The organism is Sinorhizobium sp. M4_45, from assembly GCF_002885915.1.
GTDB lineage: Bacteria > Pseudomonadota > Alphaproteobacteria > Rhizobiales > Rhizobiaceae > Sinorhizobium > Sinorhizobium meliloti_A.
Map to the genome: position 1 here is coordinate 286,934 of NZ_NWVE01000008.1, position 55,869 is coordinate 342,802.

Annotated in this window: 56 protein-coding genes and 1 pseudogene (2 of these 57 only partly in view); 37 read left to right on the plus strand and 20 right to left on the minus strand. The window is 62.0% G+C overall.

The annotated features are described in order from the left end of the window. From CN933_RS22210 to CN933_RS22225, 4 genes are all read left to right on the plus strand, one after another. Nucleotides 1-127: the 3' end of an aldehyde dehydrogenase family protein gene (locus CN933_RS22210; protein WP_102762388.1), read on the plus strand. It extends 2,258 nt beyond the left edge of the window; the window shows 127 of its 2,385 coding nt (coding positions 2,259-2,385); its start codon lies beyond the left edge, outside the window; the stop codon is at nt 125-127. A gap of 124 nt (nt 128-251) precedes the next feature. Beyond that, a complete protein-coding gene (locus CN933_RS22215) occupies nt 252-707 on the plus strand; it encodes an RbsD/FucU family protein (protein ID WP_102762389.1) in 456 nt (151 codons plus the stop codon). A gap of 19 nt (nt 708-726) precedes the next feature. Further along, nucleotides 727-1,155: an OsmC family protein gene (locus CN933_RS22220; protein WP_102762390.1), complete on the plus strand. Its 429-nt coding sequence runs from the start codon at nt 727-729 to the stop codon at nt 1,153-1,155. Between the two features lie 32 nt (nt 1,156-1,187). Then, a complete protein-coding gene (locus tag CN933_RS22225) occupies nt 1,188-1,982 on the plus strand; it encodes a dimethylarginine dimethylaminohydrolase family protein (protein WP_102762391.1) in 795 nt (264 codons plus the stop codon). 223 nt (nt 1,983-2,205) lie between these two features. Here the strand turns inward: CN933_RS22225 and CN933_RS22230 are convergent, their stop codons facing one another. After that, complete coding sequence (locus CN933_RS22230) at nt 2,206-3,579, minus strand: FAD-containing oxidoreductase (RefSeq protein WP_026168813.1); 1,374 nt, start codon at nt 3,577-3,579, stop codon at nt 2,206-2,208. Nucleotides 3,580-3,817: 238 nt separating this feature from the next. Here CN933_RS22230 and osmF point away from each other — a divergent pair, with 238 nt between their 5' ends. The 11 genes from osmF to CN933_RS22290 all read left to right on the plus strand — a co-directional run bounded on the left by osmF (nt 3,818) and on the right by CN933_RS22290 (nt 14,299). Further along, nucleotides 3,818-4,735, plus strand: a complete 918-nt coding sequence (gene osmF, locus CN933_RS22235) for a glycine betaine ABC transporter substrate-binding protein OsmF (RefSeq protein WP_102762392.1) — start codon at nt 3,818-3,820, stop codon at nt 4,733-4,735. Between the two features lie 78 nt (nt 4,736-4,813). Beyond that, nucleotides 4,814-6,013 (plus strand): ABC transporter permease, encoded by a 1,200-nt coding sequence (locus CN933_RS22240; protein ID WP_102762393.1) that lies wholly within the window; start codon nt 4,814-4,816, stop codon nt 6,011-6,013. After that, nucleotides 6,010-6,948, plus strand: a complete 939-nt coding sequence (locus tag CN933_RS22245) for an ABC transporter ATP-binding protein (RefSeq protein WP_102762394.1) — start codon at nt 6,010-6,012, stop codon at nt 6,946-6,948. The genes CN933_RS22240 and CN933_RS22245 overlap by 4 nt, the downstream gene beginning before the upstream one ends. Beyond that, nucleotides 6,948-7,685: an ABC transporter permease gene (locus CN933_RS22250; RefSeq protein WP_102762395.1), complete on the plus strand. Its 738-nt coding sequence runs from the start codon at nt 6,948-6,950 to the stop codon at nt 7,683-7,685. The genes CN933_RS22245 and CN933_RS22250 overlap by 1 nt, the downstream gene beginning before the upstream one ends. Before the next feature lie 188 nt (nt 7,686-7,873). Next, nucleotides 7,874-9,034 carry a Gfo/Idh/MocA family protein gene (locus CN933_RS22260; protein WP_102762397.1) on the plus strand — a complete coding sequence of 387 codons (1,161 nt, stop codon included), beginning with the start codon at nt 7,874-7,876 and terminating at the stop codon, nt 9,032-9,034. Between the two features lie 12 nt (nt 9,035-9,046). Beyond that, nucleotides 9,047-9,931 (plus strand): carbohydrate ABC transporter permease, encoded by an 885-nt coding sequence (locus CN933_RS22265; protein WP_018097034.1) that lies wholly within the window; start codon nt 9,047-9,049, stop codon nt 9,929-9,931. Continuing rightward, complete coding sequence (locus CN933_RS22270) at nt 9,928-10,785, plus strand: carbohydrate ABC transporter permease (RefSeq protein WP_102762398.1); 858 nt, start codon at nt 9,928-9,930, stop codon at nt 10,783-10,785. The genes CN933_RS22265 and CN933_RS22270 overlap by 4 nt, the downstream gene beginning before the upstream one ends. Before the next feature lie 29 nt (nt 10,786-10,814). Beyond that, a complete protein-coding gene (locus CN933_RS22275) occupies nt 10,815-12,044 on the plus strand; it encodes an ABC transporter substrate-binding protein (RefSeq protein ID WP_018097032.1) in 1,230 nt (409 codons plus the stop codon). An 88-nt stretch (nt 12,045-12,132) separates the two neighbouring features. Continuing rightward, complete coding sequence (locus CN933_RS22280; protein ID WP_018097031.1) at nt 12,133-13,263, plus strand: ABC transporter ATP-binding protein; 1,131 nt, start codon at nt 12,133-12,135, stop codon at nt 13,261-13,263. Between the two features lie 2 nt (nt 13,264-13,265). Then, nucleotides 13,266-13,766 (plus strand): GNAT family N-acetyltransferase, encoded by a 501-nt coding sequence (locus tag CN933_RS22285; RefSeq protein WP_026168812.1) that lies wholly within the window; start codon nt 13,266-13,268, stop codon nt 13,764-13,766. A 149-nt stretch (nt 13,767-13,915) separates the two neighbouring features. Further along, a complete protein-coding gene (locus CN933_RS22290; RefSeq protein ID WP_102762399.1) occupies nt 13,916-14,299 on the plus strand; it encodes a VOC family protein in 384 nt (127 codons plus the stop codon). Between the two features lie 530 nt (nt 14,300-14,829). Here CN933_RS22290 and CN933_RS22295 read toward each other — a convergent pair. From CN933_RS22295 to exoT, 5 genes are all read right to left on the minus strand, one after another. Then, nucleotides 14,830-15,354 (minus strand): GNAT family N-acetyltransferase, encoded by a 525-nt coding sequence (locus tag CN933_RS22295; protein ID WP_102762400.1) that lies wholly within the window; start codon nt 15,352-15,354, stop codon nt 14,830-14,832. After that, nucleotides 15,347-15,637, minus strand: coding sequence for a type II toxin-antitoxin system TacA family antitoxin (locus tag CN933_RS22300; RefSeq protein WP_018097027.1), 291 nt, complete (start codon nt 15,635-15,637; stop codon nt 15,347-15,349). The genes CN933_RS22295 and CN933_RS22300 overlap by 8 nt, the downstream gene beginning before the upstream one ends. A 146-nt stretch (nt 15,638-15,783) precedes the next feature. Then, nucleotides 15,784-16,041: a hypothetical protein gene (locus CN933_RS22305; protein ID WP_018097026.1), complete on the minus strand. Its 258-nt coding sequence runs from the start codon at nt 16,039-16,041 to the stop codon at nt 15,784-15,786. Nucleotides 16,042-16,060: 19 nt separating this feature from the next. Beyond that, nucleotides 16,061-16,636 carry a thermonuclease family protein gene (locus tag CN933_RS22310; RefSeq protein ID WP_102762454.1) on the minus strand — a complete coding sequence of 192 codons (576 nt, stop codon included), beginning with the start codon at nt 16,634-16,636 and terminating at the stop codon, nt 16,061-16,063. Between the two features lie 373 nt (nt 16,637-17,009). Further along, on the minus strand, nt 17,010-18,494 hold the full coding sequence (exoT, locus tag CN933_RS22320) for a succinoglycan biosynthesis transport protein ExoT (protein WP_102762402.1): 1,485 nt from the start codon (nt 18,492-18,494) through the stop codon (nt 17,010-17,012). A 124-nt stretch (nt 18,495-18,618) separates the two neighbouring features. On the opposite strand from exoT, the gene exoW reads away from it, so the two are divergent. Both exoW and exoV read left to right on the plus strand, forming a co-directional pair. After that, nucleotides 18,619-19,578, plus strand: coding sequence for a succinoglycan biosynthesis glycosyltransferase ExoW (gene exoW / locus CN933_RS22325; protein ID WP_018097022.1), 960 nt, complete (start codon nt 18,619-18,621; stop codon nt 19,576-19,578). Nucleotides 19,579-19,692: 114 nt separating this feature from the next. After that, nucleotides 19,693-20,643: a succinoglycan biosynthesis protein ExoV gene (gene exoV / locus CN933_RS22330; protein WP_102762403.1), complete on the plus strand. Its 951-nt coding sequence runs from the start codon at nt 19,693-19,695 to the stop codon at nt 20,641-20,643. Here exoV and exoU read toward each other — a convergent pair. After that, on the minus strand, nt 20,634-21,662 hold the full coding sequence (gene exoU / locus CN933_RS22335; protein WP_102762404.1) for a succinoglycan biosynthesis glycosyltransferase ExoU: 1,029 nt from the start codon (nt 21,660-21,662) through the stop codon (nt 20,634-20,636). The genes exoV and exoU overlap by 10 nt on opposite strands. 133 nt (nt 21,663-21,795) lie before the next feature. Continuing rightward, nucleotides 21,796-22,092, minus strand: coding sequence for an exopolysaccharide production repressor ExoX (exoX, locus tag CN933_RS22340; protein ID WP_004434938.1), 297 nt, complete (start codon nt 22,090-22,092; stop codon nt 21,796-21,798). A 770-nt stretch (nt 22,093-22,862) separates the two neighbouring features. Here exoX and exoY point away from each other — a divergent pair. From exoY to exoZ, 4 genes are read left to right on the plus strand one after another with little or no spacing between them, the layout of a single operon-like run. Continuing rightward, nucleotides 22,863-23,543: an exopolysaccharide production protein ExoY gene (exoY, locus tag CN933_RS22345; protein WP_018097018.1), complete on the plus strand. Its 681-nt coding sequence runs from the start codon at nt 22,863-22,865 to the stop codon at nt 23,541-23,543. 53 nt (nt 23,544-23,596) lie between these two features. Then, a complete protein-coding gene (exoF, locus tag CN933_RS22350; RefSeq protein WP_102762405.1) occupies nt 23,597-24,862 on the plus strand; it encodes an exopolysaccharide production protein ExoF in 1,266 nt (421 codons plus the stop codon). A 7-nt stretch (nt 24,863-24,869) separates the two neighbouring features. Continuing rightward, nucleotides 24,870-26,177, plus strand: a complete 1,308-nt coding sequence (locus CN933_RS22355; RefSeq protein ID WP_102762406.1) for an O-antigen ligase family protein — start codon at nt 24,870-24,872, stop codon at nt 26,175-26,177. After that, entirely contained in the window at nt 26,174-27,181 is a 1,008-nt protein-coding gene (gene exoZ, locus CN933_RS22360) for an exopolysaccharide production protein ExoZ (protein ID WP_102762407.1), read from the plus strand. Before CN933_RS22355 ends, exoZ begins: the two co-directional genes overlap by 4 nt. 88 nt (nt 27,182-27,269) lie before the next feature. Here exoZ and galE read toward each other — a convergent pair whose 3' ends face one another. Beyond that, nucleotides 27,270-28,256, minus strand: coding sequence for a UDP-glucose 4-epimerase GalE (galE, locus tag CN933_RS22365; RefSeq protein ID WP_026168811.1), 987 nt, complete (start codon nt 28,254-28,256; stop codon nt 27,270-27,272). Between the two features lie 532 nt (nt 28,257-28,788). On the opposite strand from galE, the gene CN933_RS22370 reads away from it, so the two are divergent. Then, on the plus strand, nt 28,789-30,603 hold the full coding sequence (locus CN933_RS22370; RefSeq protein ID WP_102762408.1) for an ABC transporter ATP-binding protein: 1,815 nt from the start codon (nt 28,789-28,791) through the stop codon (nt 30,601-30,603). 156 nt (nt 30,604-30,759) lie between these two features. Here the strand turns inward: CN933_RS22370 and CN933_RS22375 are convergent, their stop codons facing one another. From CN933_RS22375 to CN933_RS31600, 3 genes are all read right to left on the minus strand, one after another. Continuing rightward, nucleotides 30,760-31,206 (minus strand): hypothetical protein, encoded by a 447-nt coding sequence (locus CN933_RS22375; protein ID WP_102762409.1) that lies wholly within the window; start codon nt 31,204-31,206, stop codon nt 30,760-30,762. 11 nt (nt 31,207-31,217) lie between these two features. Then, the gene (locus tag CN933_RS31595; RefSeq protein ID WP_180980782.1) at nt 31,218-31,595 is read right to left on the minus strand and encodes a hypothetical protein; all 378 of its coding nucleotides are present in this window, start codon (nt 31,593-31,595) and stop codon (nt 31,218-31,220) included. A gap of 64 nt (nt 31,596-31,659) precedes the next feature. Continuing rightward, nucleotides 31,660-32,199, minus strand: a complete 540-nt coding sequence (locus CN933_RS31600) for a hypothetical protein (RefSeq protein ID WP_018097010.1) — start codon at nt 32,197-32,199, stop codon at nt 31,660-31,662. A gap of 400 nt (nt 32,200-32,599) precedes the next feature. On the opposite strand from CN933_RS31600, the gene queC reads away from it, so the two are divergent. The 3 genes from queC to queE are packed head-to-tail and all read left to right on the plus strand — an operon-like array spanning nt 32,600 to nt 34,400. Further along, nucleotides 32,600-33,310: a 7-cyano-7-deazaguanine synthase QueC gene (queC, locus tag CN933_RS22390; protein ID WP_102762410.1), complete on the plus strand. Its 711-nt coding sequence runs from the start codon at nt 32,600-32,602 to the stop codon at nt 33,308-33,310. Continuing rightward, nucleotides 33,310-33,666 (plus strand): 6-carboxytetrahydropterin synthase QueD, encoded by a 357-nt coding sequence (queD, locus tag CN933_RS22395; protein WP_102762456.1) that lies wholly within the window; start codon nt 33,310-33,312, stop codon nt 33,664-33,666. Before queC ends, queD begins: the two co-directional genes overlap by 1 nt. Then, a complete protein-coding gene (gene queE, locus CN933_RS22400; RefSeq protein ID WP_102762411.1) occupies nt 33,663-34,400 on the plus strand; it encodes a 7-carboxy-7-deazaguanine synthase QueE in 738 nt (245 codons plus the stop codon). The genes queD and queE overlap by 4 nt, the downstream gene beginning before the upstream one ends. Before the next feature lie 46 nt (nt 34,401-34,446). On the opposite strand, the gene CN933_RS22405 is transcribed toward queE, so the two are convergent. After that, entirely contained in the window at nt 34,447-36,267 is a 1,821-nt protein-coding gene (locus CN933_RS22405) for an ABC transporter ATP-binding protein/permease (protein ID WP_102762412.1), read from the minus strand. 868 nt (nt 36,268-37,135) lie between these two features. Between CN933_RS22405 and CN933_RS22420 the strand changes: the two genes are divergently transcribed. Further along, the gene (locus CN933_RS22420; protein WP_018097005.1) at nt 37,136-37,387 is read left to right on the plus strand and encodes a helix-turn-helix domain-containing protein; all 252 of its coding nucleotides are present in this window, start codon (nt 37,136-37,138) and stop codon (nt 37,385-37,387) included. Nucleotides 37,388-37,473: 86 nt separating this feature from the next. On the opposite strand, the gene CN933_RS22425 is transcribed toward CN933_RS22420, so the two are convergent. Further along, nucleotides 37,474-37,857 (minus strand): response regulator, encoded by a 384-nt coding sequence (locus CN933_RS22425; RefSeq protein ID WP_018097004.1) that lies wholly within the window; start codon nt 37,855-37,857, stop codon nt 37,474-37,476. Then, a complete protein-coding gene (locus CN933_RS22430) occupies nt 37,854-40,577 on the minus strand; it encodes a PAS domain S-box protein (RefSeq protein WP_102762457.1) in 2,724 nt (907 codons plus the stop codon). The genes CN933_RS22425 and CN933_RS22430 overlap by 4 nt, the downstream gene beginning before the upstream one ends. A gap of 177 nt (nt 40,578-40,754) precedes the next feature. Here CN933_RS22430 and exsH point away from each other — a divergent pair, with 177 nt between their 5' ends. Next, nucleotides 40,755-42,152, plus strand: coding sequence for an endo-1,3-1,4-beta-glycanase ExsH (exsH, locus tag CN933_RS22435; RefSeq protein ID WP_102762413.1), 1,398 nt, complete (start codon nt 40,755-40,757; stop codon nt 42,150-42,152). A 59-nt stretch (nt 42,153-42,211) separates the two neighbouring features. On the opposite strand, the gene CN933_RS22440 is transcribed toward exsH, so the two are convergent. After that, the gene (locus CN933_RS22440; RefSeq protein WP_102762414.1) at nt 42,212-43,201 is read right to left on the minus strand and encodes a sugar-binding protein; all 990 of its coding nucleotides are present in this window, start codon (nt 43,199-43,201) and stop codon (nt 42,212-42,214) included. A gap of 417 nt (nt 43,202-43,618) precedes the next feature. Here CN933_RS22440 and CN933_RS22445 point away from each other — a divergent pair, with 417 nt between their 5' ends. Both CN933_RS22445 and CN933_RS22450 read left to right on the plus strand, forming a co-directional pair. Next, nucleotides 43,619-44,359, plus strand: a complete 741-nt coding sequence (locus CN933_RS22445; RefSeq protein WP_018097000.1) for an ATP-binding cassette domain-containing protein — start codon at nt 43,619-43,621, stop codon at nt 44,357-44,359. Nucleotides 44,360-44,388: 29 nt separating this feature from the next. Beyond that, on the plus strand, nt 44,389-45,387 hold the full coding sequence (locus CN933_RS22450) for an ABC transporter permease (RefSeq protein WP_102762415.1): 999 nt from the start codon (nt 44,389-44,391) through the stop codon (nt 45,385-45,387). A gap of 52 nt (nt 45,388-45,439) precedes the next feature. On the opposite strand, the gene CN933_RS22455 is transcribed toward CN933_RS22450, so the two are convergent. Next, nucleotides 45,440-46,690, minus strand: coding sequence for a S41 family peptidase (locus CN933_RS22455; RefSeq protein WP_102762416.1), 1,251 nt, complete (start codon nt 46,688-46,690; stop codon nt 45,440-45,442). Between the two features lie 175 nt (nt 46,691-46,865). Here CN933_RS22455 and CN933_RS22460 point away from each other — a divergent pair, with 175 nt between their 5' ends. Then, nucleotides 46,866-47,342 (plus strand): hypothetical protein, encoded by a 477-nt coding sequence (locus tag CN933_RS22460; RefSeq protein ID WP_102762417.1) that lies wholly within the window; start codon nt 46,866-46,868, stop codon nt 47,340-47,342. An 8-nt stretch (nt 47,343-47,350) separates the two neighbouring features. On the opposite strand, the gene CN933_RS22465 is transcribed toward CN933_RS22460, so the two are convergent. Both CN933_RS22465 and CN933_RS31955 read right to left on the minus strand, forming a co-directional pair. Beyond that, entirely contained in the window at nt 47,351-47,851 is a 501-nt protein-coding gene (locus tag CN933_RS22465) for an anthrone oxygenase family protein (RefSeq protein WP_102762418.1), read from the minus strand. A gap of 120 nt (nt 47,852-47,971) precedes the next feature. After that, nucleotides 47,972-48,087 (minus strand): annotated as a pseudogene (locus CN933_RS31955) (site-2 protease family protein); the annotation flags it as partial. A 95-nt stretch (nt 48,088-48,182) separates the two neighbouring features. Here CN933_RS31955 and CN933_RS22475 point away from each other — a divergent pair. From CN933_RS22475 to CN933_RS22500, 6 genes are all read left to right on the plus strand, one after another. Next, the gene (locus CN933_RS22475; protein WP_102762419.1) at nt 48,183-49,442 is read left to right on the plus strand and encodes an ABC transporter substrate-binding protein; all 1,260 of its coding nucleotides are present in this window, start codon (nt 48,183-48,185) and stop codon (nt 49,440-49,442) included. Between the two features lie 62 nt (nt 49,443-49,504). After that, a complete protein-coding gene (locus tag CN933_RS22480; protein WP_102762420.1) occupies nt 49,505-50,374 on the plus strand; it encodes a carbohydrate ABC transporter permease in 870 nt (289 codons plus the stop codon). Then, nucleotides 50,364-51,173, plus strand: a complete 810-nt coding sequence (locus CN933_RS22485) for a carbohydrate ABC transporter permease (protein WP_102762421.1) — start codon at nt 50,364-50,366, stop codon at nt 51,171-51,173. Before CN933_RS22480 ends, CN933_RS22485 begins: the two co-directional genes overlap by 11 nt. Before the next feature lie 14 nt (nt 51,174-51,187). Further along, nucleotides 51,188-51,937 (plus strand): glycerophosphodiester phosphodiesterase family protein, encoded by a 750-nt coding sequence (locus CN933_RS22490; protein ID WP_102762458.1) that lies wholly within the window; start codon nt 51,188-51,190, stop codon nt 51,935-51,937. Then, nucleotides 51,934-52,986, plus strand: a complete 1,053-nt coding sequence (locus tag CN933_RS22495; protein WP_018096991.1) for an ABC transporter ATP-binding protein — start codon at nt 51,934-51,936, stop codon at nt 52,984-52,986. The genes CN933_RS22490 and CN933_RS22495 overlap by 4 nt, the downstream gene beginning before the upstream one ends. A gap of 16 nt (nt 52,987-53,002) precedes the next feature. Next, nucleotides 53,003-53,893 carry a MurR/RpiR family transcriptional regulator gene (locus CN933_RS22500; RefSeq protein WP_102762422.1) on the plus strand — a complete coding sequence of 297 codons (891 nt, stop codon included), beginning with the start codon at nt 53,003-53,005 and terminating at the stop codon, nt 53,891-53,893. An 80-nt stretch (nt 53,894-53,973) separates the two neighbouring features. Here the strand turns inward: CN933_RS22500 and CN933_RS22505 are convergent, their stop codons facing one another. Beyond that, nucleotides 53,974-55,095 carry a site-2 protease family protein gene (locus CN933_RS22505; protein WP_102762423.1) on the minus strand — a complete coding sequence of 374 codons (1,122 nt, stop codon included), beginning with the start codon at nt 55,093-55,095 and terminating at the stop codon, nt 53,974-53,976. Nucleotides 55,096-55,372: 277 nt separating this feature from the next. Here CN933_RS22505 and arfA point away from each other — a divergent pair, with 277 nt between their 5' ends. Then, a protein-coding gene (gene arfA / locus CN933_RS22515; protein ID WP_102762424.1) for an arabinosylfuranosidase ArfA crosses the window boundary here: on the plus strand, nt 55,373-55,869 show its 5' portion. Its footprint extends 1,024 nt past the window's final position; only the first 497 of its 1,521 coding nucleotides appear in the window; its start codon is at nt 55,373-55,375; the stop codon falls past the right edge of the window.

Here is a 55,869-nt window from a genome sequence, read left to right on the forward strand (position 1 = left end):
TCTCAAGCGTACCTTCGTCGATTACGGCAGGGCGATCGACTGGACGAATCGCTCGGCCGCCGAAGGGCAGGCGTTCCTGCGGCGAGCGGTCGACGTCAAGAATATCTGGATTCCCTACGGCGAATAGCATCCCGCTCTTGGATCAGCGGGTGGTCGTCCCATCGAAGCGTGGAGAAAGAGCAACAGGCTGTTGACGGCGCGCGCCAGAAACGGCCTGATGCGACCGCGCTTTGCAGTGGAGGAGGACAGGAATGCTCAAGAATATCGACCCGGCTCTCAATGCCGATGTGCTGCACGCGCTGCGATCGATGGGCCATGGCGACACGCTGGTGATTTCCGATACCAATTTCCCATCGGATTCCATCGCGCGGCAGACCACGCTCGGCAAACTGCTGCACATCGACAATGTTTCGGCGGCGCGCGCGGCAAGGGCGATCCTTTCAGTCCTACCCCTCGACACGCCGCTTCAGCCTTCGGCCGGGCGCATGGAAGTCATGGGGGCGCCGGACGAGGTCCCGGCAGTGCAGCGGGAGGTGCAGGCCGAGATCGACCGCAACGAAGGGAAGCCCGCTCCGATGTACGGCATCGAGCGCTTTGCCTTCTACGAGGAAGCAAAGAAGGCCTATTGCGTTATCACCACCGGCGAGACCCGCTTCTACGGCTGCTTTCTTTTCACCAAGGGCGTCGTTCCGCCGGAAAACGTCTGAGCCGCGCGAGGTTACGCCCATGGCCGAGCTCAAGGTAAGGACGCGGGAAACTGGCGCGACCGCCGTCGTCGGCCGCACCGGCTTTCCGCATGTGAGATCGCTGACCGGCGGCGAACTCGATATCGTCACCAGTCCTTCGCAGCCGGGATTCGGGCCGCTCGACCTTCTCCATGCATCGCTCGCGAGCTGTCTGGTGCTCAGCGCCCGCATCGCCGCGAGCCGTTTCGGCGTGCTCGACCGGCTCGCGGAAGTTTCGGTCAAGGTGACCGGTGAGAAGGCCCATGACGAACCGTCGCGGGTCGCACGGTTCCACATCGCCTTCGTTATCACGGGCGAATTCGACGACACCGTACGCCACGCCATCATGGAGGCGGCGGAGGAGGAGATCTGCACAGTCAGCAACACGTTGCGCGGCAGTCCGGATTTCGTAAGCACTGTGTCGGCTTAAATAAAAGTCAAACTGAGGGAGAAGAGTCCGCAATGACGCGTCCGGCCTATCGATTCAATTCCATCATCGTGCGTTCGCCGTCACGATCGGTCGTCAACGGCTTGCGCGCGGAGGATCGCGGCAGCCCCACCTATGAGGGAGTGAAGGCCGAGCACGACGCCTATGTCGAGGCGATGCGCGATGCCGGCGTGAAGGTCACGGTCCTGCCGGCGCTCGAGACCTTTCCGGACTCGATTTTCGTGGAGGACCCCGCTCTGGTCTTCACAGAGGGGGCGGTCCTGCTTCGGCCGGGAGCGGCCACGCGCGTCAAGGAAGTCGAGGAAATCGCGCCGACGCTGCGTGACATGTTCGAGACGGTGCTCGAGCTGCCGCAAGGCTATGCGGACGGCGGCGACGTGCTGACGACGCGGGAAAGCGTGATGATCGGCCTGTCTGCGAGAACCGACAAGGCGGGCGCGGCGGCGCTGCAGGCCTGCCTCGAAAAGCTCGGGCGCAAGAGCGAGGTCGTCGCGACCCCGGAGGGCGTCCTGCATTTCAAGACCGACTGCTCGCTCCTCGACGACGAGACGATCCTCTCCACCGATCGTCTTGTACGATCCGGCGTCTTCGGGAAGTTCCGGCAGATGATCATTCCGGAGGGCGAAGAGCCGGCCGCCAACGCGCTGCGCGTCAACGACGTGGTCTTGGTCGGCTCCGATTTTCCCAGGACGATCGAGATGCTCGACAAGGCGGGCTACAGGGTCGTACCGCTGAAGACCACGGAAATAGGCAAGATCGACGCGGGGCTTTCCTGCATGTCGCTGAGGTGGTTCAGCGAAAAGGCTTGACGGGAGCCGGCGCAGGACCGCGTTCCACATAAGATCGACAGGCCGGATGCTGCCCCTCATCCCGCTGCCGCGACCTTCTCCCCGTCCGAAACGGGGAGAAGGGACAAGCGGCGCGGCCACAGTTTTCCAGCGGAGTTGAAGCATGAGAAGGGACCCAGGGGTCCCTTTGCCCCGCTTGCGGGGAGAAGGTGCCGGCAGGCGGATGAGGGGCAATCCCCCGACGCTACGCCGGCGACAGATCTCCGAACACCGTGGGGATCAGTTCCGACACGGTCGGGTGGATATGCACCGCGCGGGCGATCGTCGTGTAGGGCTTCTTCGCATACATCACGTCAAGAATGCTCTGGATCGCCTCGTCGCCGCCCGTTCCGAGAATCGATGCGCCAAGGATGTCCTTGGTTTCCGCATCGACGATGACTTTCATGAAGCCCTGCGTCTCGCCCTTTTCGACTGCGCGGCCGACCCGTGTCATGGGGCGCGTCCCGATCAGGAGCTTGTGACCTTTTTTGCGGGCCTCGGTTTCGGTCATGCCAGCGCGGCCGAGCGGCGGGTCGATATAGAGGGCGTAGGTCTGGATGCGATCGCTCACCCGGCGCGGATCGTCGTCGATGAGATTGGCGGCAACGATCTCGAAGTCGTTATAGGACGTGTGCGTGAAGGCGCCGCGGCCGTTGCAGTCTCCCATTGCGAAAATATGGGGAACATTGGTGCGCAGGCTGTCGTCGACCTCGATATAGCCCCGTTCGTCGGTTTTCACGCCCGCCTTGTCCAGGCCGAGATCATCCGTATTGGGGTGGCGGCCGGTTGCAAGCAGCACATGCGAGCCGGTCACCTCGGGCTCGCCCGACGTGCAATCAACGCCCACGACGATGCCGTCCGCATGGTTCGAGAAGCGGATGCATTCCGCATTCGCGCGTATTCGAATGCCCTCGTTCTCGAGGATCTCACGGATTGCGTCGGAGACCTCCGGATCCTCCCGCCCGATCAGCCGCGGGCCCTTTTCGATGACGGTGACGTCGGAGCCGAAGCGGCGGAACATCTGGGCGAATTCGAGCCCGATATAGCTGCCGCCCACCACGACGAGATGTTCAGGCAGCTCGTCAAGGTCCATGATCGAACTGTTGGTGAGATAAGGAATCTCGTTCACGCCGGGCAGATCGGCAACCGCGGCGCGGCCGCCCACATTGACGAAGATCCGCTCCCCCGAAATCAGTTCGTCGCCGATGCGGACCTCACGCGGACCTTCGAAACGGGCGTGGCCCTCGAAGACGGTGCAGTTCTTCATACCCTTGAGCCACTTCTCGACGCCTGAGCGGGCATCGAGCCGGACTTTTTCCTTTCGCGCCATGACGCGACCGAAATCGACCGAGACGGGTCCTGTCGTCATGCCGTATTCGGCTCCGCGTCGGGCCGTGTGGATCGCATAGGCGCTCGCGACCATCGCCTTGGTCGGCATGCAGCCGGTGTTGACGCAGGTGCCGCCGAAAAGCTTGCGCTCGATCAGCGCGACGGTCTTGCCCGTATCCGACAGCCGTCCGGCGAGTGAAGGTCCCGCCTGGCCGGCACCGATGATGATCGCATCGAAATGCTTGTTCATGACAACCCCCGAGGAGATGCTGGCGCCGGGCGGAAGAGTGGTCCACATTACGTCCGATTGCAATCCGCATTGACCGCGACGCGCGCGGCCCGATCCGGAGGGCGCCATGGAACGGATATCAAGTGCAGACAGCTTAAGCTCGATTTTTTCCGGAAAGCTGACATATATGGAACGTCTTGGCCGGACGCAGCGCGGAAAGCGTGATCAAAATTCGAGGTCAAAACCGAGGGAGACAATCATGCGACTGAACTTCACCAGGACACTGATCGGTGCCGCCATTGCGCTTGCACTCACCACCGCGGCTGCCGAAGCCGACGTCGTCGTTTCCTCGAAGATCGACACGGAGGGCGGCGTTCTCGGCAACATCATCCTCTCGGTCCTGAACGCCAACGACATCAAGACGACGAATCGCGTGCAACTCGGCGCCACTCCTGTCGTGCGCAAGGCGATCATCGCCGGCGAGATCGACATCTATCCCGAATATACCGGCAACGCCGCCTTCTTCTTCGAGAAGGCCGACGACCCGGCCTGGAAGGATGCGGCGAAAGCCTATGAAGAGGCGAAGAAGCTCGACTATGACACCAACAAGATCGTCTGGCTGACGCCGTCGCCGGCCAACAACACCTGGGCGATCGCGCTGCGCAAGGACGTTGCCGAGAAGAACAACCTCAAGACCCTCTCGGATTTCGGCAAATTCGTTTCTGACGGCGGCGAGGTCGTGCTCGCGGCTTCGTCCGAATTCGTCAACTCCGCCGCCGCCTTGCCTGCATTCCAGACGACCTATTCCTTCAAGCTGAAACCGGAACAGCTCATCACGCTCTCCGGTGGGGATACCGCCGCGACGATCGCGGCTGCGGCAAATCAGACGAACGGCGCCAACGCGGCAATGGTCTACGGCACCGATGGGGGGATCGCGCCCTCCGGTCTCGTGGTTCTCGAGGATGACAAGGCCGTCCAGCCGGTCTATCAGCCGGCGCCGATCATCCGCGAGGCGGTTCTCAAGGAAAATCCGGCGATCGAAGAGATCCTGAAGCCCGTCTTCGAAAAGCTCGACCTCACCACCCTGCAGGAGCTCAACGGGCGCGTGCAGGTCGGTGGCGAGTCGGCCAAGGCCGTTGCCGAGGACTTCCTGAAGGCGAACGGCTTCCTGAAATAGCTTGACGCCGGGGAAGGGCGCTGGTCCGATAAGACTTCGACCGCGCTCTCTCCCACACTGCGTCGAACGGACGGCTGAATGGCGATTGGCATCATCCAGAAAAAGGAACGCTTGGCCTTCCGTTTCGACAAGCTCGGCCTGATCATCGCGATCCTCGTCCTCTATGGCGCGCTCCTTGCGCCTTTCGCGACGTTTCGTGCAAACCGGATCATTCAGGGCGAAGCGCGGGACATCCTGGAGGCACTTCCGCCGCCGCTCGGCTACGGGCTCCTCGCCCTCGTGGTCGCCGGCGCCGCCGTCGCGTTTGTGAGGACGCCGCGCCTCTTGCGGATGGCCGTGGCACTGGCTGCGCTGGCAGCTCTCGCCCTTCTGATCGGGGCGGCAGCCGATCACCTGACGCCGCCCGACAACAGCTTTGCACGCGTGTCTCCGGCTTCCGGTTTCTGGGTCCTGGTCTTCGCCTTCTCCCTGTTGCTCGCGGACGCCTTGACCCGCCTCAATCCGGGCCCCGGTCTGCGGCTTTTCGTTTTCGCGGGCGTCCTCGTCCTCGCTGGAGGAATGCTCGTCACCGGCCGCTGGGATGATCTTTCGATCATGAAAGAATATGCCAACCGCGCCGAACTGTTCTGGACCGAGGCGGGCCGTCACGTGACGCTGGCGCTCGGCTCGCTTGCCGCGGCGACCGTCGTCGGATTGCCGCTCGGCATTCTCTGTCACCGCGTCGAACGGTTGCGGGCCGGCGTGCTCAATGTCCTGAATGCCATCCAGACGATCCCTTCCATTGCACTTTTCGGCATTCTGATCGCGCCGCTCGGCTGGGTCGCGGCGAATGTTCCCGGCGCTGCGGCGATCGGCATCCGCGGCATCGGGGCCGCCCCCGCATTCGTCGCGCTCTTCCTCTACTCCCTGCTGCCTGTCGTCGCGAATACGGTCGTCGGGCTTGCCGGCGTGCCGCACGCGGCCACCGACGCGGCTCGTGGCATCGGCATGACGGATCGGCAGCGCCTCGTCGCGATCGAGTTTCCGCTGGCCTTTCCCGTGATCCTGACCGGCATCCGCATCGTGTTGGTGCAGAACATCGGGCTTGCGACGATCGCCGCCCTTATCGGCGGCGGGGGGTTCGGGGTTTTCGTCTTCCAGGGGGTGGGGCAGACGGCGATGGACCTGGTGCTGCTCGGTGCCATTCCTACCGTCGTGCTGGCCTTTACCGCCGCAATCGTGCTCGACGCCCTGATCGAGATGACCATGCCGAACCGCAGCCGAGGCAACGCCGCATGATCGAAATCGAGGGAATAACCAAGCGCTATGCCGATACGGCGGTCGTGAGCGACGTATCGCTGACGGTCGCGCCGCATACGGTCACCGTCGTCGTCGGAACCTCCGGCTCCGGCAAGACGACGCTCCTCAGAATGATCAATCGCCTCGTCGAGCCGACGGCCGGGACGATCAGGATAGACGGGGAGGACTATCGGTCGATTCCCGGTTTCGAGCTGCGCCGGCGCATCGGCTACGCCATTCAGGGCCATGGCCTCTTCCCGCACAGGACGGTCGCGCAGAACATCGCGACAGTGCCGACGCTGCTCGGCTGGGAAAAAGCCCGCATCGATGCCAAGGTCGAGGAGCTGCTGAAGCTGTTCCAGCTCGATCCCGCGGAATTCGGACCGCGCTACCCCCACGAGCTTTCCGGCGGGCAGCAGCAGCGGGTGGGCGTTGCAAGGGCACTGGCGGCGGAGCCCAACGTGCTCCTGATGGACGAGCCCTTCGGCGCGCTCGATCCGATCATCCGCGCCAAGGCGCAGGACGACCTCGCCGCCATCCAGAAACATTTCGGCACCACGATCATCCTGGTCACGCACGACATGGAAGAGGCCTTCCATCTTGCCGACAGGATCGCGGTGATGGACAAGGGCGAGGTGGTGCAATATGCCACGCCCGCCGAAATGCTCGTCAGGCCCGCCACACCTTTCGTCGAGACGCTGGTCGGCGCCAGCGAGCGTCCATTCCGGCTACTGGGCATCGAGACAGTCGGCGAGGCGGTCGAGCCCGGCTCGGCCGAGGGTCGGCCGGTCCCGGAGGTTCTCAGCCAGCGTGACGCGCTGTCGGAGCTTCTGTGGACGGGCCGTTCGGCACTGCCGGTCGCGGCGGCCGACGGCGCGATCCTGGGCAAGATCACGCTCGAAGCGATCGTGAAGCGTGCGGCGAGGCGGCAGTGATGGCCACCCTGCCCAATCTGTTTCGGCTGACCGTGCTCGCCGTGCTGCTGGCTTTCCTGCTGCAGCCCGCCTGGTTCGAGCCGCTGCTTAAACCTCTGGTGCAGGAGAACGCGCCGGCCGTCTACAACCAGGGCAGCCTGTTCTGGCTGACGGTCCTGCACTTGCGGACTGTATTCGTCGCGACCGTGGCCGCGACCCTCGTCGCCGTATCACTGGCGATCATCGTTACACGGAAGGCCGGAGCCGAGTTTCTGCCGCTCTCGCGCAGTCTGGTGAACATCGGCCAGACGTTCCCGCCTGTGGCGGTCCTCGCGCTTGCGGTCCCGATTTACGGCTTCGGCGAGAAGCCGACCCTGATCGCCCTCTTCCTCTACGGCCTTCTGCCGATCTTCGAAAATGCCCTGACCGGTCTGACGACGCTGCCGCCGACGGTGATGGAGGCCGCACGCGGCGCGGGAATGACCGGGCGCCAACGCCTCTTCAGGATCGAACTTCCGCTGGCGCTGCCGGTGATCCTGACGGGCATCCGCCTTTCCGTCGTGATCAGTCTCGCGACGGCGACGATCGGCTCGACCGTCGCGGCCAAGACGCTTGGCGAGGTCATCATCGCAGGGCTTCAGTCCAACAACCTCGCCTTTGTCCTCCAGGGCGGCTTGATCGTCGGCGCGCTTGCCGTCCTCATTCACGATGCGCTCCAGGGGCTTGAACGGGCATTCGCCGGTCGAGCGCACATCTGAAGCGCCTCGCGTCCGGTCGAATTGACGGGATGCGTCAGGCCGCTGCTTGCGCGTGCGCTAAGCTTGACGCCTGAGAATGAAAATGAATTTCACAATCTGCCGCAATTTCCGATTTTTTATTGACGAGGTGAAAATTCTGGCCCAGTCTACGAAAAATAATTACGCCGAGACAAGGGAACAGCGCGAGCATGAAAGTCGGGACAATCGGACTCGGATTCCGTCTGGGATATCTGGGCTATGTCTTCAAGGCGATCGACGAAGCCTTCGAGATCGCGGGATATGTTGATCCCGAACCAGCCGGCCTTGCCACGCTTACCGAAAAAGGCATTTCCGCCGGCAGGGCCTACGCCACGCCTGAGGAGCTGATCGCCGGCGAAGAGCTCGATCTCCTGATGATCGGCTCGCCGAACCACATGCATCTCGATCATATCCGCATCGGTCTCGAGGCCGGCATCAAGGTCTTCTGCGAGAAGCCGATCGTCAGTACGATCGAGCAGAGCCTGGAACTTGCGGCACTGCTTTCGAAACACGGGCCCGACCGGCTGATGGTCGGTCTCGTGCTGCGTTATGCGCCGCTCTATCGTGACCTGCGCGCTGCGCAAGCCGCGGGAACGCTCGGTCACGTGGTTTCGATCGAGGCCGCCGAGCACATAGAGCCCTATCACGGCGCATTCTTCATGCGCGACTGGCGCCGCTACGGACGTTATGCCGGAAGCTTCATGCTCGAGAAATGCTGTCACGATCTCGATCTCTACAATGGCGTGGTCGGCGCGCGGCCGGAACGCGTCGCCAGTTTCGGCGGCCGCAAGAGCTTCATTCCGGCCAATGACCCCAGCCGCGACGGCGTCAACGACCTGCAGCTCTTCCACCGCAAGCCGAGCGGCTGGCTCGGTTCCGACAAGGTCTTCGACAGTGACGGCGACATCATCGACTATCAGGTCGCCATCGTCGAATATGCCAACGGCGTCGCGATGAACTTCCACACCAACCTCAACGTGCCGGACCAGTTCCGCCGCTTTTGCGTCGTCGGATCGCGCGGCATGGCGGAGGGCGACTTCATTCGCGGCTATCTGGACGTGCACGAGGTGCTGTCGGGCAGGAAGGTCGTCGAGAAGCGCTACGCCAAAGAGACGGCGCTTTCGCAACACTACGGCGCCGACGAGCAGATGGCGGCCGAGATCATCGCGCATGTGCGGGATGGCGGTCCCCTGCCGGTCTCGCCGCTCGACGCGCTGGAAGCGGGCATACTGGCGCTGTCCATGGACGAGGCGCGGATGAAACGGACGGTCGTAGATCTTCGGCCCCTCTGGGACCGCTTCGACGAAGCCCTGCATGCCCGTGCGGCTTGAGAGGGGGAGGGGATGAGCGTTCGGCGCAGCACGATCATCTTCGCCTGGATCCTGCTTCTTCCGGCCGTTTTCTACGTGACGGTTATCGTCGCCTATCCGCTGGTCGATACCTTCATCCTGTCCTTCACCGATGCCTCGCTGAAGAAGACGACCAATTGGGTCGGCACAGCCAATTACGACAAGATCTTCAACGCCACCTTCGCAGAAGTGATCCTCCGCACCTTCGTCTGGACCGCCTTCTCGGTGACGATCAAGATGATCATCGGCACATTCGGCGCCATGATGCTGAACGCCGCAGTGCCGGGGCGGGCGCTTTTTCGCCTGCTCACCATGCCGCCATGGATCGTGCCCATGGCGATCGGCATCTTCATGTGGGGCTGGATGTATAACGGCCAGTTCGGGATGATCTCCGGTATGCTCCAGAACTGGGGGCTGGTGGACGGTCCGGTCGCCTTCCTGGCGCATGGCTCCACCGCCTTCTGGGCGACCATCGTCACCGACGTCTGGATCGGCGTGCCTCTGGTAACGCTCTATATGCTCGCCTCGATGCAGGCGATCCCGCAGGATCTCTACGAGGCCGCCTGGACCGACGGAGCAGGGCGCTTCTACCGCTTTCGCCGCATCACCCTGCCGCTCCTCGTGCCGTCGATGATCACCATGTCGATGCTGTCGCTGATCGCCACCTTCAACTCGTTCGACATCATCTGGATCCTGACCCAGGGCGGGCCGAACGGCGACACGACGACGATGATCATCGACACCTACCGGACCGCGATCGGCTCGAAGAAATACGGGGAGGGCGCGGCGCGCGCCGTACTGATCTGCATCTTCCTGTCGATCTTCTGCATCGCCTATTTCCGCGTCACGCACCGCCTTGCCACGGGAGAAAGCCGATGAGCCAGCCCGCAATGATCAACCGCTATCGCTGGTACGAGCTCGTCGGCATCTATGCGGGCATCTTCGTCTTTCTCACTTTCATCCTCGCGCCTTTCGTCGAAGGCTTCCTCGTATCTCTGAAGCCGCTGAGCCGCCTTTTTTCCTCTCCCTACCGCTTCTGGCCGGAGGACGGCTCCCTCGAAGCCTATCGCACCATGTGGGTGAGCGTGCCGGGCTTCGCCCGCTATATCTTCAATTCCTTCTTCATTTCCGTCATCGTGACAGCCGTCGTGCTGGTGCTGGTGGTGCCGGCGGCCTATGCCTTTGCGCGCTTCAGGTTCCGCGGCAGCGGGGCGCTGCTTGCCGCTTTCCTGGCGGTCAACATGTTCTCGGGCGCCGTGCTGCTCATCCCCCTCTTTCGGCTGATGCGCAGCTTCGGCGTGCTGAATACCTATTTCGCCATGATCGTGCCGGGTGTCGCCTTCCTGATCCCGTCTGCTATCTGGCTTCTGCGCACCTACATGATGCGCATCCCGCGCGAGCTGGACGAGGCAGCCTTCGTCGACGGTGCAAGCCACTTCTACACGCTTCGCCGGGTGATCCTGCCGATCGCCATGCCGGGTATCACGGTTGTGGCAATCACGACCTTCATCGGCTCCTATGCCCAGCAGTTCATTTTCGCGCTGACCTTCAACTCAAAGAGCGAGTACATGCCGCTGCCCGTGGGCCTTTTCGCCTATTTCGGCCGGCAGGAGGTGGTCTGGAACGAGCTCATGGCGGCAAGCTTCGTCGGCATCGCTCCGGCCGTGATCGTGATCTTCTTCCTTCAACGCTATCTCGTCAGCGGCCTGACCGCCGGCGCGGTGAAACAATAAGCAATCATTAAAACAGGGGAGTTTCATCAGTGACTATTGCTTGCAAAGCTACCTTTTTCACGCTTGCGCTGCTCGGATCGACCGCTCTCGGCAGCGTTGCCGCACAGGCCGCGGACCAGGAAATCAGCTGGATCTATTGCGGCGACACGATCGATCCTATCCACGAGAAATACATCAAGGAATGGGAGGGGAAGAATCCCGGCTGGAAGGTCACGCCCGAAGTCGTCGGCTGGGCCCAGTGTCAGGACAAGGCGACGACGCTTGCCGTGGCCGGGACGCCTGTCGGCATGGCCTATGTTGGATCGCGCGCGCTCAAGGAGTTCGCCGAGAACGAATTGATCGTTCCGGTCCCCATGACCGAGGACGAGAAAAAAGGCTACTATCCGAATATCGTCGACACGGTAACCTTCGAGGGAACGCAGTGGGGCGTGCCTATCGCATTTTCCACCAAGGCGCTCTACTGGAACAAGGACCTTTTCAAACAGGCCGGTCTTGATCCGGAAGTCCCGCCCAAAACCTGGGCCGAAGAGATCGCCTTCGCCAAGCAGATCAAGGAAAAGACCGGCATTGCGGGCTACGGACTTCCGGCCAAGACCTTCGACAACACCATGCACCAGTTCATGCACTGGGTTTACACCAATAACGGCAAGGTCATCGACGGCGACAATATCGTCATCGACAGCCCGGAAGTCCTTGCCGCCCTGCAGGCCTACAAGGACATCACCCCCTATTCGGTCGAAGGGGCGACGGCTTACGAGCAGAACGAAATCCGCGCCATCTTCCTTGACGGGAAAGTCGGCATGATCCAGTCGGGCTCCGGAGCTGCCGCCCGACTGAAGGAAACGAAGGTCAATTGGGGTGTAGCGCCGCTGCCGCTCGGCCCTTCGGCCAAGGGCGAAGGCACCCTGCTGATCACCGACAGCCTTGTGGTGTTCAAGGATACGGGTGTCGAGGAGAAAGCGATCGAATTCGCCAAGTTCATCACCTCACCCGGCCCGCAGGGCGAGTACGAGTTGCAGGGCGGTGCGGGTCTGACGCCGCTTCGGCCGTCTCCGAAGGTAGACGAATTCGTCAAGGCCGATCCGTCCTGGAAGCCGTTTATCGACGGGATAGCCTATGGTGGTCCGGAGCCGCTCTTCAAGGACTTCAAAGGTTTCCAGAACACGATGATCGAGATGGTTCAGTCGGTGGTGACCGGCAATGCCGAGCCGGCGGATGCCTTGAAGAAGGCGGCCGACGACCTCGAACAGTACAAATAAGCCCGCCGGGACCGCGGGGCCTCGGCTCGGCGGTCCCGCCTTCCATAGTGGCGGAAATGCCGCTTCGCCGGTGGCCGGAGACAGATTATTGGGACAGCTCACTCTCAACAAGGTTCAGAAATTCTACGGCACCTACGAGGTGCTGAAGAGCATCGAGCTCGAAGTCGGGAATGGCGAATTCGTGGTCTTTGTCGGGCCTTCCGGCTGCGGCAAGTCCACCTTGCTCAGAATGATCGCGGGGCTTGACGAGACGACCGCCGGCGACATCGTCATCGACGGGAAGCGCGTCAACGATCTGCCGCCGGTCAGGCGGGGCATCGCCATGGTCTTCCAGTCCTATGCACTCTACCCGCATATGAGCGTGTTCGAGAATATCGCCTTTCCGCTCAGGGTCGAGAAAATGCCGGAGGAGAAACTGAAGGCGAAGGTCGAGCATGCTGCCCGCATATTGCATCTCGACCAGCGGCTGGAGCAGAAGCCAGGCATGCTTTCGGGCGGCCAGCGCCAGCGTGTGGCAATCGGGCGGGCGATAGTGCGCGAGCCGAAGATCTTTCTCTTCGACGAGCCTCTGTCGAACCTCGACGCGGCATTGCGCGCCGACATGCGCATCGAGCTTGCGAAACTTCACCGGCAATTGAAGGCGACGATGATCTACGTCACGCACGACCAGGTCGAGGCGATGACGATGGCGGACCGGATCGTCGTGCTGAATGCCGGTGAGATCGCCCAGACGGGAGCGCCGCTCGAACTCTATCACAAGCCCGCCAATATATTCGTCGCCGGCTTCATCGGGCATCCGAAGATGAATTTCCTGCCGGTCGCCTGCACCGGCGTCACGGAGGCCGGCGTGGAAGTGGACTACAAGGGGCAGACTGTCCTTGTGCCGGTCACGCCCCGCGCGGGCATGACCGGCCGAACCCTGACGCTCGGAGTCCGGCCGGAACACATCCAGATGGGTGGCGCCGACCTGACGCTGACGGTCACCCCATCGGTAATCGAGCGTCTCGGCGCTCACACCGTGGCCTATGTGGCGCTCGACGGGGAGGGCGAGAACTATTGTGCCATGCTGCCGGGAACGCTCGCGATCCGTGCGGACGAAACGATCAGGACCGGCATCCGCGCCGCCGACTGCCATCTTTTCGACGAGAACGGGGTCGCCTTCGAGCGCCGGGTCGAGATGACCGACATCGACATGGCGCTCTTCGACCCGGCGGCGTGATCGTGAGCACGACGATCAGACTGCTCGTTATCGACGATGTCGCGACCTTCCGCAGCATTCGGCTGGAGGCGCTTCGGACGGAGCCTGCCTCCTTTGCCAGCAGCGCCGAAGATTGGGAAAAGCTGCCGGACGAGGAATGGCGGCGCAGAACCGTCGGCAATCCCGTCTTCGTTGCCTTCCAGGACGATGTCCCAGTCGGCATCATGGGGCTGATGCGTCAGAGCGCCAGCAAGATGGCGCATCGCGCGACGCTCGTCATGGTCTATCTGCGCCGGGAACATCGCGGAACCGGGCTAGCGAGGCGGCTTCTGGATGCTGTCGCGGATTACGCACGAAATGAGGGCATCAAACAGCTGGAGCTTGCCGTCAGCGCCGACAACCCGACGGCGATCCGATTTTACCATCGCGAGGGCTTTTCTGTAGCCGGCCGCATTCCAGGCGGTTTTCTTCACGAGGGCCGGGAGATTGACGATGTCATCATGGTGAAACGCATCGCCGACTGAGTGCCGGCCCGTCTCACGTGCGGGCCGCCCCCCTCGCCGCACGAGGTGGGGACCAGCAGGCGCGAAAGGGACATTGACGTCGCCAATAATCGCGCGAAAATCGGTGGCGTATTCGGGCTGTTTTGGTGAACTCGGATCGGGAGGCGGGAATGTCGGAAACAACCGTCAACGTGCGTTACATGGTGGACGACGTCGAGGCTGCGGTCGAATGGTACACGAAGCATCTCGGCTTTTCGCTTCTCTCCAACCACGCTCCCGCTTTCGCGGATGTCAGGCGGGGTGCCCTGCGGCTTTTGCTGAGCGGCCCGTTGAGCTCTGCGGGACGGCCGATGCCGGACGGCGAACGTCCTTCGCCGGGCGGCTGGAACCGGATTCATCTCATCGTCGACGACCTGACTGTCGAGGTCGAGCGCCTGCGCGTCGCCGGCGTCAGGTTTCGCAACGACGTCGTGACCGGACCAGGCGGATCGCAGATACTGCTGATCGATCCCTCCGGCAATATGGTGGAGCTGTTTCAGCCAGCGGCTCGCTGACCGCTGCGGGTTCCGAGTCGAGAGCGGTTCACTGTTCCTGTGAAACAGTGAAACGCTATAGCCCTTAGAAGCTACGTGCGCCCGAAAGATGCCGTATCCACCGTCCCTGTCGAGAGGGCGAATGGCACGGTGCGCCCACTGCATGTTTCCTTTGATCGTAGCCGATCAATGGACAAAAACATGCAGCAGCTCAAAGTGCTACAGCGACCTTTGCGTGTCTCGGAAGGCGCGACGCTATAGGAAAACTTTTCGGAGGGCTGCAATCTCTCCTCACCTCATACTTGTGCTCGTCACAGGGATGAGAGCAGCGCCGCGTCTGCGGCGCGGAAGAGCCTTCCAGCCCAAGGACTTGGTCTGGCTGGATTCCTGTGACAAGCACAGGAACGAGGAATTCAACAAGCGGCGGCGGGTATTCGATCTCAACAGGCCTGAGGGCCGTGCAGTCGGCAGAGCTAGGCCACAGGTCGTTATCGGGATTCAGCGATCCTTTGGCTTTGCGGAGACGGTCTCGTTGTTCCTTTTCTGATCGGCTATTCGCCCTGCGCGGCATCCAGAGCGTCGATGATGGTCTTGAATGGCAGGAGCAGGCTAAGGGGGCTGCTGTCGAGCAGCGGCATTGCGCCGAAACGCTCGTACCAGCACGCCGCCTTCTCGTCCTTGGCGTCGATGGCAAGCGCCACCCCGCCGACCTGCGCGGCAACGGCAAGCGCTCGCGCACCGGCTGCCAGCAAAAGATCGCCGCCAAGCCCCCGACCCTGCAGCGGAAGCGCCACCGCCAGACGGGCAAGCCGATACACGGCGACCTCGTAGCGGCCCAGCCCTTTCGTCAGGGAGGCGGGGACTTTTGCGAAGACAATCGAAGCGGGGCTGATTGAATAGTAGCCGAGTATGGTTTCGGGCGCGGTTGGAGCCACCGCCACGAAGGTCTTGGAGCCGCCGCCTTGGTGGTTCTGACGGGCGTGCCGGCGCAGATACTCGTTCAGTTCCGGCGTGCCGCAATCGAACGCCTTGCGGTCATGGTGGCGTCCGATAGGTTCCTCCCGCCAGTCAAGCACTCTTGCCGTCTCGTGCGATACGGCGGCGGGCTGCGGCGAGCAGAGCCGGCGTCGGGGCCGGCGGATTTTCCAGAAGATCGAGCACGCGCAGGGAATCCCGCTCCGACAGCGAAATACGTTCCGCGTTCTCAACCACCTCGCGCGCGGCCGGCAGGACAGCGCGCATGATGAAGCTGGTTACGTCCAGCCGCTCATGGGCGGCTGCGGCGGTGAGAAGCCGCTTTTCGTCGCGCGTGGTGCGCAGTTCGATGCGGTCGTCACGATTAGCTTGCATCTGGGCCATAACGATCTCCGTTCTATACGTACGGATAATAGCCGTACCATAGAAGAATATCAAGATGACGCTCAACGGCCCTAGCCCGTGCAGTCGGCAGAGCCAGGCCATAGGTCGCTCCAAGGGCGCACGGTCCGACCTGAAATTATCGGGATTCAGCGGTCCTTTGGCTTTGCGGAGACGGTCTTGGTGTCGCCTTCGCGAAGCGGCTTCGCCAGCTCGTCAACCTCGCTCTGGCGTTTTGCCGCAACCAAAGGGTCCTTCGATTTGAGCGAAGGCACGAAGATCGCCGCCAGAACACCGATCGGCCCGAGAAGACAGCCGATGAGCAGCCAGAGCAGACTATGGCCGCCTCGGACCGCCGCGACGACGGCGGTAACAATGGCGCACAGTATCCAGAATTCTAAGATCATTGGCTCTCGTTTGCAGCCTTCAACAATTCGGCTTTCGGTTTACGCGGCCGACGCGCGCCGCGCAGGCATGTTCGGGCTGTGCGCGCCAGATTCCAGCACCGTTTGATTTGGCAGTTTGCTGCGCGGATGCATAGAGGCCTTTGTTGTCCGTGTCGCGATCGACTGCATTGCCGGACTCGATCAGCCAGCGGTTCACGTCCTTGCCATCGGCCCGGAAACACGTTCCGACGAAGCGGCCGTAACGATCCCGTCCGGCAAACTCGCAGCGGGTCGGACGGGATGCCGACAAGAATGCATCCAGGGCCGAGGCCGATTCCTTGCCGCACCGATAATCTGCTCCTCTTTCATCGAGGCAGACCTGCCACTCTTCCGGCGCGTCCACACTGTTAAGTTGGACGCGTTCGCCCGCGATTTCAATAGTATCGCCGTCGATCACCGAGGCTTGACCAATGATCGGATCTGCGGCCTCGACGTTATGGGTCATCAGAAGCGTCGCCAGAGCGGCGCCGAGCGCCCGCGCCCCGGCAGAGACCCGTGGTGCCGAGTGCGGCGCGCGCCTGGCGCCGGCAGCTACAGCGCTCTTGATGCCGATCATGCCCATCCCCGTTCAGCCGAAATACCCGAACAGGCTAACCCAGGTGGGTGCCATTCACATCCTTCAAAACTATGGGTGAATGCCACCGCGGCGTGCATAACGACGTGACTGAGCGCGTGCAGTCGCGCGACTTTGCTCGTCAGGCGGATGATTCGCGATACCGCGCGGTCAGAAGACGAACATATAGAGCAGGATAATGACGATGAGGGGAACGCCCATCAACCAAAGGATAATGCCTTTCATCTCGACCATCCATGTTGTTGCCGTCGAACTGTAACGCGGCGTACCGCAAACCGTTCCCGCGGCCGCGCCCCGTTGGTGACAAAAGGGCGGGACGACCCGTCCATTTTTCTCCACAGTCGGGCACGTCTGACTATTCGGCGGCTGCTGCGGGAGCGGCTCTCGGCTTGCGTGCTCGTGCCATTTCCAGGAGCCTCCGCAACAGCGATCGCTCCGTCAGAAGGATCAGAACCGTGTAGATGACGGTGCCGATGACCGTTCCGGCGACCAATTGCAGAACGGCGTTCGGCACATGGGCGCCGAAACGCTCGAGCAGGAAACGGACGACGAGCGCCATCAGCAGCGCCGCGATCATCGGCCGGCTGGATAGGAACAAGCCCTTGACGAAGGGCGTGCTGTCGGCACGAAACACCACCCAGGAGTATCCGACAAGCGTTACGGCATTGACGATGCACAGCCAGATCATCGCCTCGACCAGCGAGCCGTCGATGGCTCCGTAGGCGACCGCACCCGTTGTCGCAATCGCGCGAATCAGTGCCCACCAGAACAGGACGGCTCCCTGGCCGACCCCCTTCAGATAGGGGATGAACGTGCTGCAGGGGGTGAGAATCCCTTTCGATAGCGCGAGAAGTCCGAGGACCGGCCAGGCATAGGCCCATTGGCTCCCGAAAAGTACGAGCATCGCCGGCTCGGCAAGTGCCCAGAGGCCGAACATCATCGGCGCCAGCAGGACGGTGGTCACCTGAGTGCTGAGCATCAGCGCCTGTGAACGCCGCTCGCGATCATGCATCATCTGGCCGAAGGTTGGGAACAGCACACCCATGACGGCGGAGAGGACGACCTGGTTCGGGATGCTCGCGAACCGATTCGCCGCCGAATAGGCGCCGGCATCGGACAGCCCGAGATAGCGGGAGATGACGACCATCGGGGATTGGAAGGTGATGAAGTTCGCGATCTCGGAACCCACCATGCCGAAACTGAAGCGGCTGAGCGCCAGGACGCGTTGCAGCGAGAATACGAAGCGCGGTGCGTAGCGGGAAACGGCATAGAGGCCGGACAGGCGCACCAGCGCCGAGACGAAAAGCTGGGCGAGCAGCGACCATATGCCGAAACCGAGCAGCGCCAGAAGGACGGCAATAACGGCACCGAGCGATTCGGAGATCATGCTCCAGACGGCGTCCTTGCGGAAATTCATCCTCCGGACAAGCAGCGAATAGGCGACGTCGCCGCCGAGCTGCAGCGGGATCAGCAGGCTCATGATCCTTAGCAGGTAGGCAGCCTCCGGCGCGCCGAGCAGCGTGGCCAGAGGCTCGGCAAAAACGAATAGTCCGAGCGCCATCATGAGCGCGATGGCGAGGTTTGCCCAGAAAACCGAGTGCACGGTTTCCATCTCCTCATCCTGCTGGATGACGAGTGCGGAGGTGAGGCCGGCGCCGCCGATCATGGCGAGGAACTGCACCACGGTGAGCGCAACGGCGACGGCGCCGAACTCCTCGGGAGACAGAATGCGGGCCAGAATCGGCACCGTGACAAATTTAAGCCCGAATGTCCCTGTCTTGGAAAGAACGCTCCAGCCGACGTTGCGCGTTACGGTTTTTGCGTTAACGGTTGGGGTCATTGGCGAGGATTCCGTGAAAGTCCTTTGAAGGAGGAATGCAAAGGACAGACTCTAGATATACGGCCGCGACCCGGTGGGAGGAGACCACGCAGACTCTTTTTAGAGAAACCGCAGGGGCGAAAAGATGGCGAAGCTCACAGTTGTCATTCCGTACTACCAGAAGGAACCCGGAATTCTCCGGCGCGCGCTGGCATCCGTTTTTGCTCAGACGCTCGAGGATTTCCACGTTCTCGTGATCGACGACGAATCCCCCTATCCGATAGCGGACGAGCTTGCCGGGCTCGCACAGGAAAAAAGGGAGCGCATCACCGTCATCCGTCAGCCCAACGGCGGGCCGGGTGGCGCGCGCAATACCGGTCTCGATAATGTTCCTGCCGACAGCGACTTCGTCGCTTTCCTCGATTCCGACGACGTCTGGACGCCGGATCATCTCCTGAACGCCTATCAAAGCATGACGCGTTTCGACGCCGACTGCTATTGGGCCTCGATCACGGGCGGCGACGCCTTCTACTATCATTTCGGGGTCGCGGATCTCGAAAAGAGCGAGACGGTCACGCGCCTCTCGGAAAGCCCGCTCGTCGTCGAGCTCCCCGAGCTTCAGGACGTCATGCTGAAGAACTGGAGCTTTCTCCACATGTCCTGCATGGTGATCGGGCGCAAGCTCTTCGAGAAGGTGCGTTTCGAGGCCACGCTCAAACTTGCGGCCGAGGACGTGCTCTTCTTCTGCGACTGCGTGCTCGCATCCAAGCGCGTCGTTCTTTGCGATGCAGCGGGCGCGGTGCGCGGCGAAGGGCTCAACATCTTTCATTCGATCGATAACGACTCGCCGCAGTTCCTGAAGCAGCAGTTCAACACCTGGGTTGCACTCGACACGCTCGAAGGCCGATATCGTAACCGGCCAAAGGCGATGGAGGCGATCCGATCCTACAAGCATACGGCGCGGCGGCAGGCGCTATGGAGTCAGGCACGCCGGATAAAGCGCAGGAAACTGCCGCAATTCGATCTTCTTGCCCGCTGGCTCTGGCGAGACCCGCGATTGATCGGCAGCGCCGCCGAATTGGCGGTTGGAAAACTATCCCGCTAACTTCCTTCGGCCCGATCGGGCACGCGCTGCTTGCGCTGACAACACCCGGAAATCAAGCGACGACATTTGCCGCGGCGCGTGTCGGGTCGCCTCACATTACAAACGGAGACGGTCATGAAGCCGTATTATTGGGAATCCCAGCACGGAAATTTTGGTGACGACCTCAACCTGTGGCTTTGGGATTTCCTGCTGCCCGGTTTTCGCGAAGTCCATCCGGAGACGCTGCTCGTGGGGGTCGGGACGGTCTTGAACCGCGCTCTGCTGCCCGGGGCTACCCATAAGCTCGTCATCGGCAGCGGTTTCGGCTACGGCACGCTTCCCGACATGAGCGACCCTAAGGAGTGGGATATCCGCTCGGTCCGTGGCCCGCTGACGGCTGCGAAGGTCGGCGTGGCTCCCGAGCTCGGCATCATCGATCCTGCGGTGATGGTCGCTGACCTTCCGGAGTTCCAAGACCTTCGAAAGATCTATAAAAGAAGCTTCGTACCACACTGGGAATCGGCGATCGCCGGATTGTGGCCGGCGATCTGCGACGCGGTCGGTCTCAACTATATCGACCCGCGTGGCGAGGCCAAGGACGTCATCCGAAAGATCGGCCAGTCGGAGCTTATCGTCGCCGAATCCATGCACGGCGCCATCCTGGCCGACGCGTTCCGCGTTCCCTGGACCGCGGTCAGTACGTCGCACAGCATCAACAGTTTCAAGTGGAACGACTGGGCCCAGACCCTCGGTGTCACCTACCGCCCTCGGCGGGTGCCGGTGTCGACGCGGGCGGAAGCCATGATCAAGGGTGCCCGTTTCTGGGGCATGGCTTTCCAGGCGAAGGAGCCGCAGCCGGAGGACCCGAACCGCCGGCAGATCGACGGAGACCTGGCCGTCGCCGAGCGTGAGCCACGCCAGACGTCATTGCGCGCTGCCGCCAAGCGAGCGCTCGCTGCGCCGGCGACGCTGGCGCTGTGGCAGGCAAGCCGGGCGGCGCCGCAATTGAGCAGGGACAGTACGCTGGCAGAGCGCAAGGAGCGCTTCCGCACGGTGCTCGACGGCATACGCCGGGATTATTTTTGAGGGTGATCCACGGCGAGAGTCTCGAGCAGATAGCGCACTTCGCCCTTTCCACCGAGAGCGAGGGGCGCGGGCGAACCGGACGGACGAAAACGTTCGGTCTTGTCCGCAAGAATTCCGCCAACGATCGCCGGCAGTGCGGCCGGATGGGTCAGGGCGTAGCCGATTGCACGACCAAGGCCCTGCTCGTTCTTGAGATCGAGAAAATGCCGTAGTTCGTAGCGGTCGCGAATGTGCCGCTCATGCCGGCGGACCGCCGCTTCCCCGTCGCTGCTCAGTCGGCTCCCTGCGAGAATTGCACGGTCCGCCTCATAGAGACGCTTGAGGTCGATCGTCCGGTGACTGCCGCTCAGCGAGTTGCCGCGGACGACGGCGGCATAGCCGCAACTGTGGATGATCTTGTAGCGTGCGCCATTGGCGAGCGCGCGAGCGTATAGATCGTAGTCTTCGCCGAGGCGCAGCGTCTCGTTGTAGCGCAGGCCGTGCTGGTCGAGGAAGGCGCGCCGCATCAGCGGCTTCAGAAAGCCGATTTCGCCGCGCCGTAAGCCGCGCCGCGAGATGTTTCCTTCGACGAAGCCGACAAGATCGATGAGCCGGGGAGTAGGGTCGAATCGGTCGATCCTGCCATGCGCGTGTGCCGCCTGCGCGGCATCGATGAAGGCGATGTTGTCGGCGACGAAGTCCCAGCCGTCCTGCGAAAGCAATTGGCCCAGACGTCCCGGAAAGAAGAAATCATCCGCGTCGAGCACGCCGATAAGCGGAGAATGCGAGATCGCAATTGCATGATTGCGCGCGGCCGCGGGGCCGCGGTTTTCTTCGAAGCGAACGACATTCAGCCGCCCCGTTCCGTCATCCGCAGCGCGTGCCACCGAAGCGGTATCATCGGTCGAGCCGTCATCGATGACGACGACTTCTGCCGCCTCCGGTTCGGCAAGCGCCGAAGCGATGGCGCGCGCGATGGTGTCGGCGGCATTCTTTGCGGCAATGATGATGCAGACGTCCGTCGGCGCGGCTGCGGTCATGTGAGGCCTCCAGCAAGTTATCGGCTGCCGCGCCTCAAGGGCGCGAAGGTGCCGAACCATGCCGCGCGATCATGTCGCAAACGCGTCAGGCGAAAAACTTTTTGCAAGTGCGAAGGAGAGCAGCGTCAGCCGCTCAGGAATTGAGATGATGAGGCCGGTTCAGTCTGCGCAACGAGACCTTCCCCGGTTGCTTCTCATCATTGGCGGCTTCGGCCGTCACGAACTGCTTCTGAGAAGAAAGCCTGCGGCGCTCCCGTGCCTCTTTCCATACGAGGAAAAGAACGGCGACGAAGTAGCCGACCTGAATAAGGACTGCGCAGATCAGGGTCTGAATCGCCGTCGAGGCAAGCGATCCGTTGAGGTAATAAGTTGCAACGGCAAAAGCCGCCAACGCGCCGATCATGCTCAGAAAAACACGCGGTGCGAACATGGCGCTAACCTACCTTCGGGTCTGCGATTGGGAACCTCATTAGAGTTGTTGCCCTCTCCTCCTGCCCAGCCACTATATTAGCGCCCGCTTTTCTCTTCAACCGGGAAACGCTACTTTGTTGCAGTCGAGCATACATCGGAAATCTTTCCGCCGTCTTTAAGCATTGGCTCCATTTCGCACAATTCAAACGGGTGTGATCGCGGATAAGTTCCCCATTTCGAGGGCAGTTTGCCGCGTGAAATGGATGCGGAGTGGACGCGGTCGTCGTGCCCCTAAAATTGCAGGGCCTTTCGTAAAACTGTCTTGCACGCTGCCTCTGAGGGCGTGTGGCCGGCCCTTTTTCCCAATCAACTTTTGTTACACCTGTTTGGGCGGGTAGCCCGAGCAACTGTGCGCCGCAATAAAATGTTGCGATGCAACAACTGTCGAGGAAAGTTGCCGCGCGTCAATTTCGTGCGCCAGTGGTCCGCTGTCCGCCAGTGCAGAATGATGCGTCTGTTAACAATACTTTATAATCCGAAATAACTAGCCCCCGATGATGTTTCCGGTGTGCGATGCCACGGGGAACTATCCTAACCCTGATTTGCGCTCTCCAAAATTAACTCTTAGTAATATTTCGCGACTTTAGCTGCCCTGAACCCTCTGGGGGACGGGCGCCGGCGGGCTGCCATCATTCCGCCTTCAAAAAACAAATTCTGACCACACACTCACGTTAGATGAGCCCGCGTCCCACGGGACCGACAATCGCCAACGTAAATGGAGTCACCTCTATGAAGTCCGCGACTCGCTCGGCCAGTTCGCCGTTTTTTATCCCCGAGGAAACCGGGGCAGTCCGACCGATCGGGGGCATGGCAAAACGCAGTTTCGACATTCTTGCCGCCTCCGTGGCCCTCCTTCTCTTCAGCCCGCTCTTTTTGCTCATCATGGCCCTCGTCAAGTTCTCGGACGGCGGCAGCGTCTTTTATGGCCATCGCCGAATCGGTCACAACGGCCAATCCTTCAAGTGCCTGAAATTCCGTACGATGATGGAAAGGGGCGACCAGGTCCTGGAAGAGTTTTTCAGGAACAATCCCGACGCCTACGAAGAATGGCGTACGACCCGCAAGCTTCAGAACGATCCGCGTGTGACCGTTGTCGGGACAGTCCTGCGTAAGCTCAGCCTCGACGAGTTGCCGCAACTCCTCAACATCATTCGCGGTGAAATGAGCGTCGTCGGCCCCCGTCCGGTGGTCGAAGACGAACTCGAACTCTATGATTCGGCCGCCGTGTTTTATCTGCGCTCGCGTCCCGGCCTGACGGGGCTTTGGCAGATCAGCGGTCGCAACGACGTCTCCTACGCCACGCGCGTCGCTTTCGACACGCAATATGTCCAGAACTGGTCGCTTTTCGCCGACCTTGTCATTGTCTTCAAGACGATCCCTGCCGTCTGCCTCTCCCGCGGCAGCTACTGAAATCTTGGCGCCGGCCCGGCACGGGCAACGTCGAGCAACGGAAATATCCAAAAATGCAATCGAATAGACGATCAGCGAAATCCGCTGGTTCCCGCATGGCTTCCTGTTTTACCCGCCTGGCGCTCCTTGCTGCACTCGCAGCCTCAGGGGCGTCGCTGGCGTCGGCCGATGAATACCGGCTCGGCGTCATGGACAAGCTTCGGGTTCGCGTGGCCGAGTGGCAAACCGCCGAAGGAACGGTCCGCGACTGGTCTGCCGTCAGCGGCGACTATACGGTGGGCCCATCCGGCAACCTTTCCCTGCCCTTCGTCGGCGATCTGCCTGCCTCCGGCAAGACGACGTCGGAGGTGGCCGAAGAGATCGGCGTCAAGATGCAGAAGCTTTTCGGCCTCAGGGATCGCCCATCCGCGTCGGTGGAGATGGCGCAATATCGTCCGATCTATCTCTCCGGCGAGGTGCAGACGCCGGGAGAATACCCCTATGCTCCCAACTTGACCGTCTTGAAGGCCGTCAGTCTCGGGGGAGGGCTGCGGCGGGCGGATAACGGCCAGCGATTCGCGCGCGACTACATCAATGCCAGCGGGGAATCCGCGGTGCAGGTTGCGGAGCGCAGCCGCCTGCTTATTCGCCGCGCGCGACTGCTTGCCGAAATCGGCAAGCGCGACACAATCCCCATGCCCGAGGAGCTCAAGAACGTTCCGGACGCCGACAAGCTGCTCGCCAGCGAGATCGCGCTTATGGAATCGCGTGACAAGCGCCAGAAGCGTCAGCTCGATGCGCTTGCCGATCTGAGATCCCTTCTTCAAAGCGAGATAGAAGCACTCGCAAAAAAAGCCGAAACGCAGGCGCGCCAACTCGAACTTGCCACCGAGGATCGCGACAAGGTCGACAGCCTTGCCGAAAAAGGGCTGGCGCTCAGCCAGCGCAAACTGTCCCTCGAGCAGCGGGTCGCGGACGTTCAGGCGTCGCTGCTGGACATCGACACCGCATCCCTCAAGGCAAAGCAGGATGCGAGCAAGGCGGCGCAGGACGAAACGAATCTCCGCAACGACTGGGATGCTCAGCTCGCTCAGGAGTTGCAGAACACCGAAGCCGAGCTGGACACGCTGACGTTGAAGCTCGGCACCAGCCGGGATCTCATGACCGAGGCGCTGCTGCAGTCGGCGGATGCCGCCCAGCTCGAAGATCAGGCCGCCGAGATTACCTATTCGATCATTCGCGACAAGGACGGCAAGCCGACCGAAATCGCCGCCGAGGAGAACACACCCGTGCTGCCCGGCGATGTCATCAAGGTGAATACGGCACTGGCAATGCGGTGAGGCAGGCATGAGGATATCCAAGGCGAGCCTTGTCAGGCCTGGAGCGAATGAAGTCTACGGCATCTTCGCCTTGGCCTTGTCGCTCTTCGTCTTTGCCTATTCGGCGCGCTTCGGACAGGTTTCTATCCTCGCCTATTATGGCCTGTGGCTGCCGCTCGTCCTCGTGGACTACCGAAAGGTTCTCGGCAACTACGCCAGCTATCTCTGGATATTCGCCTTCACCATCTTCGCCTGCATTTCGATCTTCTGGTCTGCGGCCCCGTCCTTGTCGCTGCGCACCGGAATACAGTATCTGAGCCATGTCGTCTGCGCGCTCATCGCAATGCGCACGATCGACATCCGCACGCTGACGCGCGGCATGATTGCGGGCGCCGCAATCGTGCTCCTCTATTCGCTGCTCTTCGGTACCTATCATTACGATCCGCTGGACGGCACCTACAGCTTCGTTGGCGCATTCGCGTCGAAGAACCAGTTGGGCTTCTACGCCTCGCTCGGCATCTACTTCGCCTTCGCGGCCGTCTTTGTGCTCGGGGAAAAGGGCCTATGGATGGGCGCGGCAGGGGTTGCCGGATTGCTTGCCGCCTATTGCCTGCTGACGTCGCAATCGGCGACCTCCGTGTTGACAACCGCGGCCGTCATCGGTCTTTGCATCGGGATGCGGGCGATCACGGCCTTGCGTCCCGCGAGCAGGAAGCTCCTCTTCATTGCCGCGTCGGTGTTCGGCGGCGTTGCCGCCGTCGCGATGATCTATGCCGGCGGCGTCGATCTGATCCTCGGCGCCTTCGGCAAAGATTCGACGCTCACCGGTCGCACCTATCTCTGGCAGCAGGGCATCGAGGCGGCGAAGGCGTCGCCGCTCTTCGGCGTCGGCTACCAGGCCTATTGGGTGCAGGGCTTCTCCGAGGCCGAGCGGCTATGGGAGGAGTTCTATATCGGTTCGCGCGCCGGGTTCCATTTCCACAACACCTTTATCGAAGCGGTCGTGGAGACGGGCCTGGTCGGCCTGATCCTGCTTACCATGGTGCTGGTCACAGCGCTGGTCGGCCAATTGAAGCGCCTCCTTGCGGAGGATCGCGATCCGGAGGCGATGGTGCTCTTCGGTGTCGGCGCGCTGCTCTTCGTTCGTGCCTTCGTCGAAATCGATATTCTCACCCCCTACCACGTCGGATCCTTCCTTTTGTACTTCACGGCGGGGAAACTGACGATACCGCGTCGCCGGCAGGCAGCGACCCTGCTCTGGCCGGCAGGATTCCATCCGGCGCCATACGGGCGGTCTTTCGGGCCGATGATGCCGCGGCCGGGAGACGGCCATTGAAGACGATCTACGGCATTCAATATCTTCGCGCGGCTGCGGCAATCGCCGTCGTGCTCTTCCATGCTGCGGAAAAGACAGGTTATCATTTCACGATCGGAGCCGCCGGCGTCGATGTTTTCTTCGTCATCAGCGGCTTCATCATGTGGGTCATCAGCGACCGCCGATCCGTGACCCCCGTAGAATTCATCGCCGATCGCTGCCGCCGCATCGTGCCGGTCTATTGGCTCGCGACCGCCGTGATGGTCGCGGGCGCACTGGCGGGTCTGTTCCCCAATCTGGTGCTGACACTGGAACATGTTCTGGCGTCGCTGTTCTTCGTCCCCGCGCGCTCGCCGAGCAGTGCAGAGATTTGGCCTGTGCTGGTGCAGGGCTGGACGCTCAATTTCGAGATGCTCTTCTACGCCGTCTTCGCCGGCTCGCTGTTCATGCCGCGCAACTGGCGGCTGCCCGTCGTCACAGGGCTGTTCCTTGCCTTGGTGATCGCGGGCCGTGTCGTCGCCTTCGACGATCCGGTGATGCTGACCTATACGCGACCGGTCATTCTGGAATTCGTCGCCGGCATGATCATCGGGGAGTTCTGGCTGAAGGGCAGGGTACCGCCGCTCGCGGTCGGTTCTGCGCTGCTCGCCTGCTCGCTCGGCGGCTTCGCTCTCATCGGTGTGCTCGGTCTGCCATTCGACGAACTGACGACCGGGCCGCTGGCGGTTCTGCTCGTCACCGGGGTGCTTTCGCTCGAGGTGAACGGCTGCGTGCGGGCGCTGCCGCTGCCGGGGCTTCTAGGAGACGCCTCCTATTCGATCTATCTCTGGCACACATTTGCGATTTCGGTCGTTGCCAAGGCAGGCCTTGCGATCGGGCTCGGCGCGCCCGCAACGATGTTCGCGGGGGTTCTTTCGGGAACGCTCTTAGGGATCGCTGCGTATATGATGCTCGAACGCCCGTTGCTGCGGCGCGGCCGCGCCCGGCGTGTCACGGCGGGCCCGGCACGCCGAGCGGCCGAATAGAGCAGCTCCAGGAAAAGCCCGAACGGTTTACCTGGAAGACCGGGCTGTCCCCATCGTTTCCGGCAGCCACGGTCGCTGGTCGGGAAGATCAGCCGCCCTGATTTCTGCGCGAGTGCCAGTTCCAGGCCGATTCGGTGATCGCCGCGAGATCGTATTGCGGCTCCCAGCCGAGAACCTGACGCGCCTTGTCATTGTTGGCGACAAGCGTGGTCGAGTCGCCCTCCCGGCGCTCGGCGTAGCCGATGTTGAACGGTCGCTTGGCCACTTTTTCGATCGCGTCCAGCAGCTCCTTCACCGTGGTACCGGTGCCGGTCCCGAGATTGAGTGCGACGCTCTCGCCACCCTCCAGGAGATAGTCGACCGCCCGCACATGGGCATCCGCCAGATCGAGGACGTGGATATAATCGCGGACGCACGTTCCGTCGCGCGTGTCGTAGTCGGTGCCGAAGACCTTGAAGCCCTCGCGCCGCCCAAGTGCCGCATCGATGGCGAGCGGGATCGCATGGGTCTCAGGCTCGTGCCATTCGCCGATGCGGCCCTCGAAGTCTGCGCCCGCGGCATTGAAATAGCGCAGGATGACCGAGCGCAGACCCTTGTAGAGATCGTAGTCCTTCAGCGCCTGCTCGCAGATCCACTTGGTGCGGCCATAGGGATTGATCGGCGCCTGCTTATGGCTCTCGTCCATCGGTACGCTGTCGGGCAGTCCGTAGGTCGCGCACGTCGATGAGAAGACGAAGGCATCGATGCCCGCGGCAAGCGCCGCAGACAAAAGGGTCAGTGTGCCGATGACGTTGTTGTCATAGAAGGCGGCCGGGTCCTTGACCGACTCGCCCACCTCGATCATCGCCGCGAAATGCAGGATCGCCCGCGGCTTGTGCCGGGCAAGAACCTCTTCAAGACGCTGCCGGTCACGGATGTCGCCCTTTTCAAGGACGCCCCATTGGACGAATTCCTCGTGGCCGTTGGAGAGGTTGTCGTAAACGACGGGTTGGTAACCCTTTGCCGCAAGCTGAAGGCAGGTATGCGAGCCGATATAGCCGGCGCCGCCGACCACGAGAATGTTGTTGTTCTGCACGGGCAACCTCTGAGGATGATTTCTGAAATTCGACAGGGCAGGCTTTGCAATGAATAGCGGCGAAATTTCCAACACATTATGAAGGTTCTGCAAAATCGCGGCATTTTCAACAGCTTCGCGGCGGGAACCGCGGACTGAACCGACGTTCGATCCCGGATGCCGCAAGCTATGGCCGCATGTCGCGCCGTGATCCGGCAGACTGTTGCAAACTTGCAGCACGCCGGCTCTGCTTGCAGGAAAATACAATATAGGCGCTTGGCGTGCGCCGCGTCCTCAACTATAAGCGGTCCTCCGGCAATCAGATTAGGGAGGTTACGATGCAGGCATTTTCTTCTCCCTACGGGGCGGATCCACGATCCTGACCCTGTGACGCAAGCGTCCGCGCTTCTTCGCAGCAGGCAGGAATTGTCATCGCCCCACCGCTTCTTCTTAGAAGCCGGCGATCCGCTGATGCCGTTCTGACCCTTTCCCCAACGGCATTTTCACGCTTTCGAAATATTGAGGCCGGTGCGCTCGTCACCGGGCAACACCTATGGCATTTACTCGTTTCACGGCGCGCAACCGCGCCTTCCGTAGCGTTTTTCGATTCTCCTGGGCCCATTGGAAGAAGCAGCCGGTGCGGCTCGCAGCTCTACTGTCAACCGTGCTGCTTTCGACGCTCGCCGATGTGCTTACGCCGCTCTACTCCGGCCGGCTGGTCGACGCGGTGATTTCAGGTGCGGCGAGCGACGAGGTTGCCTGGAACGCGGCGATGGCGGCCTTCATGATGTTGATGGCCCTGTCGTTCGGAGCCATCATCCTCAGGCATGTGACCTTCCTGGGTATCGTCAGCCTCACGCTGAAGATGATGTCGGATATCGCCGCTGCCGCCTTTCATCACATCCAGCGGTTCTCCAGTGACTGGCATGCCAACAGCTTCGCCGGTTCCACGGTCCGCAAGGTGACGCGCGGCATGTGGGCGCTCGATCTCTTGAACGATACGCTTCTCGTCGCGCTTTTCCCTTCTATCGTCATGCTGGTCGGGTCCACGGCGCTGATGGCCTGGTACTGGCCGATGATGGGTGTGATCATCGGTCTCGGCTCGATCGCCTTCATCGCCGTTACCGTTTCCCTGTCGCTCGGCTATGTGGCGCCGATGGCGAGCCTTGCCAACAGCTGGGACACACGGCTTGGCGGGGCGCTCGCCGATGCGGTCAGCTGCAATACCGTCGTAAAGGCCTTCGGTGCGGAAGGGCGCGAGGACGCGCGTCTCGCCAAGGTTCTCCGCAAATGGGAGAACCGGACGCGTCGTACCTGGTCGCGCGGCACGCTCAACGGTACGGCGCAGGGCGCAATGCTGCTCGTCCTGCGCGCGGCCGTGATCGGCTTTGCCCTCCTGTTGTGGGCGAGAGGGCAGGCGACCGCAGGCGACATAACGTTCGTGCTCACCTCGTTCTTCATCCTGCAGGGTTATCTGCGGGAGGTGGGGATGCATATCCGCAACCTGCAGCGGTCGATCAACGACATGGAGGAGCTCGTCGCCATTCACGGCCAGCCGCTCGGCGTCGAGGACCGGCCGGGCGCAAAACCCATCCGCATCACCGAGGGCGAGATCGAGTTCCGCGACGTGACTTTTCACTACGGAGCCCATCGCGCACCCCTTTACGAGGGATTCTCGGTCAATATCGCGGCCGGCGAGCGTGTCGGTCTCGTCGGGCATTCCGGTTCCGGCAAGACGACGTTCATCAAGCTGATCCAGCGTCTGCATGATCTGAATGCCGGCGAGATCCGCATCGACGGGCAGAATATCGCCGACTTCACCCAGGCGTCTCTGCGCCAGCAGATCGCCATCGTGCAGCAGGAGCCGATCCTGTTTCACCGCTCGCTTGCTGAGAATATCGCCTATGCACGGCCGGGAGCGACACAACGCGACATCGAGGAGGCGGCAAGGCTTGCCAGCGCGCATGACTTCATTGCCGCCCTGCCCAAGGGCTATGGGACGCTGGTCGGCGAACGTGGCGTGAAGCTCTCCGGCGGCGAGCGCCAGCGGGTAGCGATTGCCCGCGCCTTTTTGGCGGATGCGCCCATTCTCATCCTGGACGAGGCGACATCGAGCCTCGATTCGGAGTCCGAGGTGCTGATCCAGCAGGCGATGGAGCGACTGATGACGGGGCGCACCACGCTCGTGGTCGCACACCGGCTTTCCACGGTGCGTGCGCTGGACCGGCTGCTGGTCTTCGATCGGGGCCGCATTGCGGAAGAAGGCGATCACGGGGCACTCATCCGCGTCAAGGGCGGCATCTATCGCAGTCTCTTCGAAAGACAGGCACTGGAGCTGACGAAGGGGCTCATTCTCAGCGAGGGATGAGGCCACAAGCCCGGGCAAACGGCCGGTCGACCGCTGCGAGCAAAGATGCGGCGATCGACCGGTCGTGTAGACAGGCGCACGGCTCGGCGGGCAGGGCCGCGCCAATTTTCAACGAGTTACAAGGTCTTGGGCCTGCCTGAGGTCCGAATGCCGCAGTCACTCTTGCGGCAACGGAATCAACGTATTCGTCGTGCTCTTGGTCGGCTTCTCGCCCGGAACATGGGACATGGTCTTCGTCCGGCTCTGCAGTCCGTCGTCCGTAACCTTGGTCTTGGTCTGTGACTTGCTGAACGTTCCTTTGTCCATGGCCTGAGCCTTGGACTGTCCCTGCAGCTGGGAGGGATTCTCGTTTACCTTCGTCTGGCTCTTTGCCTTTCCTTGCGAGGTTGCTGCGCTTCCGCCGACGCCGATCGACGATGTCGTTCCGTCATCGGTTCTGCATGTGCCGGCCGTTCCCAACGTGCTGGCTGAGGTGCCGCCGGCCGCGGCACTTCCGCCAGATCCGACAGTTCCGGCCACATCGCAGTCCTGAGCGTGCGCTGGTACGAAGGCAGCCGACGCCGACATCACGACGGAAATTGCGAGTATCGTTCTTCGAAGCATCACAGCTCCTTTCATTTTTTCGGTTGGAGGATTGCGCAGGTTCCATCCGACCGGCGCGTAATGGTGGTGCCATCGGGGCGGGTCACGCTCGCGGTCGCAAAGCTCTCTCCGCCGGAGGATCCGCTCGTCGCCGAGGATGCGGAACTGCTGCTGGCAGACCCACCGCTCGCTGCTGTGCCGCCGCCAACCGTCGTGGACGAGGATACGCTGCCAGAACCGGCTGTGACCGACGACGAAACGCTGCCCCCTTCCGACTGTTCATGTTCGATGACCATGCATGTCGAACCGTCGTCGAGTTTGATCTCTTTCGCCACGGCATGGTCCGGGGCGGCCATAGCAGCCGCGAACAGTGCCGTGGCAACCGGGATTAAAAATGAACTGGAGGTCATCGGAGCTCCTCCTTTTTGAAGAACGCTGGCTTCGGAGGGCGCTCCGAAGCCAGCCGAGTTGACGTCAGCAGGACGGTTTGTTGCCCTTTGAGGCGTCCTGCTTGGCGAGGCCAGGAGGACAATTCTTGTTGCTCTCATCATCCTGAGCGGCGTCGCGGGCGCTGTTTTCATCGCCCTGGACACTGCCGGTGGTCTCATCCGATGTTCCGCCACCCGAGCCGGCGGCTGAACCACCGGTTCCAACGGAGCTGCTGGAGCTTCCGCCGCCCGCGGACGAGCCGCCGGTGCCAAGGGTCGAAGCGGAGCCGGCGCTACCCGAGCCGGCGGCCGATCCGCCCGTCCCGACCGAGCTGCTTGACGTACCGCCGCCGGCCGAAGATCCGCCCGTTCCCAGTGTCGATGCAGAGCCGGACTGGCAATCGCTGGTGTTCGGATCGCAACCGCCACCAGCCGAGCTTCCGCCCGTTCCGACGGTGCTGCTTGAGGTCCCGCCGCCGGCGCTGGTGCCGCCGGTGCCGATCGTTGTACTCGATTGCGCGAACGCGCCGAGGGTGGTGCCCGCGAGAAGGCCCGCCGCGAGGGCCGTCCTGATGAAATACCGCATTGGAGTTCCTTTCCTGACGTTGATGTCCTTGAGGCTGCAACCTGCCTACCAACCCAAACCCGCGTAACGTGTTCCGGGCTGGGACTTCGGACCGAAGGGATGCCGGCACATAGTCTGGAAGCCGATCGGACCTTTGTCCGTTCGGCGCGTGCATAGGTCCGAGCGGCGATTGCGAATGGAACCGGGCTGGCATGCGGTTCGTTTTGTGCCCTTGGTTTTCGGGCAACCCTTTTCAACAAACTGACAGTGCTTGCTCCCGGGGGGAGCCCTGTGGCTCTGTCCGTTGGACAATCCGTTCCTTCCATACCGGTCGGCCATTCACAAACCGTCCTCTATGGCCTAGAAGGCGCGCAGTAGAACTCCGGTCGCAGCCTACCCGGTCAAAACAAGGACACCTGTCATGAAGACAATTGTAATCTGCTCCGGCGGATTGGATTCCGTTTCGCTTGCGCACAAGGTCGCGGCTGAACAGGAGCTTTCCGGCCTCCTGTCGTTCGATTACGGCCAACGGCACCGCAAGGAACTGGATTTCGCCGCCGCCTGCGCCATGCGCCTCGGCGTCCCGCACCAGATCATCGACATCCGCGAGATCGGCCGCCACCTCACCGGATCGGCGCTGACCGGCGATTTGGACGTGCCGGACGGGCACTATGCCGAAGAGACGATGAAGGCGACGGTGGTGCCGAACCGCAACGCCATCATGCTTGCCATCGCCTTCGGCGTCGCTGCAGCCCGCAAGGCGGATGCAGTCGCGACCGCCGTGCATGGCGGCGACCACTTCATCTATCCCGATTGCCGGCCGGGTTTCATCGACGCTTTCCAGGCGATGCAGAACCGCGCGCTCGACGGATATGCGGATGTTGCGCTCTATGCGCCCTATGTGAACGTCGCCAAGGCCGACATCGTCGCGGACGGAGCCAGGCACGGCACGCCCTTTGCCGAGACATGGTCCTGCTACAAGGGCGGCGCCCACCATTGCGGGCGCTGCGGCACCTGTGTCGAGCGGCGCGAAGCCTTTCACCTCGCGGGTGTCCCTGATCCGACGGAGTACGACGATCCGGTTTTCTGGGTCGCGGCGACCGGCTCCTTCGTTGCCGAAGAGGTGAAATGATGTTCCGCATCACCAAGGAATTCCATTTCTCCGCCTCGCACCAGCTGAAGAGCCTTCCGGCCGAGCATCAATGCGCCCGACTGCATGGGCACAACTACATCGTCGAGGTCGAGCTTTCCGGCGAAAGGCTGAACGAGCATGGATTCGTTCGCGACTATCACGAGCTCGCACCGCTGAAGCAATATATCGACGACTGCTTCGACCACCGCCATCTGAACGACGTGCTCGGGCACGATCGGGTGACTGCGGAATGCCTGGCGCAGCATTTCTACGAATGGTGCAGAGCCCGGCTACCCGAGACGACGGCCGTTCGCGTCAGCGAGACGGCGAAGACCTGGGCGGAGTATCGCCCATGATGCACACCCGATCCGACGAAATCCGCGTCAGCGAGATCTTCGGACCGACGATCCAGGGGGAGGGGGTGCTGATCGGCCTGCCGACGGTATTCGTCAGGAGCGGCGGCTGCGATTTCCGTTGTTCCTGGTGCGACAGCCTCCATGCCGTCGACAGCAGCTACCGGCATGAATGGCAAAAGATGTCGACCGAGGAGGTCTGGCAGGAAATCGTTCGGCTTTCGGGCGGAGAAGCCGTGATGGTTTCGCTATCGGGCGGCAACCCGGCAATACAGCCGTTCGGCGATCTGATCGCCCGCGGGCATGAAAAGGGCTATCGATTTGCCCTGGAAACGCAAGGTTCGCTTGCCCGCGACTGGTTCGCCGCTGTCGACGTTCTGGTGCTCAGTCCCAAGCCGCCCTCGAGCGGGATGGAGACCGACTGGGAAGCCTTGGACGACTGTCGCCGCAGTGCTGGGAGCAAGCCGCAGACGGTGTTGAAGTTCGTGGTCTTCGACGAGAGGGATTATGCCTATGCGAGGGCGGCCGCCGCCCGCCAGCCGGATCTGCCCGTCTATCTGCAGCCCGGCAATCATACGCCGCCGCCCGCAGACCAGGCGGACGCGCCGATCGATATCGACGGCGTGATGGAGCGTATGCGCTGGTTGGTCGACAGGGTCGTTGCAGACCGGTGGTTCGGGGCGCGGGTCCTGCCGCAACTGCATGTCCTCATCTGGGGCAACAGGCGAGGCGTTTGAAGCAGCAGTCACGTGTCTCGTCAGGCCGCAGTACGCTGATCCGAATTCAAGGCGCACCGCGTGCGGCCACCTCCAGGCCCGAAACGCCTCCGCCGAGGCGAACCGGCTTCAGGGCCGGGCCTTCGGCGTCCTTGACGAGATGGATCACGCGAGAGAACTGCACTCCGTTCCGCGGCGTTCGGCCGATCTTGATTACCGCGGTCTCCCGCAGGTCGGCCTCGAAGATCGAAAGGGCCCGTTTCAGGGCATCGGCGTCCATGGTCTCCAGCGCTTCGTCGATGACGACCCAGCGGGGTTTCTGCACGAGAAGCCGGGCGAAGGCCAGGAGGCGCTGCTCGTCGTCGCCGAGTTCGCGTTCCCAACGGGCCTCGCGATCGAGCGAAGTCGCAAGGTGGTCGAGCCCGACCTTCGAAAGCGCAGTCACGAGCACTTTGTCGGGGAAACTGTCTGCGTGCGGATAGGCAAGGGCGTCGCGCAACCGGCCGCGGGGGAAATAAGGCGCGCGAGGAATGAAGGCCACGGTTTCGCCGGCAGGCATTCCCACGCGACCGCTTCCCCAGGGCCAGAGCCCGGCGAGCGCCCGGAAGACCAGCGTCTTCCCGGCACGCGGATCGCCGATGATGTTGACCCGTTGACCAGGCGCGATCTCGATACGAGACTCTTCCAGCCTGGTTCGCCCCGAGCGGGAGACCACCTCCAGGTTCTCGAACGTCATAGTGGCACTGTCGTTCTCGACGAAGTCGATACGCTGTTCATCGCCATGCAGCGTGTCCGCGGTGATCAGCGCGCGGCGGAAGGCCGCAACGCGCAGCAGCGTTGCCCGCCAGTCCGTTATCGCGCTCACATTGGCGACGAACCATTTCAGCGACGAATGCACCTGATTGAACGCCCCCACCGCCATCATAAGGCCGCCGAAGCTGATGTTCCCCGCGAAATAGACGGGCGCCGCAACCAGAATGGGCGCGACGACAGTGACCCAGCCATAGCCGTCCTGAACCCAGGCAAGATTGATTTCGGCTCGGAATATGTTGCGCGTGGCATCGAGCACGGATGAGAGGTCGAGTTGCAGACGCCGTCGCTCTCCAGCCTCGCCGCCCGCAAGCGAGATGCCGTCGATATGCTCATTGGCGTGCATCATCGAGAAGCGAAGATCGGCCTCGCGGGCGTAGCGCTCGCCGTTCAGAACGATCAGCCGGCGACCGACGAGCCAGCTCAGCCACGACGCGGAGCCGGCGTAGAGGATTGCAGCCCACACCATGTAGCCCGGAATTTCCAGCGATCGTTCGCCGATCTGGAAGGCAAAGCCCGCTGAAAGGGACCAGAGGACGCCGACGAACGAAATGAGCAAGATCGACGATTGCAAAAGCCCGAATCCGAGGCTGGTCGTGAGATCGGCAAGGTGTCCGGCATCCTCCTGCATGCGCTGATCCGGGTTCACGCCGATCGTGCCGGCATTCGCCAGCCGGAAGGCACGTCGCGGCCGCATCCACTGGCCGATCAAGTCCAATGTCAACCCTTCGCGCAGCTTCAAGCGCACCATCTGATTGAGCCATTGCTGGGCGACGTTGAACACCAGGAGCACGCCGGCGAGGAGGACGAACAGCATGAGCTGATAGAAGAAGCTGTTGAGATCACGCCGCTCGATCGCGTCGAAGAAGGGCCGGTACCAGCGATTGAGAACGATCTGCCCGATGGCGGTGGCGATGATTATGGTGAAGCTGCCGGCCGCGAGCCACAGGATAGGCTTCAAAACCGGCGAGTCGACGAAGGCGTGCCGCATCATCTCGAACTGCTGCCAGATACTGCTGCCTTCGGGTGGGGCGGTGGGCGTTCGGGCCTGAGTCTCATTGCCGGCTTGGTTCTTCATCTCCAATTCCTTCCCCTCGGCGCACACGGCATCCCCATCTAATCCGACGGTCGGTACGCGCGGCCATTGGGCCCGCGAAAAGCGTGAACGGACAGATCCGGGACGTTTTGTTTACGGTCGCCTGTGTGGCTTGAACAATCTGCCGGCCAGGGCGAGTGCCGTATGGCAGCGCCCCTTTTCATGCTCGGCGGCGGCGGTCCGACAAGTGGAGATTCAGTGCCGAGCAACAGTCGGTACGAAGCAAATAGACCGTTAGAAATCTGAAATAGAGCTAAATTAGAAATCCCCATACCGCTCAATGTATGGACAACGGCGCCGCCTGAAAACCGGATTTTGATCCGTTCCGAGACAGTCGGACCCCACCCGTTTTCCGGAACGGCATCGCTGAGCATGCAGCCGCGACGTGCGACCCTTTGAATGTATTCGCGATTTTCTTCTGCAATTGTCGCTTGGGGAGTACCTGACAGGTCCCACCGGCTATACAGTAAACTTTTGTGATCTACGAGGCCTGACCGTTATCGCGGCCGGACATTTGCTCGTCGCCAGCAATATTGAGCGCGATTCTCGGCCCGGTCGCCGAATCGGGACATCGCAACCCCCGGTGCCAAAATCCACGTTCCAGTGCCCGACTGGCGCTTCCGGTGCACAAGAGCGATTTCGGCTTGTCCATGTTACAGCGATGACATAAAACGTTACCGCCGTCCTGCAGCGCCGCGCGTCTCACGCGCACAAAGGTTGCTGCAGCACTTTTATCTGTTGCATGTCTTTTCCCTTGAATTGCGGTTCAGGGGGCATGCAGTGACGCGTGTCGACCCGTACTCAACAGCAAAATTCGTAAGAATTTTCATGCCAAGAGAAGGAGACATTTATGTCTATTTCACCCTCCAACATTGGCGACAAGGAAGCCGCTCCGATGCCCAACGGCGACATCGCCGCTCGCGTCAAGGCCGCGCGTGAAGCGGTCGGCTACAGCATCGAGGATCTCGCGGTCACCTGCGGCCTTGCCGTCGTCGAAATCAACGATATCGAGAACGGCACGGAGTTCAGCCCGGCGAAGCTCAAGCGCGTCGCCGGCGCACTGCAGGTGCCGCTTTCCCATTTCCTGCCCACGGAAATGTGAGATCGACAGAACGAGGTGCGCGGTTCCGCCACCCTCTGCCGGAAGCGCTCAGCACCTTGACCCGTTTGTAATCTGGCCCGGCCGGCTCACACGCCGGCCGGGCTGCCATTAAACGGGTGGAGGCCTTTTATCTTCTGGATGAGCTGCGTGCCGTTGAACGGTTTTGCCAGGCGAGGCAGGGCACGAAATCGTTCAGGCAAGTCAAACACGGTGTAACCGGTCAACAGAAGCACCGGCACCTCGCGCTCAATAAGTTCATCGACAAGTGGATAGGCGAACTCGCCTCGCAGGTTCAGGTCAAGGGTCGCGATATCGAACGGGTGTGCGCGAACTGCGGAAATCGACTGTGCGAGGCTCGTGAACGGGCCGATCACCGAATAGCCCGCCGCGACGAGATCGTCTTCAATCTGAAGCGCGACAAGAAACTCGTCTTCGACGACGAGCACACGGCATCGGTCGCCGGGATTCATCCCGGAGCTCCGCGCGGATAAGGAACGTCGATCGTACAAACCAGGCCTTGCGGCGCAAACTCGAGATGCACTTCACCGCCAAGATCCGAGGCGAGGACCCGCTCGAGCAACAGACGCCCGAAACCGTTGTGCTTGGGCGCAACAACCGCCGGTCCGCCCGTCTCGCTCCAGCATATCCGCAGCCGCTCACTTGCGACGTCGATCATCCACTCGATATCGACTTTTCCGCTCTTGACGGAGAGTGCCCCATGTTTCGCGGCGTTGGTTGCAAGCTCGTGCGCCGCCATGCCGAGGGTGAGCGCATGCTTGGGCGGCAACATCGCCGGCGGCCCGGCAAGGGTCACGTTCGTCCTGCCGTCGTCCTGATACGGCGCCAGTTCGTCGAACAGCACGGTTTTCAGGGAAACTCCAGACCAGCTCGCCTCCGCGAGGCGCGTATGCGTCTGCGCGAGCGCCCTTATGCGCGCATCGAAGGAACGGTGCGCCGCGGTGGCGTCCGGATTGGTCGAGAAGGTCTGTCGTGCGATCGAACCGACGATCGCCAGCGTGTTCTTCACGCGGTGGCTGAGCTCGGCGACGAGGAGATTGCGCTGCGCTTCGGCCTCCCTGCGCTCCGTGATGTCCATGCAGACGCCGATCAGACGCCTTTTGGGACCGTTGCGCGGCGAAAGCTGTCCGAAAGCCTCGATCCACCGGATGGCCCCGTCGGGGAACTGAGCACGGTAGACGACGTGGTAGTCTCCCTCTGCTTCGATCGCCCTGGCCATCTCGCGCTCGATCAAGGGAAGATCGTCCGGGTGTACGTCGCGCTTGAAGTCGGCCAGCGTTCCACCGAACGACCCGGGCTCGATACGGTGAAGCGCCTCCAGCCCCGGCGACCAGATTACCTCACCCGTTTCGAGGTTCCACTCCCAGGCGCCCATATGTCCGGCATCCAGTGCGAGCTGCAGGCGCCGTTCGCTTTCCTGGAGCGCCTCCTCGGCCTGCTTGCGTCCGGTGATGTCGACAGCAGCAGCGACGGCTCCGACCACTTCGCCTGTGACGTCGCGCAGCGGAGTCGCGTTGCCGAAGATATGACGGGAGCTTCCGTCGTCGAAGCGTATTTCCTGCTCGAAGTTCTGCACCTCTTCGCCGCGCGCCGCCCTTTGTACCGGCATCTCCTCCGGCGACAATGCGCGCCCTTCCGAGAAAACGCGGAAGTTGGTGGGGTGCTCGCCGGGAGGCGCCGACATCGAAAGGTTGCTGTCGTGCGGTAGCCGCAAAATCTCGTAGGAGCTGTTATTGCCGCTGATGACGCGGCAATCCGGCGTGCGCGCCATCCAGATCAAAGCCGGGACGGCCTCCATGATCGCGGCCAACTCGGCCGCGCGCGCCCTTTCGTTGGCCTCGTTGCGGCGCAACTGCTCTTCCGCCTGGCGCCGCGCATATTCGGCTCTCATGCGCTGGATGGTGAACCCGAGTTGCCGCGCGATGGTAAGCGCCATGCCGATCTCGGTTTCCTCAAACCGATGTGGCCGGTCGTAATAGGTCATGAATTTGCCGATCAGCCTGCCTTCCGTGACGAGCGGGAAGAAGCCGAGCGCACCAATACCTTCGCCGACTATGCTCTCCTTCAGCTCTCGCGAGATTTCCGTCTCGTCGATATTCTCGACGAAGATCGGCTCGGGTTCGTTCGCTCCCGTATGCCAAGGGGAGTGTCCGTCGACAGCGCGCTGATAATGCTCTGAAAGGCCGCGAGCGGCGACGAACCGCATGGTCCCGGAATCGTCGAAGAGCAGAATCGAGGCGCGGTCGCATTTCAACGCGCCCTGGATGGCGTCCAGTGTCGCCTCGTAGACTTCCTCTATCCGTTTGGTACGCTGAACCCTTTCCGTCAGACGATACAGTGCGGCCTGCTCACGAAAGCGCGCAGCCAATGCCTCTGCCGCGCTTTTCGTCTCGGTGATGTCGCGGGCGATCTTGGAGGCGCCGATAATGCGGCCGGTTGCATCCCTGACGGGCGAAACGGTGAGCGAAATGTCCACCAGAGTCCCGTCCTTGCGCCGGCGCTTGGTCTCGAAATGGTCAACCAGTTCGCCTCTACGAATGCGTTCGAGAATGCCGGGCTCCTCGCTCAGACGTTCCGGTGGTATGAGGATGGTGATCGACTTGCCGATAACTTCTTCCGCCGTATAGCCAAAAAGCCGCTGCGCGCCGCGGTTCCAGCTGGTGATGATCCCGTCCAGGTTCTTCGCGACGATCGCGTCGTCGGAAGATTCGACGATCGCGGCGAGATAGCGGGAACTGCGCTCCATATCTTTCGCGCCGCTGAGGTCCACGAGAAGATTGACGGCTCCTGTCATTGCGCCCGTATTATCGAAGATCGGCGTCGGATGCGGGAGAAGCGGGACCGAGGTGCCGTCCGGCCGGACCGCGATCAGTTCTTCCCCCCTTATCGGCCGCCCTTCTTTCAATGCGCGCGCCATCGGGCACTGGTCGTGCGCAAGAGGCGAGCCGTCCGGCCGCCTCAGTTGCCAACTGACGCACCAGCGATCCTTACCGAGCTCCGGCTCGCGCCCCGCGACGGCCACGGCCGCGGCGTTGCAGTAGGTGACGATACCTTCAGCGTCGGTTGCGTAAACCGGCACCGCGAGTGCGTCGAGCACGGCCCGATAATCGGTCGCTTCTGAAGTCGTGACATCGTCGATCGTCGTTTTGGGTAGAATTTCTGCGCCGTGCATGTTCCCTCCGCAGCCGCCGCCAACTTCAAAGAACGCAGCCATCGCTGCTTTGTTCCGCGCCCGCCCCCCAAACTCTTGGGGGTTATTAAAACGGCAGCCCCGTCTAGTTTAGGCCTGAGGACGCGATCAGCGCCGGGGTGAGCGGAGGAAACCGAACATCAAACCGGAGACATTTCGATGAGCAAAACCGTATTGAACGCCGTGGGAACGCCGCTTTACTACAGCGGCAGTTCGACTGCTTGGTTCTCCGCCACCGGATCTGGCCCCACGCTCCATGGCACTGCCGGCAACGATTCCATGTGGGGCGACAGCTCCGTGAACGTCACCATGATCGGCGGCAGGGGCGACGACATCTACTACCTGTATTCGTCGATCAACCGGGCATCGGAAGCGGCCGGCGAGGGCGTCGACACGATAAGCACGTGGATGAGCTACACCCTGCCGGCGAACTTCGAGAACCTCACGGTTACCGGAAGCGGCCGTTTCGCATTCGGCAACGATACGGACAACATCATTAAGGGCGCGTCGGGAACGCAGACGATCGACGGGCGCGGCGGCAACGACGTCCTGATCGGCGCGGGCGGTGCCGACACCTTCGTGTTTGCGCGAGGCAATGGAAGCGACCTCATCACCGATTTCAACTATGACGACATCGTACGCCTCGACGGCTACGGCTTCACGTCGTTCGAGCAGATTCTGTCCAATGTGGCGCAGGAGGGCGCGGATCTCCGGCTCCATCTCGCCGATGGCGAGAGTCTGGTATTCGCGAACACCACCGCCGACGAATTGCAGGCGCACCAGTTCAGGCTGAGCCTCGACCGCTCCGTCCTGTCTCAGACTTTCTCGGACGAGTTCAATACGCTTCAGCTCCGAAACGGTACAAGCGGGGTCTGGGACGCCAAATTCTGGTGGGCGCCGGAAAAGGGAGCGACGCTTTCCAGTAACGGCGAGCAGCAATGGTACATCAATCCGAGCTATGAGCCGACCGCTTCCGTCAACCCCTTCTCCGTCAACAACGGCGTGCTGACGATCACGGCCGCGCCGGCGTCGGAGTCGATCCAGGCCGAGATCAACGGCTATGATTACACGTCCGGAATGCTGACGACCTACTCGTCCTTTGCCCAAACCTACGGCTATTTCGAAATGCGCGCGGACATGCCGGACGACCAGGGCGTCTGGCCGGCTTTCTGGCTGCTGCCCGCCGACGGTTCCTGGCCGCCGGAACTCGATGTCGTGGAAATGCGCGGACAGGACCCGAATACCGTCATCGCCACGGTGCATTCCAACGAAACGGGATCGAGGACGAGCATCGAAAATGCGGTAAAAGTCGCAGATGCGAGCGGCTTTCACACATACGGGGTGCTTTGGACGGAAGAAGAGATCGTCTGGTATTTCGACGATGCGGCGATCGCGCGCGCCGATACGCCTTCCGACATGCACGACCCGATGTACATGCTCGTCAACCTGGCGGTCGGCGGCATCGCCGGCACACCCCGCGACGGTCTCGCCGACGGGTCCGAAATGAAGATCGACTACATCAAAGCCTATTCGCTCGACGCGGACTGGCAGATCTGAACCAGGGAGTCCGAAGGCCGGCAATCCTGCGGCGGTGCAGGCTGCCGGCCTTCGACCGGCTATTTCTGGATGCAGGTATCCGCAGTCTCCTTGGTGCACTCGTCGAGGCCGGTGAAGACCGGGTCTTCGACCGGTTTGCCGGCGATCAGGTCCAGCATGACCTGCGGAGCCTTGTAGCCCATTTCGAATGGCCGCTGCCCGACGAGAGCGGTAACCAATCCTTCTCTGGCGATGGCGACCTCCTCGCCGATCGTATCGGCAGCGCCGATGACGAATTCGTTCTTGGCGATCTTGTCGGCCATCGGCCTGAACAGATCGCGATAGGGCTGTGGCGCGCCGAACAGCGGCCACCCGCCCATGATCCCGAAAGCATCGAGGTCGGGATTGGCGGCAAGGATATCGGTCATCGCCTGTACGCCCTTGGCGCCGTCGTCATTGGTGAAGACCGGGCAGCCCGCCACTTCGGTCCAGTTGCCTTCGCCCTTGAGTTCCGCCAGGCCCTTCTGGCCGGTCAGGGCGTCCCGCATGCCCTGGGCGCGGCGCAGAATGTTGTCGGCGCCGGGATTGCCCTCGATGGTGCAGATCTTGCCGCCATCGGGCTTGGCCTTCTTGATGTATTCGCCGATGCGGTAGCCCATCAGATAGTTGTCGGTCCCGAGATAGGTCTGGCGCAGGGCAGAGTCTTCGGCGGCGAGGTCCGCGTCCACGGTCATGACCGGAACCGATGGATTGGCGGTCTTCAACGTCTGGGCGATGAGCTTCGCATTGGATGGCGAGATGGCGATTGCGGCGGTTTCAGCCTTGCCCAGCATGTCCTGGACGATCTGCGCCTCGCCCGCCTCATCCGAGGTCGAAGCCGGACCCGTGTAGAAGCACTCGTATTCCGAGTCCGGATTTTCCTTGTTCCACTTCTGGCAACCCTGGTTGATCGCTTCGAAGAAGGGATTGTCCAGCCCCTTCACCACGATGACGAGCTGTTTCTTCTGGGCCATGGCCGTTCCGGCGCTGAGTGCCAGAGCGGCAACGGCAAGCAATAGTGCCTTCCTCATTCCTTCCTCCCTTGAAACAAGCGGACACGCGCGTGCCCGCGCCTTGAAATATGAGAGTTTCGGGTAGGCGGCGGCGTCGCGCAGCCGTCGATCCATCGAGGCATTGAAGAGCGGCCGGTCGCGTGCGGATCGTCAAGCAGCGCCGCGATGAGGTCCGCCTGACCCTGCCCGTGCCCCGGGGGACAAGGATCAGCATGCTCTCCTCCCAGCACCAGCTAATATCCGCGCGAACGGCACGTCAACGACTATTTGTATGACAATATGCGTTTCAGCGTATGTGCGGAGCGATTTGTAGGACTATTGATTGACGCTTTCCCGCGCATTTGCGTAAATGGAAGCGGTCGCCTTGCCGGGAGAGCGCGAGAGCGGGGCAAGCGACCGAGGAGGCGGCCCGCTGCTTCGGGAGGCTAGACGGCTGTGGCAGTTCTCGAACTCGTCAATATTTCCAAGCATTTCGGCGCCATTCAGGCTGTCAGCGACGTGTCGCTCTCGCTCGACCGCGGCGAGGTGGTCGGGCTCATGGGCGACAACGGCGCCGGCAAGTCGACACTGGTCAAGATGATGGCCGGCAACTTCCGGCCGAGCCATGGAACGATCCGGCTCGACGGTGCGGAACTCGTGATGCATCGCCCGGTCGAGGCGCGGCAGCACGGCATCGAGATCGTCTATCAGGATCTGGCGCTTTGCGACAACCTCACGGCTGCTGCAAATGTCTTTCTCGGGCGGGAGATCAGGCGCGGCATCGGGCCGCTGCGCATACTCGACTACAGGGCGATGTATCGCCGCGCCGGCGAGATTTTCAAAGAACTGAAGTCGGAGACGCCGCCGCGCAACCTGGTCAGGCAAATGTCGGGCGGTCAGCGGCAGGCGGTTGCAATCGCGCGGACGATGCTTTCAGAGGCCAAGATCGTGCTCATGGACGAACCGACGGCGGCCATTTCGGTACGGCAGGTGGCCGAGGTGCTGAACCTGATCCGCGAGTTGCGCGACCGGGGCATCGCCGTCGTGCTGATCAGCCACCGTATGCCGGACGTCTTTACCGTCGCCGACCGGGTCATCGTCATGCGGCGGGGCAGGAAGGTTGCCGACAAGCCGATCGCCGCGAGTTCGCCGGAGGAGGTGACGGGCCTGATCACCGGCGCCATCGAACAGGTGTGAACCATTCGGAAAGAAAGCGAAGGTCGACAATGGCAATTACGCTCGATCGAGCAGTCGGACAGAGAGAGCGCGGATGGCTCTCGTTCCTGTTGGCCAGCCAGGCATTCTGGGTCCTGGTGGCGGTCATCCTCGCCTGCCTCTTCCTGTCGGTTGCCACCGACTCCTTCGCAACGGCCAAAAACCTCTACAACATCACGCGCAACTTCACCTTCGTCGCGATCATCGCGCTCGGAATGACGCTGGTCATCATTACCGGCGGCATCGATCTGTCGGTCGGGTCGGTCCTCTGCCTGTGCAGCATGGTGCTGGCCGTGGTCATGCATGCCGGCTACGGCATAGAGGTGGGTATTGCCGCCTCGATCGGCACGGCGCTGGTCGCCGGCGCATTCAACGGGGTCATGATAGCCTATCTCGGCTTTCCACCTTTCGTGATCACCCTCGGAATGCTCTCGATCGCGCGAAGCCTGGCGATGGTCGCATCCAACAATACGGTCGTATTCGAGTTCGGCCCCGACCACGACACGCTCCTGGCTCTTGGCGGCGGCGCCTGGTTCTTCGGTATCGCCAATCCGGTGCTCTACATGATCGTCCTGGCCCTCCTCACCGGCTTCGTTCTGCGCTGGACGAAGTTCGGCCGCTACGTCTTCGCCATCGGCGGCAACGAGCACGCCGCGACGCTCACCGGCGTTCCGGTGAGAAGGATCAAGGTTGCCGTATACATGATCTCCGCGCTCGCGGCGGGGATTGCCGGCATCATCCAGACCGGCTGGCTCGGTGCCGTGACGACCAATATCGGTGCAGGAATGGAGCTTCAGGTCATCGCCGCTGCCGTCATCGGCGGCGCCAATCTTGCCGGCGGCGCCGGCACGGCTTCCGGCGCCCTGATCGGAGCTGCGCTGATAGAGGTGATCCGCAACAGCCTCGGCTTGCTCGGAATTAACGCATTCTGGCAGGGCGCCTTCATCGGCGGCGCCATCGTGCTCGCGGTGCTTTTCGACCGGATCCGAAACTTCCGGCAAAGCGAATAGACGAGGGAAGGGCGGGCCGACGCGGCCCGCATTCAAGAACCGGTTCGCCGGCTCAGCCCTTGGCGAGGATGCGCCGCATCTCTTCCATGGCGGCTTCGCGCTGGGGGTCGTGTCCGTCGGCATAGGGCAGGGGGAACGGAACGGTTACGTCCGGCTCGACGCCGCGCCCCTCCAGCCGCACGTCGTCATCGATCACCGCGTCGGAAACCGCAAGCTCCAGAATGCTGTCGTCCGGCAGGATATAGGCGCGGCCGGCGAGAAGCGCCCCCGCCGTGCGCGTCCCGACGAGCGGGATTCCGTTGGCCTTCAGCGCATAGGCGAAGAGTTCGAGGCCGCTTCTCGATCCCTCGTCTATGATGGCGACGATCGGGCGGCGCCAGCGGACATTGGCGAGCATATCCTTGCCGTTGCGGGAGATCAGCCTGAAGTTCGGCGTATCGCCGACGAAGAGCTCCGCAGCGTCGGGCGGACCGCCGCCCCAGCGTCCGCGCAGATCGACGACGACGCCATCGGCGTCCTTGAGACGGCCGGTCGCCAGTTCCCGCGCCGCGATGTCGAGACCGTCGGGACTTGAAAGGGTCCAAAGACGCAGATAACCGATGCGCCGCCCATCGCTCTCGTTGACGGACACGCTGTTCTCGATCGCCTTTTCGAATGTGGGCAAGGGCCGCAGCCGTTCGACCGCGACACTGGCCGTGAAGGGCTGTGCGCCGGGATTACGGCGCAGGCGGATCTCCACCTTTTGTCCGATCCTGTCGCGGAAGGATTCGATTTCGCGATACGGCGCGCCATCCACCGACAGAACCTCGTCGCCCACCCGGATACCCGCCTTGTCCGCAGGCGAACCGTCATAGACGTCGCTGACGAACAGCAGACCGTTTTCCATCCGGGCGACCATGCCGACCCCGGCATAGCTGGCCCGGCCATCCGGCGGGAACAGCCGCTTCATGTCGTGGCGGATAGCGTAACGGAATATGTCGGCGAGTTCGTAATAGGCAATCGTATCCCGCGTGAAGCGAGCGGTATGCGACGCGTCGAGGCTCGCGAGGACTCTCTCGACCGCAGCATCGACCCGGGGCTCCGTGCTCTTCGGGTTCAGCGGGTCGCCGCCGTCCAGTTCCTGCCGTACCGCTGCGCCGAAGCCGTCGAGCGCTGCGGGATCGTGAAAGTTGTCGACGACAAGCGTGACGACGCGGTCGAATATCGGATGACCCGAGCGCGGCAGGTCGAGGCCGAAGCCCTGGGCAGGAACGAGGAGAAGCAGGAACCCGGCCAACAGGCCCCCGGGCATCTTCGCGTGCATGGATCGATCTCCGTTGTCCGGGGATCATACCGGCACATCGGCGACTGCAGTGAGGCCTCTCTCAACAACATTCCGTGAGGTCGGCGAGAGCGGCATAGTCTCTCCTTTTCATGGAACACTTGCCCATCGCCAAAGTTGTAGGCCAGGCTGCCGATGACATACGTAAAGGCGGGGAATGGTCGTTTATCTTACAGGCCTGGTATCGCTGCTGCTCGCCGCTCTCAGCCTCGGCCCCTCCTTCGCCCATGTATTCCCGCCCCGGCTGTTCGTCTGGGCGCCGGAACTGTGGCGCGAGGCGACCGTCTTCAACGGCCAGTTCGCGCTTTTTGCAAAGGTCGGCGCGCCGCTCGACGTCACGACGATACTGGCGGCGTGCTTTCTTTCCTACCTGCTCGCCAATGAGCGGCCGGCGTTCTGGTTCGCCCTCGCCGGCGCGATTTTATTTGCTGGAGCGCTGGCGGCGTGGTTCACGCTGGTCGCTCCGGCAAATGCGATCCTGGCCACCTGGAAACCAGGCCCGATCCCGCCGGACTTCGAAGCGATACGCCTCAGATGGGAGACGGGCCACATGGCCGTCGCCGCGTTGAAGGTCCTCGCCTTCGGGTCGATTTCTATCGCCCTGCTGGCACCGCGCCTTGGCAGTGGCACATAGCGCAATACTCAGAGAGCTATCGCCGTTGCGAGCAATACGAGGCTGGCGAGGCCGAAGACGGCCCGTACGACATGGGATCGCTCCCAGCGGTCCCGCAGGACGGTCCAGTCCGCGTTTTCCGCGGCCGTCGAAGCGCGTTGCGCGCCGAAAGCGAAAAAGCGCGCACCCGTTCCTCCCAACTGCGTATCCTTGAGCCAGAAGTTGTTCACGGGGTGCGTCAGGATCCAGTACGCCGCGTGCATCGCCAGCAGCCCGGCGAATGCGCCGACAGTCAGCCAGAAGGCCGCCGTTCCGCCGGGCATCAGGAAGAGGAGAGCGGCAGTAAGAAGCAGCGCCGCCGGCTCTGCTGCGCCCCCGATGGTGAAGCCCGGATAGTAGATTGCCTGCATCGCCAGATATTGTTCTCTAGGCAATCGCAATTTGCCGGGCAACTCGAGTGCATGGGCAAGGGCCAGTGCCGTTGCTGTCGCGACCAGGACGATCGTGAGAACTTCTACCGTCACGAGCATTAAGTCGATCCGATTTGCCTGCTGCAGGTTCCTCGACTTGCGTGTTTCCCCAAGACGCGCAGCGCCGTAGGGTTGTGGCCCGAACTCCGGAGCGCCGATTCGGTTCCATCAATCTTCGGGCTCAAAGTGGCCGGCGGCATCGACCACCGGAAATTGCGCTGCGTGGTGGCAAGCAGTGTGTCGATGGCGTCGTCGATGGTCCCCGATCGGTTAAGGGTCGCGAATGGCTTCACCAGTCACAAAAGCTTCAGGGAGCCTTCACCAAACTGTCGTGCCCCTCCGCTATCTGTCGCCGAAGCAAATGCAATTTTAAATGCAGGAGAGGCAGAGCATGTCATCGAAATTGCAAACCATTCTGGCGGCCAGTGCGGTCGCGCTTTTCTCCACCGTCGGGATGGCCTATGCCGACACCAAGGTCACCTTCTGGCACAGCTTTAAGAACGGACAGGGTGAAGCGCTTGAGAAAGTCATAGCGGGCTTCGAAGCCGCCAACCCGCAAATCGATATCCAGGCCGAATTCATCGGCAATTACAACGATATCGTTGCAAAACTTCAGGCTGCTATCCCGGCAAACCGCGCGCCCGATGCCGTCATTCTCGAAGTGACCCGCTACGGCCTGTTCGCCAACAGCAACATTCTGACGGACCTTACCCCCTATTTCGACGCCGATCCGCTGAAAGACAAGCTTTACGACTACGCCCGCGAAGTCGGCGTGATTAACGGCAAGACCTATATCGTCCCGTTCAACTCCTCGACGCCGGTCCTTTACTTCAACAAGGATGTGTTTGAGCGCGCAGGGCTGCCGGCCGATACGCCGCTCAAGACGTTCGACGACATCCTGGCGGCGGCCAAGACCATCAAGGAGAAGCTCGGTTCCGAGGGAATTTCCGGCATTGCGGCTCCTGGCCAATTCGCCCGCTGGGGTCTGGTCATGGCCAATGACAGCGATCTCGTCGATTCCAAAACCGGCGAAATCATGCTCGACAAGTCGAATACGATCGAAGCCTATCAATGGATGGCTTCGCTCGTACATGAGCACAAAGTCGCCTCGCCCGACGGCGTGACTGAGGAGGACAACGGCCGTGACGCCTTCCTCGCCGGCAAGGTCGGCATCATGCTGAACTCGACCGGGAATTACACCAGCTCGAAAAAGGCGCTGGGAGACAAGCTCGCCGTGCGGCCGATGCCTTGCAATAAAGTTTGCGCCGTTCCGATCGGCGGCGCCGGAATTGGTATTTTCGCCAAGGCCGATCAAGACGTGAAGGATGCCGCTTATAAGTTCGTTAGCTACGCCGCCTCGGCTGAATCCAATGCGGTCTGGTTCGCAGCAACAGGCTATATGCCGCTCAACAAGGACACGCCGAAGCAGCCGGTCGCGATAAAGGCGCTCGAAACCCAACCGGGCATTGATGTCGCCATCAACTCGCTGCCTTATGCTCGCGGCCGCGCCCGCACCACTGTCGTCACCTGGATGCGCTCCACCGAATACAAGATGTGGGAAGCCATGGCGCTCGGTCAGCGCGGCGTCGAGGAGACGATGAAGGACTTCGCCGAGCAGACGCGTAAGCAAGACAAGCGCCTCAGCAACTGATCGTTTCTCCAGCCAATGCCGGCGGGCTTCCTCTCACAGTCCGCCGGTCCGGTTTCATCGCCATGCACCGCAAAATAACGCCTTATCTCTTCGTCGCGCCGCTGATGATCTTCATCGCGGTCTTTACCTATATTCCGATCGCCACCAGTCTTAATCTCAGCGTCCGGGAATGGAATTTCCTGTCGCCGGACATGCCCTTCGTGGGGCTGAGAAATTACGAAGAGCTTTTCGATTCCCGCGAATTCTGGAACTCGCTCTGGGTCACGACGCTTTTCGCCGTCCTCTCGGTGCCCATCAGGCTGGCGCTGGCGCTTCTCATCGCAAGCTATCTCATCTCGGAAACATTCGTTTCCAGACTTTTGCGTGGCGCGATTTTCCTTCCTTACGTCACGTCGACCGTTTCCATCGCGGTGATCTTTTCCTGGGTCTTCTCCACCGATTACGGCCTGGCGAATGCGCTGCTCGTGAAACTTGGATTCGAACGCCTGCCCTGGCTCCAAAATCCGTCCCTCGCACTCGGCGTTCTCGTCCTCGTCAACACCTGGAAACAGATCGGCTATGACATCGTCATCTATATCGCCGGTCTTCAGGCCGTGCCGCGCGAGCTTTACGACGCTGCCGCCGTCGATGGCGGGCGGCGGCTCCATGTCTTCCGCCGCATAACTCTGCCGCTCGTCATGCCCACCACCTACTTCCTTCTGGTGATCTCGGTGATCGAGGCGTTCCAGGTCTTCACCATCGTCAGCGTCATGACCCATGGCGGGCCTGCCGGAGCGACTGATCTTCTTGTCCACCAGCTTTACCGCATCGGGTTCGTACTGTTCGATATCGGCAAAGGCTCGGCGCTCGCCGTACTGCTCTTCATCATCCTAATCGCCCTGTCGCTGATCAAGTCCCGCGTCATTGGCCGGAAGGTGCATTATGAAGCCTGAAAACCCTGTTCTGCTCGGACTCGCACTCGCGTTCGGCCTTCTTTTCCTCTCACCGGTCTTTTATTCCATCTGGATTTCGTTCCAGACGGCGGACGCCTATTATGCTGGCGGGCTGGACTTCACGTTCGCCAATTACACGCTCGCGATCGGCCAGTATAATTTCGCTCGTTATCTGTTTAACAGCCTTGTGGTTTCGGGCTTGGTGACGGTGCTCAGCATCGCCTTTTCGACACTCGCCGCCTTCGCCTTCGCACGATACCGCTTTCGCGGCGGCGATATTCTCTTCGCCGCAACGGTGGCGACGCTGATGATTCCGAGCCATATCAGCCTCATTCCCAATTACCTGACGCTTGCCAAGGCCGGACTGCTCGACACCTATGCCGGTCTCATCCTGCCGGCGATCTCCAACGGCTTTGCCGCTTTCTTCCTGCGGCAATATATCCGGGGCATCCCGAAGGCGCTGGACGAGGCGGCCTATATGGACGGGGCGACACCCCTGCAGGTTCTGTGGCGGGTGATCGTGCCGATCTCTCGCCCAGCGATCTCCTCAATGGCGCTCTATGTCTTCATTACCGAATGGAACAATTATATCTGGCCGCTGGTCGCGGTCGGCAAGGAAGATCTCTTCACCCTTCAGGTCGGGCTGGCGCGGCTTTATCGCATCAACCCCGGCGAGGGGCTGGTGGACTGGCCACTGGTCATGGCCGCCTCGACAATCACCATCCTGCCGGTGCTTCTGGGCTTCCTGCTGGTCGAGCGGCATCTTGTGCGCGGCATCACCATGGGCGCGGTAAAATGATCACGGATATGAAAATGACACGCATCGCTTCCCATCGCGGCGGCACGCTGGAATATGGCGACAGCACGCCGCAAGGCTTCGCGGCTACGGCGAAAATGGCGCTGGAAGAGGTGGAATTCGACGTTCATCCCACGGCCGACGGGGCAATCATCGTCCATCACGACGCAACGCTCGACCGCACCACGGATCGCTCCGGGGCGATCGCTTCTCTCAGCGAGGCCGAGGTGCGGGCGGCGGTCATCGATTACGGTGCCGGCGGCCATCCTCTCACGCTCGAGGAGCTTTGCACTCTTTACCGCGACAGCAGCGTGAACTTTCGATGCGAAATCAAACCCGGCGCAGATGGCCTGCCTTATGCCGATTTCGTGCCGCGCGTGGTCGAGACGCTTGCCCGCGGCGGAATGCTGCAACGGACCGGTTTTTCCTCCTTCCTGGTGGAGTCCGTAGACACTATCGCCGCTGCGAGCGAGCGGCCGCGCCTATGGCTGGTGAGCCCGCCGGTGCTGCGCCAGATCGGCGCCGACGCCGTCATCGAAATCGCGAGGCTGCATCATATCCCGGAAATCGGCGTGCATGTGGACACCGCCGATGCCGCGCTGATGGCTCAGACCAAGGCGGCTGGACTCGATTTCGGCTGCTGGGCGGCGCACACGGCCAATCAGATCAAAAAAGCGCTCGACCTCGGCGTCAAAGTCCTCACCACCGACCGGCCGACCCTCGCCATCGCCATTCGCGAACATCACCAGAAGGAACAGGGCCGATGAGCGGCATTTCGCTTCGTAACATCAAAAAATCCTATCCCTCCGGCCCGGAGATCCTGCACGGGGTTTCCATGGACATCAAGCCGGGAGAATTCGTCGTCATCGTCGGGCCGTCCGGCTGCGGCAAGTCGACGTTGCTGCGCCTCATCGCCGGGCTGGAGCGATGCGACGAGGGAGACATCGAAATCGGTGGCAAGCGGGCGAACGACCTTGCGCCGCAGGATCGTGACATTGCCATGATCTTCCAGAATTACGCGCTCTATCCGCATATGACGGTGCGCGAAAATATCGCCTTCGGACTGGAACTGCGCGGCGTGCCGAAAGCCGAACGCAACGCCCGCGCCGAAGACGTGGCAAAGACACTGCAACTGACTGACTATCTCGACCGCAAGCCCGCCGCGCTTTCTGGTGGCCAGCGCCAGCGCGTTGCCATGGGCCGCGCCATGGCGCGCAACAGTTCGGTCTTCCTGATGGACGAACCGCTGTCGAACCTCGACAATGCGCTGCGCGTCGCCATGCGCACGGAAATCAAGGAGCTGCACCGCCAGCTCGGTGCCACGATCGTCTATGTCACCCATGATCAGACGGAAGCCTTGTCGCTGGCTGACCGCATCGCCGTGCTGAAGGACGGCGACCTGTTGCAGTTCGACACACCGGAAGCGATCTACGACCAGCCGCAAAACCGCTTCGTCGCAAGCTTCCTCGGCGCGCCGGCCATGAACTTCCTGCCGGTGGAGCAATTGCCCGGCTGGAAAGGCAAACCGGGGATTACTGCGGGGCTGAGGCCGGAATTCATGACGGTCTTCGCCGAAGAACCGCGCCAGGCCGCCCTGCCAGCAAGGCTTGTCCTGTCGGAAATGACTGGATCGGATGTCGTTCTTCACTGCGAAAGCGCGGCCGGCAGACTGACGCTGACAAGCCCCCGCAAAGATGTGCCGCGTGGTGCGACAGAACTCTGGGTCGGCTACGATCTTGACCGGGCCGTCTTTTTCGATTCCCAGAGCGGGAAACGCGTGGATCTATCAATCGCCGGTCGCGAGACCGTCTCCTGAGCACGAAAGCCAGTTCATGGACAAACAGGGGGCATTTCCACCGCTTCTGGGCGACCTCATCAGCCGCAACGCCAGCAGGCTGACGGCTGCGGATACGCGCCTGCTTGACGTTCTGACCGGCGATCCCGTTCGCGCCGCCATGGAAAACGGCAAGGAAGTTTCCTTGCGGGCCGGCGTGCATCCGGCCTCGGCGGTGCGTCTTGCCCGACGCCTCGGCTTCAAGGGCTACCCCGAATTTCGAAGTTTCCTGCAAGGCAATCTGATGGAAGGCGGCGGGGAGGATTTCGAGAACCCGGCCGCGCGCATGGCCGCCCGGCTGATGCGAGCCGAAGAGGGTGGCATTCTATCTTCCTTGCTCGACAGCGAGATCGCCGCTCTTCAACGGGCGCGCCACAGTGTTTCGGATGCGGACATTCGCGGTTTTTCCGAAACACTGCGGGACAGCCGCCGCGTTTTTGTCTTTGCGCGCGGCCATTCGGCGGCGCTGGCGGCGCTGATCGCGCTGCGGCTCAACCGTTCCGGCTACCCAACCGCGGACCTCAGCAGCCAGATGCACCAGCTCGCCGAAGCGCTCTCGATACTCGAAGAAGGCGACGCGCTCTGGCTGCTCGCTTTCCGCAAGGCCTCGCCACTCATCCAACAAGTTTGCGAAATTGCCGCCGCGAAAGGGGCCAAGGTGCTGGCGTTGACCGATCTGCGCGGCGCCCGCATCGAGCCTCCGCCTCATCGCCAGATCCTGATCTCGCGCGGCGCACCGGGCGAATCCCAGTCGCTGGTCGTGCCGATGACGATAGCAAATGCAGTGATCCTCGATCTCGCCGCCATAGACGAAGGGCGCTCGCTGGCCGCGCTCGCGGATTTCAAGGCCTTCCGCGCTCAATCGCCGCTTTCGCAAGCGCTTTTGTAAATGCTCCGGTGAGCACCAAAGGCGCGCGGAACGGGTTCCTCGACCGTCGGAGCGCCGATTCGGCCCGTCAATCTTCGGGCTCAGCCTCGGCTTCCGGTCTGCCGCAGGTGGCCGAACCGGAAGCGGCCCGGGGCGGCCGCGCGCACCATCATCATCTCGCCGATCGTTTCGTGCGTCATCAGCCCGACGAGGCGGCCGGAGCCGTCCAGAACGGCGAGCGCCGGCGAATGGGATTCCTGCATGAGCCGCAGACTTTCCTCGAGGCGTTTGCGATGATGGATCGTCGGCAGGTTGCGGCGCATCGCGGCGACCACCGGTGTCGATGGGCCTTTCTCCTTCAGAGCGCGGATCATGTCGTCGCGCGTCAGCAATCCCTCGAAGTGGCCTGCGGCGTCGACCACCGGAAATTCGCGCTGCGTGGTGGCAAGCAGCGTGTCGATGGCGTCGTCGATGGTCGCCGATCGATCAAGGGTCGCGAATTCGGTGATCATCACGTCTGAGATCATCACGCTGCCGGAGATCTCGCGGATCTGGGCGTTCTGGGCTTCCGCCGTTGCGGCCAGATAGACGAAGATGGCGATGAAGATGAGAAGAGGATTGTAGAACAGACCGACGAAGCCGAAGACGAAGGCAAGGCCCTGGCCGATCGTTGCGGCGATCTGGGTCGCACGCGACCAGCTGAGCCGCGAGGCGAGAGCGGCCCGCAATACGCGGCCGCCGTCCATCGGGAAGGCGGGGATCATATTGAAGAGCACGAGGAAAACATTGACGCCGGCGAGCCGTGCCAGAAATCCGCCCTGGGGGTCTTCGACGCCCGCTATCTGCTCCATGCCCGTCGAGTTGCCGAGGATTGCGATGAGTACCGCGGCAATCGCCACATTGACCAGAGGACCGGCGATGGCGATCACGAATTCCTGGCCGGGCTCTTCCGGCATGCGCTCGAGTCTGGCGACGCCGCCGATCGGCAGCAGCGTTATGTCCGGCGTCTTGATCCCGAAACGGCGTGCCGCGGCGATGTGGCCGAACTCGTGGAGCACGACGCAGACGAAGACGGCGACTATGAAAGCAATCCCCTCCATCGCAGCCGGCGTGCCGCCGATCCGGTAGTGCATCAGCCATATCCAGATCAGAAGCAGCGCGAAGGTCACGTGCACGCGAATTACCGTGCCGGCAATCGTTCCGATACTGAAGGACCAAGCCATGAGCGATATGCTCCGTCCAGTTCTCAGGCCCGCTGAGGAAGCGCCGTTCCATCATGACAGTTGCTGCCGCGCCACACAATCGCAGGTGCCCTTAGCCGTCTAATCGGTTGGCCGGGGGATCGTTCCGCAGGCGGTGGCGAGACGAGGCCACGGGCGAAAAATCGAGGGAGGCGTTCGCGTCTGTATCGGATATTTTGATACAAAACAAAACTCTTGAAATAAAAAATCATACAATTTAGCTTCATCCAAAATCGACTTCAATAAACGAGGAAACACCATGCGAGCGAAGGCTACCCTTAATCGGGAATATACAATCTCGTCCGTCGACAAGCGGGTCTACGGCTCGTTCCTGGAGCATATGGGCCGTGCCGTTTATACGGGGATCTATGAGCCCGGCCACGAAAATGCGGATAAGGACGGCTTTCGAACCGATGTTTTGGATATGGTGCGCGATCTCGATATGCCGATCGTCCGCTATCCCGGCGGCAACTTCGTTTCCGCCTATCGCTGGGAGGACGGTATCGGGCCGCGCGAGGAGCGTCCGGTGCGCCTCGATCTCGCCTGGCGCACGCGCGAAACCAACCAGGTCGGCGTCAACGAGTTCGCCGATTGGGCAAAGCTTGCAGGTACCGAGATGATGCTGGCGATGAACCTCGGTTCCCGCGGTCTCGACGACGCACGCAACTTCCTCGAATACTGCAATCATCCCGGCGGCACCTATTGGAGCGATCTGCGCGCCAAGCATGGCTACAAGGAGCCGCACAATGTACGCAT

What these genes read in the sequence shown, in the direction of transcription:
- CN933_RS22215 (WP_102762389.1), top strand. Translation starts at nt 252, where the DNA reads ATGCTCAAGAATATCGACCCGGCTCTCAATGCCGATGTGCTGCACGCG.
- CN933_RS22220 (WP_102762390.1), top strand. Translation starts at nt 727, where the DNA reads ATGGCCGAGCTCAAGGTAAGGACGCGGGAAACTGGCGCGACCGCCGTC.
- CN933_RS22225 (WP_102762391.1), top strand. Translation starts at nt 1,188, where the DNA reads ATGACGCGTCCGGCCTATCGATTCAATTCCATCATCGTGCGTTCGCCG.
- CN933_RS22230 (WP_026168813.1), bottom strand. Translation starts at nt 3,579, where the DNA reads ATGAACAAGCATTTCGATGCGATCATCATCGGTGCCGGCCAGGCGGGA.
- osmF (WP_102762392.1), top strand. Translation starts at nt 3,818, where the DNA reads ATGCGACTGAACTTCACCAGGACACTGATCGGTGCCGCCATTGCGCTT.
- CN933_RS22240 (WP_102762393.1), top strand. Translation starts at nt 4,814, where the DNA reads ATGGCGATTGGCATCATCCAGAAAAAGGAACGCTTGGCCTTCCGTTTC.
- CN933_RS22245 (WP_102762394.1), top strand. Translation starts at nt 6,010, where the DNA reads ATGATCGAAATCGAGGGAATAACCAAGCGCTATGCCGATACGGCGGTC.
- CN933_RS22250 (WP_102762395.1), top strand. Translation starts at nt 6,948, where the DNA reads ATGGCCACCCTGCCCAATCTGTTTCGGCTGACCGTGCTCGCCGTGCTG.
- CN933_RS22260 (WP_102762397.1), top strand. Translation starts at nt 7,874, where the DNA reads ATGAAAGTCGGGACAATCGGACTCGGATTCCGTCTGGGATATCTGGGC.
- CN933_RS22265 (WP_018097034.1), top strand. Translation starts at nt 9,047, where the DNA reads ATGAGCGTTCGGCGCAGCACGATCATCTTCGCCTGGATCCTGCTTCTT.
- CN933_RS22270 (WP_102762398.1), top strand. Translation starts at nt 9,928, where the DNA reads ATGAGCCAGCCCGCAATGATCAACCGCTATCGCTGGTACGAGCTCGTC.
- CN933_RS22290 (WP_102762399.1), top strand. Translation starts at nt 13,916, where the DNA reads ATGTCGGAAACAACCGTCAACGTGCGTTACATGGTGGACGACGTCGAG.
- CN933_RS22300 (WP_018097027.1), bottom strand. Translation starts at nt 15,637, where the DNA reads ATGGCCCAGATGCAAGCTAATCGTGACGACCGCATCGAACTGCGCACC.
- CN933_RS22305 (WP_018097026.1), bottom strand. Translation starts at nt 16,041, where the DNA reads ATGATCTTAGAATTCTGGATACTGTGCGCCATTGTTACCGCCGTCGTC.
- CN933_RS22310 (WP_102762454.1), bottom strand. Translation starts at nt 16,636, where the DNA reads ATGATCGGCATCAAGAGCGCTGTAGCTGCCGGCGCCAGGCGCGCGCCG.
- exoT (WP_102762402.1), bottom strand. Translation starts at nt 18,494, where the DNA reads ATGACCCCAACCGTTAACGCAAAAACCGTAACGCGCAACGTCGGCTGG.
- exoW (WP_018097022.1), top strand. Translation starts at nt 18,619, where the DNA reads ATGGCGAAGCTCACAGTTGTCATTCCGTACTACCAGAAGGAACCCGGA.
- exoV (WP_102762403.1), top strand. Translation starts at nt 19,693, where the DNA reads ATGAAGCCGTATTATTGGGAATCCCAGCACGGAAATTTTGGTGACGAC.
- exoU (WP_102762404.1), bottom strand. Translation starts at nt 21,662, where the DNA reads ATGACCGCAGCCGCGCCGACGGACGTCTGCATCATCATTGCCGCAAAG.
- exoX (WP_004434938.1), bottom strand. Translation starts at nt 22,092, where the DNA reads ATGTTCGCACCGCGTGTTTTTCTGAGCATGATCGGCGCGTTGGCGGCT.
- exoY (WP_018097018.1), top strand. Translation starts at nt 22,863, where the DNA reads ATGAAGTCCGCGACTCGCTCGGCCAGTTCGCCGTTTTTTATCCCCGAG.
- exoF (WP_102762405.1), top strand. Translation starts at nt 23,597, where the DNA reads ATGCAATCGAATAGACGATCAGCGAAATCCGCTGGTTCCCGCATGGCT.
- CN933_RS22355 (WP_102762406.1), top strand. Translation starts at nt 24,870, where the DNA reads ATGAGGATATCCAAGGCGAGCCTTGTCAGGCCTGGAGCGAATGAAGTC.
- CN933_RS22370 (WP_102762408.1), top strand. Translation starts at nt 28,789, where the DNA reads ATGGCATTTACTCGTTTCACGGCGCGCAACCGCGCCTTCCGTAGCGTT.
- CN933_RS22375 (WP_102762409.1), bottom strand. Translation starts at nt 31,206, where the DNA reads ATGCTTCGAAGAACGATACTCGCAATTTCCGTCGTGATGTCGGCGTCG.
- CN933_RS31595 (WP_180980782.1), bottom strand. Translation starts at nt 31,595, where the DNA reads ATGACCTCCAGTTCATTTTTAATCCCGGTTGCCACGGCACTGTTCGCG.
- CN933_RS31600 (WP_018097010.1), bottom strand. Translation starts at nt 32,199, where the DNA reads ATGCGGTATTTCATCAGGACGGCCCTCGCGGCGGGCCTTCTCGCGGGC.
- queC (WP_102762410.1), top strand. Translation starts at nt 32,600, where the DNA reads ATGAAGACAATTGTAATCTGCTCCGGCGGATTGGATTCCGTTTCGCTT.
- queD (WP_102762456.1), top strand. Translation starts at nt 33,310, where the DNA reads ATGTTCCGCATCACCAAGGAATTCCATTTCTCCGCCTCGCACCAGCTG.
- queE (WP_102762411.1), top strand. Translation starts at nt 33,663, where the DNA reads ATGATGCACACCCGATCCGACGAAATCCGCGTCAGCGAGATCTTCGGA.
- CN933_RS22405 (WP_102762412.1), bottom strand. Translation starts at nt 36,267, where the DNA reads ATGAAGAACCAAGCCGGCAATGAGACTCAGGCCCGAACGCCCACCGCC.
- CN933_RS22420 (WP_018097005.1), top strand. Translation starts at nt 37,136, where the DNA reads ATGTCTATTTCACCCTCCAACATTGGCGACAAGGAAGCCGCTCCGATG.
- CN933_RS22425 (WP_018097004.1), bottom strand. Translation starts at nt 37,857, where the DNA reads ATGAATCCCGGCGACCGATGCCGTGTGCTCGTCGTCGAAGACGAGTTT.
- CN933_RS22430 (WP_102762457.1), bottom strand. Translation starts at nt 40,577, where the DNA reads ATGCACGGCGCAGAAATTCTACCCAAAACGACGATCGACGATGTCACG.
- exsH (WP_102762413.1), top strand. Translation starts at nt 40,755, where the DNA reads ATGAGCAAAACCGTATTGAACGCCGTGGGAACGCCGCTTTACTACAGC.
- CN933_RS22440 (WP_102762414.1), bottom strand. Translation starts at nt 43,201, where the DNA reads ATGAGGAAGGCACTATTGCTTGCCGTTGCCGCTCTGGCACTCAGCGCC.
- CN933_RS22450 (WP_102762415.1), top strand. Translation starts at nt 44,389, where the DNA reads ATGGCAATTACGCTCGATCGAGCAGTCGGACAGAGAGAGCGCGGATGG.
- CN933_RS22455 (WP_102762416.1), bottom strand. Translation starts at nt 46,690, where the DNA reads ATGCACGCGAAGATGCCCGGGGGCCTGTTGGCCGGGTTCCTGCTTCTC.
- CN933_RS22460 (WP_102762417.1), top strand. Translation starts at nt 46,866, where the DNA reads ATGGTCGTTTATCTTACAGGCCTGGTATCGCTGCTGCTCGCCGCTCTC.
- CN933_RS22465 (WP_102762418.1), bottom strand. Translation starts at nt 47,851, where the DNA reads ATGCTCGTGACGGTAGAAGTTCTCACGATCGTCCTGGTCGCGACAGCA.
- CN933_RS22475 (WP_102762419.1), top strand. Translation starts at nt 48,183, where the DNA reads ATGTCATCGAAATTGCAAACCATTCTGGCGGCCAGTGCGGTCGCGCTT.
- CN933_RS22480 (WP_102762420.1), top strand. Translation starts at nt 49,505, where the DNA reads ATGCACCGCAAAATAACGCCTTATCTCTTCGTCGCGCCGCTGATGATC.
- CN933_RS22485 (WP_102762421.1), top strand. Translation starts at nt 50,364, where the DNA reads ATGAAGCCTGAAAACCCTGTTCTGCTCGGACTCGCACTCGCGTTCGGC.
- CN933_RS22490 (WP_102762458.1), top strand. Translation starts at nt 51,188, where the DNA reads ATGACACGCATCGCTTCCCATCGCGGCGGCACGCTGGAATATGGCGAC.
- CN933_RS22495 (WP_018096991.1), top strand. Translation starts at nt 51,934, where the DNA reads ATGAGCGGCATTTCGCTTCGTAACATCAAAAAATCCTATCCCTCCGGC.
- CN933_RS22500 (WP_102762422.1), top strand. Translation starts at nt 53,003, where the DNA reads ATGGACAAACAGGGGGCATTTCCACCGCTTCTGGGCGACCTCATCAGC.
- CN933_RS22505 (WP_102762423.1), bottom strand. Translation starts at nt 55,095, where the DNA reads ATGGCTTGGTCCTTCAGTATCGGAACGATTGCCGGCACGGTAATTCGC.